At 67.8% G+C, this 55,635-nt stretch carries 51 protein-coding genes (2 of these 51 only partly in view); 30 read left to right on the forward strand and 21 right to left on the reverse strand.

What is annotated here, in order from left to right; all coding sequences use genetic code 11:
* A protein-coding gene (locus QTI20_RS05165) for a circularly permuted type 2 ATP-grasp protein (protein WP_503011384.1) crosses the window boundary here: on the reverse strand, window positions 1-183 show its 5' portion. It extends 2,514 nt beyond the left edge of the window; the window shows 183 of its 2,697 coding nt (coding positions 1-183); the start codon lies at window positions 181-183; its stop codon lies beyond the left edge, outside the window.
* 91 nt (window positions 184-274) lie between these two features.
* On the reverse strand, window positions 275-3,772 hold the full coding sequence (locus QTI20_RS05170; RefSeq protein ID WP_286549611.1) for a transglutaminase family protein: 3,498 nt from the start codon (window positions 3,770-3,772) through the stop codon (window positions 275-277).
* Between the two features lie 177 nt (window positions 3,773-3,949).
* Here QTI20_RS05170 and QTI20_RS05175 point away from each other — a divergent pair, with 177 nt between their 5' ends.
* From QTI20_RS05175 to QTI20_RS05215, 9 genes are all read left to right on the forward strand, one after another.
* Window positions 3,950-6,355, forward strand: a complete 2,406-nt coding sequence (locus QTI20_RS05175) for a DNA internalization-related competence protein ComEC/Rec2 (protein WP_286550988.1) — start codon at window positions 3,950-3,952, stop codon at window positions 6,353-6,355.
* Window positions 6,356-6,486: 131 nt separating this feature from the next.
* Complete coding sequence (locus QTI20_RS05180; RefSeq protein WP_286549609.1) at window positions 6,487-7,338, forward strand: IclR family transcriptional regulator; 852 nt, start codon at window positions 6,487-6,489, stop codon at window positions 7,336-7,338.
* Complete coding sequence (locus QTI20_RS05185; RefSeq protein WP_286549607.1) at window positions 7,338-8,498, forward strand: thiolase family protein; 1,161 nt, start codon at window positions 7,338-7,340, stop codon at window positions 8,496-8,498. Before QTI20_RS05180 ends, QTI20_RS05185 begins: the two co-directional genes overlap by 1 nt.
* Window positions 8,495-8,884, forward strand: a complete 390-nt coding sequence (locus tag QTI20_RS05190; protein ID WP_286549605.1) for a Zn-ribbon domain-containing OB-fold protein — start codon at window positions 8,495-8,497, stop codon at window positions 8,882-8,884. The genes QTI20_RS05185 and QTI20_RS05190 overlap by 4 nt, the downstream gene beginning before the upstream one ends.
* Window positions 8,885-8,936: 52 nt before the next feature.
* Window positions 8,937-9,932, forward strand: a complete 996-nt coding sequence (locus QTI20_RS05195; protein WP_286549604.1) for a tripartite tricarboxylate transporter substrate binding protein — start codon at window positions 8,937-8,939, stop codon at window positions 9,930-9,932.
* The gene (locus QTI20_RS05200) at window positions 9,932-10,807 is read left to right on the forward strand and encodes a MaoC family dehydratase (protein WP_353507263.1); all 876 of its coding nucleotides are present in this window, start codon (window positions 9,932-9,934) and stop codon (window positions 10,805-10,807) included. The genes QTI20_RS05195 and QTI20_RS05200 overlap by 1 nt, the downstream gene beginning before the upstream one ends.
* Before the next feature lie 36 nt (window positions 10,808-10,843).
* Entirely contained in the window at window positions 10,844-11,854 is a 1,011-nt protein-coding gene (locus QTI20_RS05205) for a tripartite tricarboxylate transporter substrate binding protein (protein WP_286549602.1), read from the forward strand.
* Complete coding sequence (locus QTI20_RS05210) at window positions 11,854-12,645, forward strand: oxepin-CoA hydrolase, alternative type (protein WP_286549600.1); 792 nt, start codon at window positions 11,854-11,856, stop codon at window positions 12,643-12,645. The genes QTI20_RS05205 and QTI20_RS05210 overlap by 1 nt, the downstream gene beginning before the upstream one ends.
* Before the next feature lie 37 nt (window positions 12,646-12,682).
* Window positions 12,683-14,767: an acetate--CoA ligase family protein gene (locus QTI20_RS05215; RefSeq protein ID WP_286549598.1), complete on the forward strand. Its 2,085-nt coding sequence runs from the start codon at window positions 12,683-12,685 to the stop codon at window positions 14,765-14,767.
* Between the two features lie 45 nt (window positions 14,768-14,812).
* On the opposite strand, the gene kynU is transcribed toward QTI20_RS05215, so the two are convergent.
* Genes kynU through QTI20_RS05230 form a run of 3 tightly spaced genes read right to left on the reverse strand, consistent with a single transcriptional unit; the run spans window position 14,813 to window position 18,268 of the window.
* On the reverse strand, window positions 14,813-16,108 hold the full coding sequence (gene kynU, locus QTI20_RS05220; protein ID WP_286549596.1) for a kynureninase: 1,296 nt from the start codon (window positions 16,106-16,108) through the stop codon (window positions 14,813-14,815).
* Between the two features lie 41 nt (window positions 16,109-16,149).
* A complete protein-coding gene (locus QTI20_RS05225) occupies window positions 16,150-17,265 on the reverse strand; it encodes a M14 family metallopeptidase (protein WP_286574153.1) in 1,116 nt (371 codons plus the stop codon).
* Between the two features lies 1 nt (window position 17,266).
* Complete coding sequence (locus QTI20_RS05230; RefSeq protein ID WP_286549594.1) at window positions 17,267-18,268, reverse strand: tripartite tricarboxylate transporter substrate binding protein; 1,002 nt, start codon at window positions 18,266-18,268, stop codon at window positions 17,267-17,269.
* A gap of 119 nt (window positions 18,269-18,387) precedes the next feature.
* On the opposite strand from QTI20_RS05230, the gene QTI20_RS05235 reads away from it, so the two are divergent.
* The 4 genes from QTI20_RS05235 to QTI20_RS05250 all read left to right on the forward strand — a co-directional run bounded on the left by QTI20_RS05235 (window position 18,388) and on the right by QTI20_RS05250 (window position 22,579).
* Window positions 18,388-19,299 (forward strand): LysR family transcriptional regulator, encoded by a 912-nt coding sequence (locus tag QTI20_RS05235; protein ID WP_183027702.1) that lies wholly within the window; start codon window positions 18,388-18,390, stop codon window positions 19,297-19,299.
* A 167-nt stretch (window positions 19,300-19,466) separates the two neighbouring features.
* Window positions 19,467-20,993 carry a circularly permuted type 2 ATP-grasp protein gene (locus QTI20_RS05240; RefSeq protein WP_286549592.1) on the forward strand — a complete coding sequence of 509 codons (1,527 nt, stop codon included), beginning with the start codon at window positions 19,467-19,469 and terminating at the stop codon, window positions 20,991-20,993.
* Window positions 20,994-21,013: 20 nt separating this feature from the next.
* On the forward strand, window positions 21,014-21,970 hold the full coding sequence (locus QTI20_RS05245; RefSeq protein WP_286549589.1) for an alpha-E domain-containing protein: 957 nt from the start codon (window positions 21,014-21,016) through the stop codon (window positions 21,968-21,970).
* Entirely contained in the window at window positions 21,971-22,579 is a 609-nt protein-coding gene (locus QTI20_RS05250) for an Lcl C-terminal domain-containing protein (RefSeq protein ID WP_286549587.1), read from the forward strand. It abuts the gene before it with no gap.
* 3 nt (window positions 22,580-22,582) lie between these two features.
* Here QTI20_RS05250 and QTI20_RS05255 read toward each other — a convergent pair whose 3' ends face one another.
* Both QTI20_RS05255 and QTI20_RS05260 read right to left on the reverse strand, forming a co-directional pair.
* Window positions 22,583-23,368, reverse strand: coding sequence for a sulfite exporter TauE/SafE family protein (locus QTI20_RS05255; protein WP_286549586.1), 786 nt, complete (start codon window positions 23,366-23,368; stop codon window positions 22,583-22,585).
* Window positions 23,369-23,453: 85 nt separating this feature from the next.
* Window positions 23,454-23,876: an Lrp/AsnC family transcriptional regulator gene (locus QTI20_RS05260; protein ID WP_219216431.1), complete on the reverse strand. Its 423-nt coding sequence runs from the start codon at window positions 23,874-23,876 to the stop codon at window positions 23,454-23,456.
* Window positions 23,877-24,028: 152 nt separating this feature from the next.
* Between QTI20_RS05260 and ocd the strand changes: the two genes are divergently transcribed.
* A complete protein-coding gene (gene ocd, locus QTI20_RS05265) occupies window positions 24,029-25,081 on the forward strand; it encodes an ornithine cyclodeaminase (protein WP_286549583.1) in 1,053 nt (350 codons plus the stop codon).
* A 25-nt stretch (window positions 25,082-25,106) separates the two neighbouring features.
* On the opposite strand, the gene QTI20_RS05270 is transcribed toward ocd, so the two are convergent.
* From QTI20_RS05270 to QTI20_RS05280, 3 genes are all read right to left on the reverse strand, one after another.
* Window positions 25,107-26,759: a phosphoethanolamine transferase gene (locus QTI20_RS05270; protein WP_286549581.1), complete on the reverse strand. Its 1,653-nt coding sequence runs from the start codon at window positions 26,757-26,759 to the stop codon at window positions 25,107-25,109.
* Window positions 26,760-26,862: 103 nt separating this feature from the next.
* Entirely contained in the window at window positions 26,863-28,359 is a 1,497-nt protein-coding gene (glpK, locus tag QTI20_RS05275) for a glycerol kinase GlpK (RefSeq protein ID WP_503011363.1), read from the reverse strand.
* 150 nt (window positions 28,360-28,509) lie between these two features.
* A complete protein-coding gene (locus tag QTI20_RS05280; RefSeq protein WP_183027695.1) occupies window positions 28,510-29,280 on the reverse strand; it encodes a DeoR/GlpR family DNA-binding transcription regulator in 771 nt (256 codons plus the stop codon).
* Window positions 29,281-29,378: 98 nt separating this feature from the next.
* Between QTI20_RS05280 and glpD the strand changes: the two genes are divergently transcribed.
* Complete coding sequence (gene glpD / locus QTI20_RS05285; protein ID WP_286549576.1) at window positions 29,379-30,932, forward strand: glycerol-3-phosphate dehydrogenase; 1,554 nt, start codon at window positions 29,379-29,381, stop codon at window positions 30,930-30,932.
* On the opposite strand, the gene QTI20_RS05290 is transcribed toward glpD, so the two are convergent.
* Genes QTI20_RS05290 through QTI20_RS05310 form a run of 5 tightly spaced genes read right to left on the reverse strand, consistent with a single transcriptional unit; the run spans window position 30,925 to window position 35,875 of the window.
* Window positions 30,925-31,776 (reverse strand): endonuclease/exonuclease/phosphatase family protein, encoded by an 852-nt coding sequence (locus QTI20_RS05290; RefSeq protein ID WP_286549574.1) that lies wholly within the window; start codon window positions 31,774-31,776, stop codon window positions 30,925-30,927. The genes glpD and QTI20_RS05290 overlap by 8 nt on opposite strands.
* The gene (locus QTI20_RS05295) at window positions 31,773-32,609 is read right to left on the reverse strand and encodes a carbohydrate ABC transporter permease (RefSeq protein WP_286549572.1); all 837 of its coding nucleotides are present in this window, start codon (window positions 32,607-32,609) and stop codon (window positions 31,773-31,775) included. The genes QTI20_RS05290 and QTI20_RS05295 overlap by 4 nt, the downstream gene beginning before the upstream one ends.
* Window positions 32,606-33,508, reverse strand: coding sequence for a carbohydrate ABC transporter permease (locus QTI20_RS05300; protein WP_286549570.1), 903 nt, complete (start codon window positions 33,506-33,508; stop codon window positions 32,606-32,608). Before QTI20_RS05300 ends, QTI20_RS05295 begins: the two co-directional genes overlap by 4 nt.
* Window positions 33,505-34,794, reverse strand: a complete 1,290-nt coding sequence (locus tag QTI20_RS05305) for an ABC transporter substrate-binding protein (protein ID WP_286549568.1) — start codon at window positions 34,792-34,794, stop codon at window positions 33,505-33,507. Before QTI20_RS05305 ends, QTI20_RS05300 begins: the two co-directional genes overlap by 4 nt.
* Window positions 34,795-34,846: 52 nt before the next feature.
* The gene (locus QTI20_RS05310) at window positions 34,847-35,875 is read right to left on the reverse strand and encodes an ABC transporter ATP-binding protein (RefSeq protein WP_286549566.1); all 1,029 of its coding nucleotides are present in this window, start codon (window positions 35,873-35,875) and stop codon (window positions 34,847-34,849) included.
* Between the two features lie 130 nt (window positions 35,876-36,005).
* Between QTI20_RS05310 and phbB the strand changes: the two genes are divergently transcribed.
* Both phbB and QTI20_RS05320 read left to right on the forward strand, forming a co-directional pair.
* Window positions 36,006-36,743: an acetoacetyl-CoA reductase gene (gene phbB / locus QTI20_RS05315; RefSeq protein WP_183027688.1), complete on the forward strand. Its 738-nt coding sequence runs from the start codon at window positions 36,006-36,008 to the stop codon at window positions 36,741-36,743.
* A 152-nt stretch (window positions 36,744-36,895) separates the two neighbouring features.
* Window positions 36,896-38,587 (forward strand): cation:proton antiporter domain-containing protein, encoded by a 1,692-nt coding sequence (locus tag QTI20_RS05320; protein ID WP_286549564.1) that lies wholly within the window; start codon window positions 36,896-36,898, stop codon window positions 38,585-38,587.
* A 23-nt stretch (window positions 38,588-38,610) separates the two neighbouring features.
* Here QTI20_RS05320 and QTI20_RS05325 read toward each other — a convergent pair whose 3' ends face one another.
* Window positions 38,611-39,015 (reverse strand): hypothetical protein, encoded by a 405-nt coding sequence (locus QTI20_RS05325; protein WP_183027686.1) that lies wholly within the window; start codon window positions 39,013-39,015, stop codon window positions 38,611-38,613.
* Window positions 39,016-39,267: 252 nt separating this feature from the next.
* On the opposite strand from QTI20_RS05325, the gene QTI20_RS05330 reads away from it, so the two are divergent.
* The 6 genes from QTI20_RS05330 (at window position 39,268) to terL (ending at window position 44,568) form a co-directional block, all read left to right on the forward strand.
* Window positions 39,268-39,483, forward strand: a complete 216-nt coding sequence (locus tag QTI20_RS05330; RefSeq protein ID WP_286549560.1) for a hypothetical protein — start codon at window positions 39,268-39,270, stop codon at window positions 39,481-39,483.
* Between the two features lie 126 nt (window positions 39,484-39,609).
* Window positions 39,610-41,166, forward strand: coding sequence for a serine hydrolase domain-containing protein (locus QTI20_RS05335; protein WP_286549559.1), 1,557 nt, complete (start codon window positions 39,610-39,612; stop codon window positions 41,164-41,166).
* Complete coding sequence (locus tag QTI20_RS05340) at window positions 41,156-42,481, forward strand: serine hydrolase domain-containing protein (RefSeq protein WP_286549556.1); 1,326 nt, start codon at window positions 41,156-41,158, stop codon at window positions 42,479-42,481. The genes QTI20_RS05335 and QTI20_RS05340 overlap by 11 nt, the downstream gene beginning before the upstream one ends.
* Before the next feature lie 121 nt (window positions 42,482-42,602).
* On the forward strand, window positions 42,603-42,791 hold the full coding sequence (locus tag QTI20_RS05345; RefSeq protein ID WP_286549554.1) for a hypothetical protein: 189 nt from the start codon (window positions 42,603-42,605) through the stop codon (window positions 42,789-42,791).
* Between the two features lie 215 nt (window positions 42,792-43,006).
* Complete coding sequence (locus QTI20_RS05350; RefSeq protein WP_286549551.1) at window positions 43,007-43,672, forward strand: hypothetical protein; 666 nt, start codon at window positions 43,007-43,009, stop codon at window positions 43,670-43,672.
* 185 nt (window positions 43,673-43,857) lie between these two features.
* Window positions 43,858-44,568 carry a phage terminase large subunit gene (gene terL / locus QTI20_RS05355; RefSeq protein WP_286549549.1) on the forward strand — a complete coding sequence of 237 codons (711 nt, stop codon included), beginning with the start codon at window positions 43,858-43,860 and terminating at the stop codon, window positions 44,566-44,568.
* 15 nt (window positions 44,569-44,583) lie between these two features.
* Here the strand turns inward: terL and QTI20_RS05360 are convergent, their stop codons facing one another.
* A complete protein-coding gene (locus QTI20_RS05360; protein WP_286549547.1) occupies window positions 44,584-45,567 on the reverse strand; it encodes a DUF4062 domain-containing protein in 984 nt (327 codons plus the stop codon).
* Window positions 45,568-45,767: 200 nt separating this feature from the next.
* A complete protein-coding gene (locus tag QTI20_RS30700) occupies window positions 45,768-46,331 on the reverse strand; it encodes a CFI-box-CTERM domain-containing protein (RefSeq protein ID WP_353621738.1) in 564 nt (187 codons plus the stop codon).
* On the opposite strand from QTI20_RS30700, the gene QTI20_RS05365 reads away from it, so the two are divergent.
* The 5 genes from QTI20_RS05365 (at window position 46,298) to QTI20_RS05385 (ending at window position 50,546) form a co-directional block, all read left to right on the forward strand.
* Complete coding sequence (locus QTI20_RS05365; protein WP_286549546.1) at window positions 46,298-46,798, forward strand: HNH endonuclease signature motif containing protein; 501 nt, start codon at window positions 46,298-46,300, stop codon at window positions 46,796-46,798. The genes QTI20_RS30700 and QTI20_RS05365 overlap by 34 nt on opposite strands.
* Window positions 46,799-46,809: 11 nt before the next feature.
* Window positions 46,810-48,192 carry an anti-CBASS protein Acb1 family protein gene (locus QTI20_RS05370; RefSeq protein WP_286549544.1) on the forward strand — a complete coding sequence of 461 codons (1,383 nt, stop codon included), beginning with the start codon at window positions 46,810-46,812 and terminating at the stop codon, window positions 48,190-48,192.
* Entirely contained in the window at window positions 48,192-49,112 is a 921-nt protein-coding gene (locus tag QTI20_RS05375) for a phage minor head protein (protein ID WP_286549542.1), read from the forward strand. Before QTI20_RS05370 ends, QTI20_RS05375 begins: the two co-directional genes overlap by 1 nt.
* Window positions 49,113-49,131: 19 nt before the next feature.
* Entirely contained in the window at window positions 49,132-49,551 is a 420-nt protein-coding gene (locus QTI20_RS05380) for a basic helix-loop-helix domain-containing protein (protein ID WP_286549540.1), read from the forward strand.
* A 497-nt stretch (window positions 49,552-50,048) separates the two neighbouring features.
* Entirely contained in the window at window positions 50,049-50,546 is a 498-nt protein-coding gene (locus QTI20_RS05385; RefSeq protein ID WP_286549538.1) for a DUF2213 domain-containing protein, read from the forward strand.
* Between the two features lie 249 nt (window positions 50,547-50,795).
* Here QTI20_RS05385 and QTI20_RS05390 read toward each other — a convergent pair whose 3' ends face one another.
* Window positions 50,796-51,206, reverse strand: coding sequence for a LexA family protein (locus tag QTI20_RS05390; RefSeq protein WP_286549537.1), 411 nt, complete (start codon window positions 51,204-51,206; stop codon window positions 50,796-50,798).
* A gap of 123 nt (window positions 51,207-51,329) precedes the next feature.
* On the opposite strand from QTI20_RS05390, the gene QTI20_RS05395 reads away from it, so the two are divergent.
* Entirely contained in the window at window positions 51,330-53,096 is a 1,767-nt protein-coding gene (locus tag QTI20_RS05395; RefSeq protein ID WP_286549535.1) for an AIPR family protein, read from the forward strand.
* Between the two features lie 59 nt (window positions 53,097-53,155).
* Here QTI20_RS05395 and QTI20_RS05400 read toward each other — a convergent pair whose 3' ends face one another.
* Window positions 53,156-54,145 (reverse strand): tyrosine-type recombinase/integrase, encoded by a 990-nt coding sequence (locus QTI20_RS05400; RefSeq protein ID WP_286549534.1) that lies wholly within the window; start codon window positions 54,143-54,145, stop codon window positions 53,156-53,158.
* A 158-nt stretch (window positions 54,146-54,303) separates the two neighbouring features.
* Here QTI20_RS05400 and dusA point away from each other — a divergent pair, with 158 nt between their 5' ends.
* Entirely contained in the window at window positions 54,304-55,269 is a 966-nt protein-coding gene (dusA, locus tag QTI20_RS05405) for a tRNA dihydrouridine(20/20a) synthase DusA (RefSeq protein WP_286550986.1), read from the forward strand.
* A gap of 15 nt (window positions 55,270-55,284) precedes the next feature.
* On the opposite strand, the gene QTI20_RS05410 is transcribed toward dusA, so the two are convergent.
* Window positions 55,285-55,635, reverse strand: the 3' end of a protein-coding gene (locus QTI20_RS05410; protein WP_286549532.1) for a hydroxymethylglutaryl-CoA lyase. 585 nt of this gene lie beyond the right edge of the window; 351 of the gene's 936 nt are visible here — the last part of the coding sequence; its start codon lies beyond the right edge, outside the window; it ends in the stop codon at window positions 55,285-55,287.

Genomic DNA, 55,635 nt, shown 5'->3' on the forward strand with positions numbered 1-55,635 from the left:
CGGTGGCTGCGCCGCGTCGTGCAGCACCGGCGCGGCGGTCGGCGTGGCCGGCCGCGCAGGCACGACCGGCGTCGCCGCGCCGCGCAGTTCGTCGAAGTGGCCGGCCGAGGCCGCAGGCGCCAGCGCCGAGGCCAGCGCGGCGGGAGATTCGAGCGCTTGGGCTTCGAAGAGGGATTCGTTCAGCGGTTCCACGGTGCGCCGATTGTCACACCGCCGTCATCGACGGCGCCCGGGAAGACGTGACAAATCGCCGCAATGCGCATGGAAGACGCCATCACTTGCGCAGGTCGAGCGTGAACGGGAATTCGCGGCTGCCGGCCAACTCGATCGTTGCCGGCGGCGTCTTCATCAAGCCCGGCGTGTGGCCGGTGCGCGTGAAGCGCGACATGCGACGGCTCTCGGCCTCGTAGGCGTTGACCGGGAAGGTGTCGTAGTTGCGTCCGCCCGGGTGGGCCACGAAGTACTGGCAGCCGCCCAGCGAGCGCTTCATCCAGGTGTCGACGATGTCGAAGGTCAGCGGCGCATGCGCGCCGATGCTGGGGTGCAGCGCCGAGGGCGGGTTCCAGGCCTTGTAGCGCACGCCGGCGACGAATTCGCCCACCGTGCCCGTGGGCTGCAGCGGCAGCACCTTGCCGTTGACGGTGATCACGTGGCGGCTCTCGTTGAGGCCGGTCACGCGCACCTCGATGCGTTCGAGCGACGAATCGACATAGCGCACCGTGCCGCCGGCCGAGCCTTCCTCGCCCATCACGTGCCAGGGTTCGAGCGCGTTGCGCAGCGACAGCTCCACGCCCATGGCCTGCACCTGCCCGACCAGCGGGAAGCGGAACTCGAGGTGCGGCGCGAACCAGTTCGGGTCGAAGGCGAAGCCGGCCTGGCGCATCTCGCTGATCACGTCGTCGAAGTCCATCTTGACGAAGGTCGGCAGCAGGAAGCGGTCGTGCAGCTCGGTGCCCCAGCGGGTGGCGGGCGCCTTGTAGGGTTCGTCCCAGAAGCGCGCGATGAAGGCGCGCAGCAGCAACTGCTGGGCGATGCTCATGCGCGCATGCGGCGGCATCTCGAAGGCGCGCAGCTCCAGCAGGCCCAGGCGGCCGGTGCTGGAGTCGGGCGAGTAGAGCTTGTCGATGCAGAACTCGCTGCGGTGCGTGTTGCCGGTCACGTCGACCAGGATGTTGCGCAGCGTGCGGTCGACCAGCCAGGCCGGCATGTTGGCGCCGTAGATCTCGCGGTTCTTCGCGATCTCCTTGAGTGCGATCTCCAGCTCGTAGACCTGGTCGTTGCGCGCTTCGTCGACGCGCGGCGCCTGGCTGGTCGGGCCGATGAACATGCCCGAGAACAGGTAGCTCAGCGAGGGGTGGTTGTGCCAGTAGAGCAGCAGGCTGGCCAGCAGCTCGGGCCGGCGCAGGAAGGGGCTGTCGTTGGGCGTGGCGCCGCCCATCACGAAGTGGTTGCCGCCGCCGGTGCCGGTGTGGCGGCCGTCGGTCATGAACTTCTCGGCCGACAGCCGGGTCTCGAAGGCCGCGTCGTAGAGGAACTCGGTGTGGGCGACCAGCTCCTTCCAGTTGTTGGCCGGGTGGATGTTGACCTCGATCACGCCCGGGTCGGGCGTGACGGCCAGCATCTTCAGCCGCGGGTCGCGCGGCGGCGGGTAGCCTTCCATCACGATCTGCAGGCCCAGCTGCACCGAGGTGGCCTCGATGGCCGCGACCAGGTCGAGGTAGTCCTCCAGGCGCTTGAGCGGCGGCATGAAGACGTAGAGCACGCCCGAGGCGCTGCCCACCTTCTCCGCGGCCGGTCCGTTGGCGCGGCGCGGGTCGCGCACTTCGACGCACAGCGCGCTGCGCGTGATCCAGTGGGCCGATTCGCCGCGACCGGGCTGGCGCGGCGTCCGGCCGTCGGCCTCGGTCGCGCCGAGGCCCGTGCTGCTCGCGCTTCCCGGCGTCTGCATGCGCAGCGCCGCGCCCGAGGCCGGCGGCGTGCCGAAGGCATAGGGCACGGTGCCCATGTCGGCCTTGGGGCCGACCGGCGGGCCGGCATAGCGCGCGCGGTAGTCGGCCGCGTCGGGCAGGCTGCCCACGGGCGCGGTCGGGTCGCGGTCGATCAGGTAGGGGTAGTCGCCCTTGCGCACCCAGGGCTGCGAGTCGAGCGGCAGCCGGTAGCCCATGGGCGAGTCGCCCGGGATCAGGTACATGCGGTCGTCGCGCAGGAACCAGGGGCCGGTCTTCCAGCCCGGGCCTTCGAGCGCGGGGGCGTCGCGGTCGGCGCTCGCGGGCTCGATCGGCAGCATGTAGCCGATCACCGCGTCGAGCTTCTGCGTGAACACCCGTCGCAGGCGCACCCGCTCCATCTCGTCGTCGAGCTTGGAGTCGAAGGGGTCGACGTTGACCGGCAGCCGGCGCTCGCGCCAGAGGTAGTAGTAGGTGTCTTCGTAGGCCGGCTGGATGTAGCGCTCGGTCAGGCCCAGGCGGTGCGCCAGCACGGTGGTGAAGCGGCGCGCGTCCTCGCTGGTGTAGTGGGTGGGCACGCGCTCGTCGGCGAAAAGTTCGGGGTCGTGCCACACCGGCTGGCCGTCGGCGCGCCAGAAGATCGACAGCGCCCAGCGCGGCAGTTGCTCGCCCGGGTACCACTTGCCCTGGCCGAAATGCAGGAAGCCGCCGTCGCCGTATTCGGCGCGCAGCTTCTGCACGAGTTCGGTGGCGTAGCCGCGCTTGGTCGGGCCCAGTGCGTCGGTGTTCCATTCGGCCGCGTCGCGGTCGCCGGTCGCCACGTAGGTCGGCTCGCCGCCCATCGTGAGGCGCACGTCGCCGGCCGCCAGCCGCTTGTCGACGGCCTCGCCCAAGGCCAGCACCTCGGCCCACTGCTCCTCGGTGTAGGGCTTGGTGACGCGCGGCGATTCATGGATGCGCGTGACCACCATCTCGTGGCCGAACTCGACCTCGGCGTCGTCCACCACGCCTTCGATCGGCGCGGCGCTCGAGGGCGTGGGCGTGCAGGCCAGCGGGATGTGGCCTTCGCCGGCCAAGAGGCCCGAGGTCGCATCGAGGCCGATCCAGCCCGCGCCGGGCAGGTAGACCTCGCACCAGGCGTGCAGGTCGGTGAAGTCGACCGTGGTGCCGCTCGGGCCGTCTAGCGCCTTGACGTCGGGCGTGAGCTGGATCAGGTAGCCCGAGACGAAACGCGCGGCCAGGCCCATGTGGCGCAGCAGCTGCACCAGCAGCCAGCCCGAGTCGCGGCAGGAGCCGCTGCCGTTGGTGAGCGTTTCTTCGGGCGTCTGCACGCCGGGCTCCATGCGGATCAGGTAGTTGACGTCCTGCTGCACCTGCTGGTTGATGCCGACCAGGAAGTCGATGGTGCGCTGTTCCTTGCGCTCGATCTTGTCGAGGTAGGCCTGCACCAGCGGCGTGGCCTCGTCGGCCACCAGGTAGGGCGCGAGTTCCTCGGCCTGCGAGGCCGTGTACTTGAAAGGGAAGTTCTCGGCCTGCGGCTCGAGGAAAAAGTCGAAGGGGTTGTAGACCGCCATCTCGACCACCAGGTCGACCGTGACCTTGAACTCGCGCGTCTTCTCGGGAAAGACCAGCCGCGCCTGGTAGTTGGCGAAGGGGTCCTGCTGCCAGTTGACGAAATGCTGCGCGGGTTCGATGCGCAGCGAATACGAGATGACGTTGCTGCGGCAATGGGGCGCCGGACGCAGGCGCACCACCTGCGGGCCGAGCTGCACCGGACGGTCGTACTTGTAGTGGGTGACGTGGTGAAGAGCGGCGTGAATGGACATCAGTGGTTCTCGGAGCGGAGCGAGTGGCGACGTGCCTCAAGTGAGACGCATACTAGCCCACAGGCATAGCAATTTACGCGCCATCAGAGCGTTGAAAGGGAGGCCCTGCCGTATGGAATCGAGAGTGTTTTCGTGGTAGCGCCACGCGAACTGCGCGGCTGGGCGGCCTTCGCCGCCATGGCCGGCGCGATCGCGGGCGCGGCCCTGCAACTGCAGCAGCGCGCGCTGTGGTCCGGGGCAGTCTATGCCGCGCTTGTGACAGCCGCGTTGGCCTGTGGGCTCGCCTGGCGCGTCCGATGGCGCCTGCGCCCCGTCGGCCGGCGCGGGCTCGCGGCCCTGCTGCTGATCGGCCTGGCCTTCGGCGCCGGCCTCACCGGCTGGCGTGCGGCGGTATTCACCGCGCAGGCGCTGGACCCGGCCCTGGAAGGCCGCGACCTGCAGGTCACTGGCGTGGTCGCGCAGATGCCGCAGCGCGACGAGGGCGGCACGCGTTTCCGCTTCGATGTCGAGTCGGCGCGCTCGCTGGAACCTGCGGGCGGCGCCGTGCAATTGCCGCCGCGCCTGGCGCTGGGCTGGTACGCCGAGGGCACGGGACTCTGGGCCCGCGCGACGCCCGCTGCGGATGCCGCCCCCCTTCGTCGCCCCGAGCCCCTGCACGCCGGCGAGCGCTGGCAGCTCACCGTGCGGCTCAAGGCGCCGCACGGCAACCTCAACCCCAAGGGCTTCGACCAGGAACTGCAGCTGTGGGAGCAGGGCGTGCAGGCGACCGGCTATGTGCGCGCCGGCGCCCAGGATGCAGCGCCCGCACGCCTCGGCGATACGTGGCGCCATCCGGTCGAGCGCGCGCGCGAAGCCGTTCGCGATGCGGCCTTCGCGCGCATCGCCGACCGGCGCACGGCCGGCGTGATCGCCGCGCTGGTGACCGGCGACCAGAGCGCGATCGACCGTGTCGACTGGGACATCTACCGCGCCACCGGCGTCGCGCACCTGGTGTCGATCTCGGGGCTCCACATCACCATGTTCGCCTGGCTCGCGGCGCTGGCCGTGGGGTGGCTGTGGCGCCGCAGCACGCGGCTGATGCTGCGCTGGCCGGCCCAGCAGGCCGCGCTGGTGGGCGGCGTGGCCCTGGCCGGCCTGTATGCCTTGTTCAGTGGCTGGGGCGTGCCCTCGCAGCGCACGGTGCTGATGCTGGCCACGGTGGCGCTGCTGCGCATCGCGGGTCGGCGTTGGCCCTGGCCCTGCGTGTGGCTGCTGGCCTGCGCGGTGGTGGTGATCGCCGACCCCTGGGCGCTGATGCAGGCCGGCTTCTGGCTCAGCTTCGTGGCCGTGGCCGCGCTGTTCGCCACCGATGCGGGCGTGGATGGCGAACAGGCCAAGGGCTGGCGCGCACGCCTGTACCGGCTGGCGCGCGAGCAGGCCGTGGTCACGCTGGCGCTGGCGCCGCTGACCCTGCTGTTGTTCCAGCAGGTGTCGGTGGTGGGCCTGCTGGCCAACGCGCTGGCCATCCCCTGGGTCTCGCTGGTGCTGACGCCGCTGGCCATGCTCGGTGCGGTGGTGCCGTCACTGTGGGACCTGGCGGCCTGGGCGGTGCGCGCGCTGTCGTGGTGGCTCGAGTGGCTGGCGGCCCTGCCGCTGGCCACCGTCTCGCTGCCGGCGCCGCCGCTGTGGGCCGCGGCCGGCGGCGTGCTCGGCGGCGTGCTGCTCGCGATGCGCCTGCCCTGGTCGGCGCGGCTGCTCGGCGTGCCGCTGCTGCTGCCGGTGCTGCTGTGGCAGGTGCCGCGTCCGCCCGCGGGCGAGTTCGACCTGCTGGCCGCCGACGTCGGACAGGGCAATGCGGTGCTGGTGCGCACCGCGACCCACAGCCTGCTCTACGACGCCGGGCCGCGCTACAGCCTCGACAGCGACGCGGGCCAGCGCGTGCTGGTGCCGCTGCTGCGCGCGCTGGGCGAGCGGCTCGACACCGTGGTGCTGAGCCACCGTGACAGCGACCACACCGGCGGCGCGCCGGCCGTGCTCGCGATGCAGCCGCAGGCCGCGCTGCTGAGCTCGATCGAGGCGACCCATCCGCTGCAGGCGCTGCGGCCGGCGCGGCGCTGCCTGGCCGGCCAGCGCTGGCGATGGGACGGCGTTGACTTCGAGCTGCTGCATCCGGTCGAGGCCGACTACGAACGCGTCGCGGCCAAGCCCAACAGCGTGTCCTGCGTGCTGCGCATCGGCAACGGCCGCGCGAGCGTGCTGCTGGCCGGCGACATCGAGCGCGCGCAGGAGGAAGCGCTGGCCGCGCGCGCGGCCGACGGGGCGCTGCGCGTCGACCTGCTGCTGGTCCCGCACCATGGCAGCAAGACCTCGTCGAGCCCGGCCCTGCTCGACGCGGTGCGGCCGCGGCTGGCGCTGGTACAGGCCGGCTACCGCAACCGCTTCGGCCATCCGGCACCGCCGGTGCGCGAGGCCTATGCGGCGCGCGGCACCGCCGTGATCGACAGCCCGCATTGCGGCGCGGCCCGGTGGTCGAGCCGGCAGCCGCAGAGCGTGGGCTGCGAGCGCGCGATGCAGCCGCGCTACTGGCACCACCGGGTGCCCTGAAGCTCCGGGTTTCCCCTGGAAAAGTTTCGCCTGCAGCAACTTCTCGTCATTTGCTTGACGGTTGAAAGCGCCGCCGCGTTCAATGCCTGCACGGAAAGAAGATGTTCCGCTCAACGAAACAAGAGACGACGATGCCCGGACGCACACGTGCCCCTTCCTCCATGCTGGCCCAACGGGCCGTGGAACCCACCTCGTCGGTCGAGCGCGCCTGCCGCATCCTGCGGGCGCTGTCGGACCCCGGCGTCACCCGCCTGACCGACATCGCCATCGCGACCGGCCTCGACAAGACCACCGTGCTGCGCCTGATCGAGGTGCTGATGCACGACGGCTTCGTGGTGCGCGACCCGCAGAGCAAGCACTACAGCCTGGGCGCCGAGCTGCTGGTGCTGGGCGCGGCCGCGCTGGCCCGCTTCGATCCGCGCCCGCTGGTGCGGCCGGCGCTGCTGCGGCTCACCGGGCAGTTCGAGGACAGCGTGATCCTGTCGATCCCCAGCGGCATCGAGTCGCTGTGCGTCGACGTGGAGGAGGGCCGCTACCCGATCCGCGCCAACTACCTGTCGATCGGCAGCCGGCGCCCGCTGGGCGTGGGCGCGGGCAGCCTCGCGCTGCTGGCCTGGATGCCCGAGGCCGAGCGCCAGGCCGCGCTGGCGGTGATCGCGCCGCAGCTGCAGCGCTACCCGCGCATCACGGCCGAATTGCTCGAAGCGCATGCCAAGAAAACGCGCGAGCGCGGCTACGCGGTGCTGCTCGACGTGGTTGTCGAGCGCATGGGCGGCATCGCGGTGCCGATCCTCGGCGTCGACGGCCGGCCGGTCGCGGCCCTCAGCATCGCGGCGCTGAACGAGCGCATCACCTCGCGCGAGGCCGAACTCGCGCAGGCGCTGCGGCGCGAGGCCGCGACCTGCGAGGTGCTGTGGAGCCGCGCCGCCCACACCGGCGCCGCGGCGAGCACGGCCGCCACGCGACGCGCGAGGGTCCACTGATGAGCACCACGCAGGCGAATGCCTGGATCACCGGCGTCGGCGGCACCGCCTTCGGCCGCCACGAAGGGCAGGGCGCGCTCGACCTCATGGCCCAGGCCGCGCAGCAGACGCTGCAGAACGCGGGCCTGCAACGCACCGACATCGACGGCCTGCTCTGCGGCTACGCCACCACGCTGCCGCACCTGATGCTGTCCACGCTGTTCTGCGAGCGCTTCTCGCTCGATCCGGCCTATGCGCACAGCGTGCAGCTGGGCGGCGCCACCGGGGCCGCGATGCTGATGCTGGCGCGCGAACTGGTGCGCAGCGGCCGCTGCCGGCGGGTGCTGGTGGTGGCCGGGGAGAACCGGCTCAGCGGCCAGTCGCGCGACAGTGCGATCCAGACGCTGGCGCAGGTCGGTGACCCCGACTACGAGGTGCCCAACGGCGCCTCGGTGCCGGCCTACTACGGCCTGATGGCCTCGCGCTACCTGCACGAGACCGGCACCACCGAGGCCGACCTCGCCGAGTTCGCGGTGCTGATGCGCGCCAACGCCGCGCGCCATCCCGGCGCCCATCTCACGGCGCCGATCACCGTGGCCGACGTGCTCGCATCCAAGCCCATCGCCGCGCCGCTGAAGCTCATGGACTGCTGCCCGATCTCCGACGGTGCGATGGCGCTGGTGGTCTCGGCCGAGCCCGGCGACGGCCCGCGCGTCGCGATGGCCGGCGCCGGCCAGGCGCACCGCCACCAGCACCTGAGCGCGATGGCCGACGTGATGCAGTGCGGCGCGGCCGTGGCGGCGCAGCGCGCCTTCGCCGAGGCCGGGCTGGGCGTGGCCGACATCGACCACCTGGGCATCTACGACTCCTTCACCATCACGCTGACCATGCTGCTCGAGGAGATCGGCTTCGCGCCGCGCGGCGGGGCGGCACGGCGCCTGCGCCACGGCGATTTCGGCGCGGACGGCCCGCTGCCGCTCAACACGCACGGCGGGCTGCTGTCCTTCGGCCACTGCGGCGTGGCGGGCGGCATGGCGCATGCGGTCGAGGTGTTCCGGCAGATGACCGGCCAGGCCGGCGCGCGCCAGGTCGCGCGGCCGCGCCACGCCTTCGTGCACGCCGACGGCGGCGTGATGTCCTCCCATGTGAGCCTGATCCTGTCGCAGGAGCCTTCGCCATGAACGCCGCCGTCGCATCCTCCAGCGCCCTGGCCGCGCCCTTCGTCGAAGGCCTGGCGCGGCAGGAACTGCGCTTCCAGCGCTGCACCGCCTGCGGCACCGCGCAGACGCTGGCGCGCCACGCCTGCGCGCATTGCGGTGCCGACACCCTGCAGTGGGAAACGGCCCGCGGCACGGCCACGCTGCACGCGCTGACCGTGGTGTCGCGCGCGCCCTCGGACGCCTTCCGCGCGCTCGCGCCCTACACGCTGGTGATCGCCCAGCTCGACGAGGGACCCCGGCTGATGGCCCATGCCGAGCCGGGCCTGCACATCGGCGAGCGCGTGCGGGCCGGCTTCTTCGCGCACGAGGGCCGCACGCTGGTCCGCTTCGCCCGCGAGCCGGGCTAGCGGCCTGCGCATCGGGGCATCGGTGATTCATAAAACCACAGGAGACAACGACATGCATTCGATCCGCTTTCCCTCTTCCGCGCGCCGCCGCCTGCTGCTGGCAGCGGGTGCCGCGCTGTGCCTGGCCGCGCCGGCCTTCGCGCAGGCCCAGGCCTATCCCACCAAGCCGGTGCGGCTGGTGGTGCCGTACCCTCCGGGCGGGCCGACCGACATCGTCGCGCGCCTGGTGGCGCAGAAGCTGTCGGAGCAGCTGGGCCAGCAGTTCATCATCGACAACCGGCCGGGCGCGGGCGCCAACACCGGCGCCGAGCTGGTGGCGCGCAGCCCGGCCGACGGCTACACGCTGGTGGTCGCGACCACGGCCCATGCGATCAACCCCTCGCTGTTCAAGAACCTGGGCTATTCCCTGGCCAAGGACTTCGCGCCGGTCTCGCTGCTGACCAGCGGGCCGCTGGTGATCGTGGCCAACCCCGCGCTGCCCGCGAAGAACGTGGCGGAGCTGATCGCGCTGGCCAAGGCCAGGCCCGGCGAACTCAACTTCGCCTCCTCGGGCAACGGGCAGTCGACGCACCTGTCGGCCGAACTCTTCGCCTCGATGGCCGGCGTGAAGATGAACCACATCCCCTACAAGGGCAGCGCGCCCGCGCTCACCGACACCATGGGCGGCCAGACGCAGCTGATGTTCGACACCATGCTGTCGGCCATGCCGCACGTGAAGGGCGGCAAGCTCAAGGCGCTGGCCGTGACCAGCGCCGCGCGCTCGCCCGTCGCGCCCGACGTGCCGACGGTGGCCGAGTCGGGCCTGCCCGGCTACGAGGCCATCGCCTGGAACGGCCTGCTCGCACCCGCCCACACGCCGCCCGAGGTGCTGGCCCGCCTCAGCGGCGCGCTGAAGAAGGTGCTGGCCGCGCCCGACGTGAAGGACAAGTTCGAGGCCCAGGGCTTCGCCGCGACCTGGACCTCGCCCGAGGACTTCGGCCGCTTCATGACGGCCGAGATCGACAAGTGGGCCAAGGTCGTGAAGGTCTCCGGCGCGACGGTGGACTGATGATCGACTTCCAGCGTCTCAAGGCCTGGCACTTCGACGAGGTGGTGCAGCGCTACACCGTCGACGACACCATGCGCTATGCGCTCGCGCTGGGCCTGGGCCGCGACCCGACCGACGCGAAGCAGCTGCGCTTCGTCGACGACGTGCCCGCCGCGCCGCTGGCTCTGCCCACGATGGCGGTGGTGCTGGGCTTTCCGGGTTCGTGGATGCAGGACCCGGCGACCGGCATCGACTTCGCGCAGATCGTGCACGGCGAGGAGCAGGTCGTGTGGCACCGGCCACTGCCGCCGGCGGGCACGGTGCGGGCGCGCCACCGCGTCACGCACATCGTCGACAAGGGGCCGGGCCGCGGCGCCACGATCCGCTATGACAAGACCCTGCACGACGCCGACAGCGATGTGTTGCTCGCGACCGTGACCCACACCACCTTCGCGCGCGGCAACGGAGGCTTCGCGACGGCGGCGGTGCCTGGCGATGCGGCGGCGGCGCCACCCGTGCCGGTGCCCGCCGGTGCGCCCGATCTCACGCTCGACATCCCGACGCTGCCGCAGCAGGCCTTGCTCTACCGCCAGTGCGGCGATCGCAACCCGCTGCATGCCGATCCGGCGACCGCGCGCGCGGCGGGCTTCGAGCGGCCCATCCTGCATGGCCTGTGCACCTGGGGCATCGCCGCCCATGCGCTGCTGGCGCAGTGCGCCGACAGCGAACCGGCGCGGCTGCGCAGCCTCTATGCGCGCTTCTCGGCGCCGGTGTTCCCGGGCGAGACGCTGCGGCTGGAGCTGTTCGGCGACGGCGTCGAGCGGCGTTTCCGTGTGCGTGCCGTGCAGCGCGACCGGGTCGTGCTCGACCACGGCCATGCCCTGTTTTCCGCCTGAGCTTCGAGCCTTCGATTCCCATCACGAGGAGACAACATGACGACGCAAACCTTCGAGACGCAGGCCGCCCGGACCCTCGGCCGCCGGACCCTGCTGGGCAGCGCGGCCGCCGCGTTCGGCACGCTGGCCTTGCCCGGCTTCGCGCAGAGCGCGTACCCGAGCCGGCCGGTGAAGTTCATCGTGCCGTTCCCGGCCGGCGGGCCGGTCGACACCACCGGCCGGGCCGTGGCGCAGAAGCTGTCGGAGCTGTGGGGCCAGCAGGCCATCGTGGACAACCGTGCGGGCGCGGGCGGCATCGTCGGCGCCGAGATCGCGGCCCGCGCGCCGGCGGACGGCTACAACCTGTTCGTCTGCAGCATCCACCATTCGGTGCTGCCCAGCCTCAAGCCCCGGCTGGGCTACGACATCGAGAAGGACTTCGTGCCGCTGAGCTTCGGTGCCATGTTCCCGGTCGTGCTGGTGGCGCACCCGGGCGTGCCGGTGAAGACGGTGGCCGACATCATCGCGCTCGACAAGCGCACGCCGGGCCAGCTGAGCTTCGGCTCGGCCGGCAACGGCGGGGGCACGCACCTGGCCGGCGAACTGTTCAACATGCAGGCCGGCACCAGGTTGCTGCACGTGCCCTACAAGGGCAGTGCACCGGCCATGACCGACCTGCTCGGCGGGCAGGTGCAGTTCATGTTCAGCGATGCACCCACCGCCTTGCCCCAGATCAAGGCGGGCAAGGTCAAGGCGATCGCGGTGGCCAGCGCCGGTCGCTCGGCCCTGCTGCCCGACGTGCCCACGGTGGCCGAGTCGGGCCTGCCGGGCTACGAGGCCTACTCGTGGGCCGCCTTCATGGCGCCCGCCGGCACGCCCAGGGACATCGTGCAGCGCCTGAGCGCCGACATCGGCAGGGCCCTGGCCGACCCGCAGGTCAAGCAACGCCTCTACGACGCCGGCGCCGAAGCGATGCCGACCACGCCCGAGGCCTTCGGCAAGATGCTGCACACGGAGATCGTCAAGTGGACGAAGGTGGTGCGCACGGCGGACATCAAGGTCGACTGATGGCCGCGTCCCCCTCCGACAGCGTGGCGCGCCTGATGGTGCGCCAGGACGGCCCGGTGCTGGTGTTGACGATCAGCCACCCGGCAGCGCGCAACGCGATGCATCCGTCGCTTTACCGCGACGCGGTCCGGACCCTGCGCCGGGTGGCGGACGACCGCTCGGTGCGCGCCATCGTGCTCACGGGCGATGGCGATCACTTCTGCGGCGGCGGCGACCTGAAGCGCCTCGCCGCCCAGCGCGACCTGCCGCGCGAAGAGCAGGCGGGCCACCTCGACGCGCTGCACGACTGGGTGATGGCGATGCACGACGCGCCGCAGCCGGTGATCGCGGCCGTCGAGGGCGCGGCGGCGGGCGGCGGCTTCTCGGTCTGCCTGGGCTGCGACCTGATCGTCGCCGCGCAGGACGCGAAGTTCGTGATGTCCTACGTCAAGCTCGCGCTCACGCCCGACGGCGGCGGCTCCGACTCGCTGGCGCGCGCGCTGCCGCCGCAGATGGCGCTGGAGCTGCTGCTCGACGGCGGCGTGTGTTCGGCCGAGCGGCTGCACACGCTTGGCCTGGTCAACCGTGTGGTGCCGCACGGCGAGGCACTGGCCACGGCGATGGCCTGGGCAGAGCGGCTGGCCGCCGGCCCCTTCGACGCGCAGGCGCGCATCAAGCAGCTGGTGCACGCCGCACGCGGCCGCTCGCGCCGCGCCCAGCTCGATGCCGAGCGCGACGCCTTCGTCGACAGCCTCTACAGCGACGCCTGCGGCGCAGGCATCGCCTCCTTCCTGGACGCGCGCCGCGCCTGAGGCCGCGCACCTTTCTTCTTTTTCCGCAAGGCTCTTCATGTCCGACCTGCTCGAATCCGCCCTCAACCCCCGATCCGTCGCCGTCATCGGCGCCTCCGAGAACATCCACAAGATCGGCGGCCGGCCGATCCACTACATGCGCCAGCATGGCTTCGGCGGGCGCATCTACCCGATCAACCCCGCACGCGAAGAGGTGCAGGGCCTGAAGAGCTACGCCTCGCTGGCGGCGCTGCCCGAGGCGCCCGACCTGGCGATGGTGGTGGTGGGCGGCGAGAAAGCGGTCGAGGCCGTGGCGCAGTGCGCGGCGCGCGGCGTGAAGTCGGCGGTGGTCGTGGCCTCGGGCTTCGGCGAGACCGGCGAGGAAGGGCGCGCGGTGCAGCGCGCCATGGTCGACACCGCGCGCGCCGCCGGCATGCGCCTCTACGGCCCCAACACCCAGGGCCTGGCGAACTTCGGCACCGGCGCCATCGCGGGCTTCTCGACCATGTTCGTCGAGGTGCCGCCGGCCGACGGCCCGGTCGGCATCGTGAGCCAGAGCGGCGGCATGAGCGCCATGGCCTACGGCCTGCTGCGCGGCCGCGGGCTGGGCGTGCGCCATGTGCACGCGACCGGCAACGAGGCCGACATCACGGTCTCCGACCTGGCCTGGGCGGTGGCGCACGACCCCGACGTGAAGCTGCTGCTGCTCTACCTCGAGAACATCGCCAATCCCGAACTGCTGGCGCGCACCGCCGCCTATGCGCGCGAGCGCGACCTGCCGATCATCGCGGTCAAGGCCGGGCGTTCGGAGAGCGGGCAGAAGGCCGCGTCCTCGCACACCGGTTCGCTGGCCAACGAGGACCGCACGGTCGACGCCTTCTTCCGCCACCACGGCATCTGGCGGGTGCGCGACCCGCATGCGCAGGCGCTGGCGGCCGAGGCCTACCTCAAGGGCTGGCGGCCCGAGGGCCGGCGGCTGGTGATCATCAGCAACTCGGGCGCGAGCTGCGTGATGGGCGCCGACGCCTCGGAGGAATTCGCGCTGCCGCTGGCCGAGCTGGCGCCGGCCACGCGCGCCGAGGTGGCGAGCCGGCTGCCGGGCTTCGCGACGGCCGACAACCCGATCGACATCACGGCCGCGCTGCTGTCCAACAGCGGCCTGTTCGGCGACGTGCTGCCGGCCGTGGCGCAGGACCCGGCCGCCGACCTGTTCCTCATCAACATCCCGGTGGCCGGTGCCGGCTACGACGTCGATGCCTTCGCGCGCGACACCGCCGCCTTCGAGCGCAGCACCGGCAAGCCGGTGGTGGTCGCGGCCTGGCAGGACTCGGTGGCCGCGCCCTTCCGGGCCCAGGGCATCCCGACCTATGCCAACGAGAACGACGCGCTGGGCACGCTTGCGCAGCTGGCCTCGCACACCGCGCTGATGCGCAAGCCGGTCGTGGCGTGGCCCGCGGGCACGGCGCCCGCGCTGCCGGCCGGCGAGGGGCGCTTCCTCAACGAGGCGCAGAGCCTGGCCGTGCTGGCCGCGGCCGGCGTGCCGGTGGTGGCGCACCGGCTGTGCCGCAGCGCGCGGCAGGCGGCCGAGGCGTTGGCGGCCGTGGGCGCGCCAGCGGTGGTCAAGGCCTGCTCGGGCGACGTGCCGCACAAGTCGGAGCACGGGCTGGTGGCGTTGAACGTCGCGACGGCCGCCGACGCCGCCGCGCTGTTCGAGCGCCAGTGGGCCAAGCTGGCCGAACTGGGCGCGGCGCAGGAGGGCGTGATCGTCGCCGCCATGCGCCGCGGCCAGCGCGAGTTCATGGTCGGCGCGCGCATCGACCCGGTGTTCGGCCCGGTGGTGGTGGTGGGCGACGGCGGCAAGTACGTCGAGGCGCTGCAGGACGTGGCGGTGCTGCTGCCGCCCTTCGCCGCGGCCGACGTGACGGCGGCACTGCGCACGCTGCGCATCGCGCCGCTGCTCGAGGGCGTGCGCGGCGACCCGCCGCTGGACGTCGACGCGCTGGCCGCGGTGGCGGTGGCCGTGGGGCTGCTCATCGTGGCGGCCGGTGGCGCCATTGCCTCCATCGACGTCAACCCGGTGCTGGTCGCGGCGCGCGGGGAGGGGGCCGTGGTGGTGGATGCGCTGATCGAGCGGGGCGGGTAGTCTCGGACGCGGAGGGCGCGAGCGCGGCCATGCCGCGAGGCACGCTCAGGTCACCGCGTTCTTCCGGTTGAACTCGGGGCGTTTCCATTCCTCGGACTCGAGCACCTGCACCAGATGCTCGACCGACTGCCACACGTCCTCGAAGCGCAGGTACAGCGGCGTGAAACCGAAGCGCAGGATGTCGGGCACCTGGGCGTCGCCGGCGCGGAAGTCGCCGATCACGCCGCGCGCGATCAGGGCCTGCACGATCGCATAGGCGCTGGCGCTGCTGGCGTCCTGCAGCGCCAGGCAGACCTGGGAGCCGCGCTGTGCATGCGCGCGCGGCGTGACCAGCGTGAAGCGGCCGGGGCAGCGCGCCTCGACCAGCGCGATGAAGGCATCGGTCAACGCCAGCGACTTGGCGCGCAGCGCCGACATCGCGCCCGCCTCGCCGTCGAAGGCTTCGGCGGCCAGCACGGTGTCGAGCCCGCATTCGAGCGCCGACAGGCTCACGATGGGCTGCGTGCCGCACAGGTAGCGGCCCACGCCCGGCGCCGGCCGGTAGTGCGGCGTGAATTCGAAGGGCGCGGCATGGCCCCACCATCCCGACAGGGGCTGCTCGAAGCGGCCCGCATGCCGCGTGTGGACCCACACGAAGGCCGGCGCGCCCGGGCCGCCGTTCAAGTACTTGTAGCCGCAGCCGATCGCGTAGTCGGCATCGCTGTCGTTGAGCGCGACCGGCACGGCACCCGCGCTGTGGGCCAGGTCCCAGACGGTCAGCGCGCCCACCGCATGCGCGGCGGCCGTGACGGCCTTCATGTCGTGCATCGCGCCGGTGCGGTAGTTGACGTGCGTGAGCATCAGCACCGCGACCTCGGATGTGAGCGCGGCGGGCAGCGCGTCGACGCTGTCGATCAGGCGCAGCGTGAAGCCGCGCTCGCGGCACAGCGATTCGGCGATGTAGAGGTCGGTGGGGAAGTTGCTGCGTTCGCTGACCACGGTGCGGCGCGCGTCGTCGCCGTATTCGAGCACCTGGCTCATGGCGGCGAACAGCACCTTGTAGAGGTTGATGGAGGTGCTGTCGGTGCACACCACCTCGCCGGGTGCGGCGCCGATCAGCCGGGCCAGCTTGTCGCCCAGGCGCTGCGGCAGGTCGAACCAGCTGGCGCTGTTCCAGGAGCGGATCAGGCCCTGGCCCCATTCCTCGGCCACCACCGCGGCGATGCGCGCGGGGGCGGCCGCGGGCAGCACGCCCAGCGAGTTGCCGTCGAGGTAGATCACGTCGGTGGGCAGCGTGAATTGGGCGCGCAGTTCGCGCAGCGGGTCGGCGCGGTCGAGGGCGCGGCAGTCGTCGAGGGTCATGGTGATCCGGATGGAAGGGGGGGAGAGAGATCGTGCGGAGCTCAGGCGGGCGCCGAGGCCAGGCCGAGCAGCGCCTGCAGGATGGCGAGCCGGCTCTGGCCCAGGACCATGCCCTGCCATGCGGCGGTGTCGCCATGGAAGGCATCGCGCAAGGTGCCTCGGATGCGCTGCGCCAGATCCTGCGGCGCCTCCGGGTGCAGGCGCAGCCACGCCTCGCCCCGCAGGGCATCCACCATCTCCTCGAACGGCACCGTGCCGAACTCCAGCGCCATCAGCGTGCGCCGGGCGTCGGGGCAGGCACGGTAGATCGTCGAGGCCAGGTGGCCGGTGATATCGGCCGAGGTGGAGGTGCCCGCGAACGGCACCGCGATGTCGCTGCCCCACCACTGCTTCGCGCGCGCGATCTCGTCGGCATCGCGCCGTCCGGCGAAGATCTTTTCGCCATGCCCGCAGGGCCCGAGCCCTGTGTGGATGTCGATCCAGCCGATGTCGGCGAAATCGGCGGCCTGCGTGCGCAGCACATGCGCCAGCGTGCGCAGCGATGCGCTGTGCGCGCTGCCGCCGAAGAACAGGCCGTCGGGGTGGGTGTATTGCCCCTTGGAGACCGCGTCGCGGTAGTGCGTGCCGCCGTGGCGTGCGATGTGGTCGGCGATGGCGCGGCGGTTGGCATCGTCCGGCGGCCACACCGCCGGCACGAGCAGCGGATGCAAGGCCGCATAGTCGGGGTTGGCCGGCAGTGCGGCCGCGAAGTCCTGGGCGTTGCGGTTCAGGTCGACGTTGTCCTCGTTGGTCCGGCTGGTCCACGAGAAGCCATAGGGGTTCACCGCATGGACCAGCAGCAGGGCGACGCCCGACCGCGCGGCCTGTGCGAGCAGCCCCGCGTCGGCCAGCAGCGCCAACTGGCAGGCCGATCCGCAGAAGCCTTCGATGCCGTGCGTCGCCGAGCTGACGATCAGCACCGAGCGCGCGTCCGCGGGCCGGATCAGCGCCACGTCGGTGGCCAGCGCTTCCCCTTGCGCGCCCGGGACCTCGAGCCCGAAGGACTGCAGCTCGGCCCCGGCGGCCTGCGCCGCGGCCAGGAAGCGCTCGCGCGCCTGGGCGTAGCTCGCGGAGAAGCAATGCGCCAGCAGTGCCGGGATGGCAAGCGATGCGGCCATGCTATTTCGCCTCGAGCTTGATCGCGCTGGCGATCGCCCGCAGCCGCGTGGTCTCGGCGCCATAGCCGTGCGAGGCTTCGGCCAGTGTGGTGAGCGGGGCCACCATCAGGCCCTGCGCCTCCAACTGGCTGCGCACCGCCGGGTCGGCGAGCACGGTATGCAGCGCCGCGTGCAGGCGCTGCACCACGTCCTCCGGCGTGTCCTTGCGCACGAAGTAGCCGTGCCACAGGTCGAAGCTGAAGTCGTTGAGGCCCTTGCTCTCGTTCACGCTGGGAAAGTTCCTGAGCATCGCCACCTGGGTCTTGCCCGCCGGCGACAGGGTGCCGATGATCTTCAGCCGGCCCGACTCGGTCATGCCGATGAGCTGCTGCTGGATCGGCGCCAGCATGAAGTCGATGGTGCCGGCGCCCAGGTCCTGCATCAGCGGGGCGCCCCCCTTGTACGGCACATGGGTCATCGTGACGCCCAGGCGTTCGGCCAGATGTTCGCCCAGCATGTGATAGAGCGACCCGTAGCCCACGCTGCCGAAGGTCAGGGGCTTGCGCTGGGCCGAGGCGCTTCGCGCCAGCGCGATCAGCTCGTCCATGGTGTTGGCGGGCAGGTCCTTGCGTGCCATCAGCACCATCGGCGCCACGCCGATCATCTGGATCAGCCGGAAGTCGTCGCTCTTGTACCTGATGGCCGCATTCGCCAGCGGCACCAGGATGGTCTCGTTGGAGGAACCCTGGAACAGGTAGTAGCCGTCGGCCGGCGCGTTGAGCACTTTCTGCGCGCCGATCGCGCCCCCGGCACCCCCGAGGTTCTCGACCAGGACCGGCTGCCCCAGGAGCCTGGACAGCGGCGTGTGGATCACCCGCGCGATCACGTCGGAGGACCCGCCCGCGGGGTAGGGGACCATCAGGTTCACGGGCTTGGTGGGGTAGGGGTCGGCGGCGGCAGGCACGGCACCGGCGGCGAGCAGCAGGGCAGCCAGCCAGACCGGGAGCATCTGTGTGAGTTTCACGGGCGTTCTTTCGGGAGTTCAGGGGTGGGGCCGGCCGATGCTATAAAGCTCCGCCGATTCGGAAAAGACAAAATCTTTGCGCCAAAGATCAGCTTTCGTTATCACCCGAATGGACCTCCATGAAGCCCCAACACCTGCGCACTTTCCTGGCCGTGGCGGAACACCGCAGCATCCATGCCGCCGCGCGGGCCCTGTTCGTGTCCCAGCCCGCGGTCACGCGGACCATGCGCGAACTCGAGCGCGATCTGGACGTGCCGCTCCTGCGGCGCAGCATCGCCGGGGTGGAGCTCACCGAGGCGGGCCAGGCCTTCCAGGTGCGGGCCAGCCTGCTGATGGAGGACATGCGCCGCACCCGCGAAGAGCTGATGTTCATGAAGGAAGGCGCGAACGGCCACGTGGCGGTCGCGCTGACCTCCTCCGTGGGGCTGACCGTGCTGCCGGGCGCGCTCGAGAGCTTCCAGCAGCAGATGCCCAGAGCGCGCATCAGCATCAACGAAGACCCGGTGCCGGTGGCGTTGCGCAAGCTCCAGAACGGCACGCTCGATTTCATGGTGGCCAACACGCTGTCGCGCAAGCTGGGCACGGCGTTTCGCCAACAGCCCCTGTTCGAGATGTCGCTCACGGTGGCAGCGCGGAAGCAGCATCCCTGCGCCTCGGCGCGCTCCATCCGCGAACTCAACGAACAGCTCTGGGTGGCGCCCGGCTACGCCCCGGACCAGGATTTCGTGGCCCAGCTGTTCGCCTCGCACGGGCAGCCGGCGCCCGTCCGCATGCTGGAGTGCGAGTCCTTCGCCATCGCCTTGCACCTGCTGACGCGCATGGATGCACTGGCCCTGTTGTCCGGGGCCTTGATCGCGCAGGAGTTCTCGCCGCGCGGCGTCGTGGCGCTCAAGCTGCGCGAGGCCATTCCGTCGGTGCAGATCAGCATCGTGACCCTGCGCGACGCCCGCCTCACGCCCACCGCCCAATGCCTGATCGCCTGCCTGCAGGCCCAGCCGCTGCCGTCGGGCATGCGCCGCGCGCGGGACTGAGGTCGAGCGCCGCGCGCTGGCGCGTCCGGTACGGCGTGCAGGGGGCCGCGACATCGCCACGGCGTGCCGGCAACGGCGTTCAAAGCCCATGAGTCGCACTTGTGCAAAGATCGCCCAAAGCTTGGCCTTGAACTTGCTAAGCTATGTCGAAGGAGATTGGTCGTTCCATGCACAAATTCGATGAGATGTACGAGCAGCTGCCCTATGCGGGCGCTGCGATCCGGGGTCATTACAAGCGCTACGACCAATGGCTGGCCAAACAGCCCGGCGAACTGATGCGATCCCGGCGCGAGGAGGCCGAGATGATCTTCCGCCGAGTCGGCATCACCTTCGCGGTGTATGGCGCCAAGGATGAGGACGGTGCCGGCACCGAGCGCCTGATTCCCTTCGACCTGCTGCCGCGGATCATTCCCGCGCACGAGTGGGAGAGCATGGAGCGCGGCCTGGTCCAGCGCGTGACCGCGCTCAACCGCTTCATCTACGACGTCTACCACGAGCAGGAGATCATCAAGGCCGGCATCGTGCCGATCGAGCAGATCCGCGACAACGCGCAGTTCCGGCCCGAGATGATGGGCGTGACCGTGCCCAACAACGTCTACTCGAACATCTCCGGCATCGACATCGTGCGCGCGCCCGACGCCGACGGCAACGGCGAGTACTACGTGCTCGAGGACAACCTGCGGGTGCCCAGCGGCGTGAGCTACATGCTGGAAAACCGCAAGATGATGATGCGGCTGTTCCCCGACCTGTTCGCGCAGAACCGCATCGCGCCTGTGGCGCACTACCCCGACCTGCTGCTCGAGACGCTGCGCGCCAGTGCGCCGCCGGCCACGGCCGAGCCCACGGTGGTGGTGCTCACGCCCGGCATGTACAACAGCGCCTACTTCGAGCACGCCTTCCTCGCGCAGCAGATGGGCGTCGAGCTGGTCGAAGGGCAGGACCTGTTCGTCAAGGACGACTTCGTCTACATGCGCACCACGCGCGGCCCCAAGCGGGTCGACGTGATCTACCGCCGCGTCGACGACGACTTCCTCGACCCGGAAGTGTTCCGCCCGACCTCGACCCTGGGCTGCGCCGGCCTGATGCGCGCCTACCGCGCGGGCAACGTCGCGATCTCGAACGCGGTGGGCACGGGCGTGGCCGACGACAAGTCGATCTACCCCTACGTGCCCAAGATGATCGAGTTCTACCTGGGCGAGAAGCCGATCCTCAAGAACGTGCCGACCTACATGTGCCGCAACAAGGACGAGCTGCAGTACACGCTCGACAACATGAAGGACCTGGTCGTCAAGGAAGTCCACGGCGCGGGCGGCTACGGCATGCTGATCGGCCCGGCCGCGACGCAGGCCGAGATCGAGGATTTCAAGAAGGCCGTGATCGCCAAGCCCGACGGCTACATCGCGCAGCCCACGCTGAGCCTGTCGACCTCGCCCACCTTCGTCGACGCCGGCATCGCGCCGCGCCACATCGACCTGCGGCCCTTCGTGCTGTCGGCCAAGGAAGTGCAGATGGTGCCGGGCGGCCTGACCCGCGTCGCGCTCAAGGAGGGTTCGCTGGTGGTCAATTCCTCGCAGGGCGGCGGCACCAAGGACACCTGGATCCTCGAAGCCGACCGGCGCCCGCGCGCGCCCGCCGCAGCCCCTGCGCCGACCCAGAGCCAAACGCAAACGCAAACCCAAACCCCGATCGTCTGACGCCAGAGGAAAAGCCGAACATGCTGTCACGCACCGCCGACCACCTCTACTGGATGTCGCGCTACACCGAGCGGGCCGAGAACACGGCCCGCATGCTCGACGTCAACTACCAGACCTCGCTGCTGCCGCAGTCGGCCGAAGTCGCCAAGTTCGGCTGGCAGGGCCTGCTGTCGATCAGCGAACTGCTGCCGGCCTACGACAAGAAGTACGAGCAGATCGTGCCGAACGACGTGATGGAGTTCATGGTCAAGGACGAGGAGAACCCGTCGTCGATCGTCTCCTGCCTCAAGGCGGCGCGCGAGAACGCGCGCGCCGTGCGGGGCGCGCTCACCACCGAGGCCTGGGAAACGCAGAACACCACTTGGCTCGAGGTCAACCGCATGCTGCGCGCCGGCGACTTCGAGCGCGACCCGGGCCAGTTCTTCGAGTGGGTCAAGTTCCGCTCGCACCTCTCGCGCGGCGTCACGCTGGGCACCATGCTGCAGGACGAGGCCTTCTACTTCTCGCGCCTGGGCACCTTCCTCGAACGCGCCGACAACACGGCGCGGCTGGTCGACGTCAAGTTCCACGCGCTCAACAGCGAGTTCTTCGGCACCGCCACCGAGGAAGACCAGGAATACGACTTCTATCACTGGAGCGCGATCCTGCGCAGCGTTTCGGCCTTCGAGGTCTACCGCAAGGTCTACCGCGACGTGATCAAGCCCGAGCGCGTGGCCGAGCTGCTGATCCTGCGCGCCGACATGCCGCGCTCGCTGCATGCGAGCCTGGCCGAGGTGGTGGCCAACCTGGCCAAGGTGCAGAACGATCAGAGCGCCGAGACCCAGCGCCGCGCCGGCAAGCTGCTGGCCGACCTGCAGTACGCGCGCGTCGACGAGATCCTGGCCACCGGGCTGCATGCCTACCTCACGCAGTTCCTCGACCGCGTGAACGAGCTCGGGTGGCGCATCAGCCAGGACTTCCTGGTGCCGGCGCACTGAGTGCGGCGCGCATGCAGGCCTGAGGGCCACCCTGGCCGGTGGCTGGCCGTCGCCTTGGCGGCCCTGTCGCTTCTCGCTGCCTGTGACCGGGCCGCTTCACCGGCGCCAGAGAAGACAGCGGCGTCCGCTGTCGTTACCGACCCCGCGACCGGCCTGCGCTGGCTGCGCTGTGCCCTGGGCCAGACCTGGCAAGACGGGCGTTGCGCCGGCGAGGCCGAGGCCCTGGGCCTGATGGACGCCCAGGCGCGCGTCGAGGCACTCAACGCCAAGAGCCACGAAGGCATCGCGCAGTGGCGGCTGCCGAGCATCGTGGAACTGGCAGCCCTGCGGCGCTGCGACCATGGCCTGGTCGACGAGCAGTTCACGCTCGAACTGAGCCCCGAACAGGCGCCCGTCACCGTGCCGCGCTGGTGTGCGGGCGAGACCACCACGCCCACCATCGACACCGCGCGCTTCCCCGGCACGCCGCCGCGCAAGTTCTGGTCGGGCTCGGGCAGCGAGGCCGCGCAGCACTTCTATGCCGTGGACTTCGGCAATGCCTGGATCGGCCTCAACGAGGCGGCCGAAGCCACCCATGCGGTGCGGCCGGTGGCCGACGGCGCGCGCTGACGGCTAGAGCAGGATGCGAACGCCCGCGATCGCCAGGAACAGCGAGAAGGCGCGCTTGAGCGTGTCCACGGGCAGCCGGTGCGAGACCATGGCGCCGATCGGCGTCGCCAGCAGGCTGCAGGCCGAGATCGCCAGCCAGGCCGGCCCGTAGACATAGCCGAGGCTGTAGGCGGGCAGGTCCGCGCGGCCCCAGCCGGCGACCAGGAAGCCGACCGTGCCGGCCAGCGCCAGTGGCACGCCGCAGGCCGAGGCCGTGCCCACGGCCGTCTTGACGTTGACGTTGCACCAGACCAGGAAGGGCACGACCATGCTGCCGCCGCCCACCCCCACGATGGCCGAGGTCCAGCCGATGGCGCCGGCCGTGGCGTCGAGGCCGGGCGCGCCCGGCAGGCTGCGCTGCGGGGCGGGCCTGAGCGACAGCGCCATCTGCAGCGCCAGCAGCAGCAGGAACATGCCGAAGGCGATGCGCAGCACCTGCGCGGAGAACAGGCCGGACATCAGGCCACCGACGACGGCGCCGACCACGATGCCCGGCAGCAGCCGGCGGACGATGCGCAGGTCCAGCGAACCCCGCCGGTGGTGGGCGCGGGCCGAGGACAGCGAGGTCACGACGATGGTCGCGAGCGAGGTGCCCAGCGCCAGGTGCATCGCGCTCTCGGGCGCGAAGCCCTTCCGGTGGAACAGGTACAGCAGCCCCGGCACCACCACCTGGCCGCCGCCCACGCCCAGCATCCCCGACAGCAGTCCCGCGCCGATGCCGAGCGCTGCATAAAGTGCCAGAACCTCCATCCCCGCCTCCCTTTGGAATTGGCGCGGATCATGGTGCCGGACCCCCGGCCCTTCCTGTCGCGGGCGAGACCGGTCGCGAGCGCCGCTACAGCTTCTGTGTCGACAGCAGGATGCTGGTCTCGGTGCTGGAGATGCCCTCGATCAGCCGGATCGCATTGAGCACCTGGTCGAAGGCTTCCAGCGAATCGGCGCGCAGTTCGGCCATCAGGTCCCAGCGGCCGTTGGTCGAGTGCAGGGCCACGACGTTGGAATGGCCGCGCAGCAGCCGGCTGACCTGCTCGGCGCGCTGGCCCTCGATGCGGATGCTCATGATCGCGCGGATGCGGTGCGCCTCGGCTTCGGGCTTGAGCCGCACGGTGTAGCCGACGATGGTGCCGTCCTGCTCCAGCTTCGCGATGCGGTTCTGCACGGTGGCGCGCGCCACGCGCAACTTCTTCGCCAGCGCCACGACCGGCGTGCGGGCGTTGTCGCGCAGCAGGGCGAGCAGTTGGCGGTCGGTGTCGTCCATGGCGGAAAGTGTCAAAGTGCTGGATGGATCGAGCTGAATGTAAGGTTCGTCAATTGAATTGACAAGTTGCGGGCTTCAATCTGGCAGGTGTCGGCGGAACAATGAGCAGACGGCTGCACGCCGCGGCCGGACTCATTCAGGAGGAGCACACCATGACCCGCTTCATCGACGTGCCCGCGATGTCCCGCCTCGTGCAGGAGATCGGCGTGGCCCCCTTCATCGGCGCGCTGGCCGAGGCCCTCCGCGAGGATTTCGTTCGCTGGCCGGATTTCGACAAGTCGGCCCGGGTTTCAAGTCATTCGGACATCGGCGTGATCGAGCTGATGCCGGTCTCCAACGCCTCGCGCTATGCCTTCAAGTACGTCAACGGCCACCCGGCCAACACCGGCCGCGGGCTCTACACGGTGATGGCCTTCGGCGTGCTGGCCGATGTGGACACCGGCTACCCGGTGCTGCTGTCGGAGCTCACGCTGGCCACCGCGCTGCGCACCGCCGCGACCTCGCTGCTGGCGGCGCGCGCGCTGGCCCGGCCCGATGCGCGGCGCATGGCGCTGATCGGCAACGGCGCGCAGAGCGAGTTCCAGGCGCTGGCCTTCCACTGTCACCTGGGCATCTCGCAGATCGCCGTTTATGACACCGACCCCCGCGCGACCGACAAGCTGCTGCGCAACCTCGCGGCCTTTCCCGCGCTCGAGCTCATCCGCGCCGGCTCGGTGGCGCAGGCGGTGCAGGGCGCCGACATCGTGACCACGGTCACCGCGGACAAGGCGCATGCGACCATCCTCAGGCCCGAGATGATCGGACCGGGCATGCACCTCAACGCGGTCGGCGGCGACTGCCCGGGCAAGACCGAACTGCATGCCGACGTGCTGCGCCGGGCGCGCGTGTTCGTCGAGTTCGAACCGCAGACGCGCATCGAGGGCGAGATCCAGCAGCTGCCGCCGAGTTTCCCGGTGGTCGACCTCTGGCGCGTGCTGGCCGGCACGGCCGCGGGGCGCGAGAGCGCGGGCCAGGTCACGGTCTTCGACTCGGTCGGCTTCGCGCTCGAGGACTACACCACCCTGCGCTACGTGCACGCCCAGGCCGAGGCGCGCGGGATCGGCGTGGAGGTCGAACTCGTGCCGCGGGCCGACGACCCCAAGGACCTGTTCCGCCACACGCGTGGCGACGGCGGCGCGCGCGCCTTGCTGCGAAGGGTGGCCTGAGGGCGGGCGAGGTGCGTCCGCCCCGTCAGCGCAGGAAGGCGTCGGCCGCGACCGGAATCGCCGGCGCCTGCCAGCGGTAGCCGTCCGACAGCACATTGCGCTCGGGCATCTGGCCGTTCCACTGGATGTGGAGCAGGTCCATCAGCGCCCAGCCCGTCCAGTCCGCGCGAAAGGCTTGCTGCGCGGTGGGGGAGCTGAAGGGCTGCTGGTTGCGCCACAGCACGGTCGGGATGCGGTAGCCCGACGCGGTCGAGGGGCTGTGGCCCGCGCGGTCGCTGCCGTGGCCGACCTCCTGGCCGTGGTCCGACAGGTACATCCAGGCCCGGTAGTCTTCGGGCTTGCCGGCGCCGCGCACCTGCTGCAGCAGCTCCGACACCACGAAGTCGTGATAGAGCAGCGCGGCGTCGTACTGCTGGCGAAAGTGCCGCACCCAGGCCGAGCGGCCGCTCTTCACCAGGCCGGTCTCGACCGCGTCGACGTCGTCGTCGAAGGGGTTCGCGTTCTCGGGAAAGCGCAGGCTGTAGTGCGGGTGCGCGCCCATGAGATGCACCACGATCAGCTTGCGCTCGCTGCCCGTGTCGGCCAGCGCTTCCTGCACGCAGTCGAGGATCTCGCCGTCGAGCGAGGCGCTGGCGCGGCCGGGCGTGCGGTTGACCATGTCCACCACGTCGGCGTGGCGCGCATGCTGCTGCTCGATCGCGATGTCGTCGTGGTTGCTGATCCACCAGACCTTGTAGCCCGCGGCACGTGCCAGGGCCAGCACATGCGGCGGCTCCTGGCTGTCGGGCAGCCCGAAATGGAACATGTTGCGCAGCGCGGGCACGGTGCTGGCGTCCACCGACCAGGCGTTCTTCAGCACGGCCATCTGCGCGCCGGCCTGCGCCTGGTGCGCCAGCAGGCGCGGCGTGGTCGGGCGGCCGTAGCCGTAGAGCGCCATGTTGTCGCGGTTGATGCTGTCGGTCACGACCAGCACCACCGTCGACGGGCCAGCGCGCGTCACGACCGGCCCGATGGCCCGGGCCTGGGCCGCGAGGCGCTCGTGCGCCTTCTGCTGGTCGGCCCAGCTGGCGCGCTGCTGCTGCACCGATTGCGACCAGTGCGTCCAGAAGAGCGCGGGATGCAGCCGGCGCCAGGGCTTGCTGGCATAGGCCAGGCAGGCGCCGAGCAGCAGCAGGCCCACCAGCGCGACGGCCCCGCGCGGCGGCCGGCGGCCTGGCGCGTCGGATGCGACCGCGCCGCGGCGCGCGAAGAGGGCGGCGATCACGCCGGCCGTGACCAGCGCGGCCGACCAGACGAAGGCCGAGCGCCAGTGCATCCAGAGGTACTCGGCGCTTTCGCGCGCATGGGTGTTGGCCGCGGCACCCAGCACCAGGGCGCTGTCGGGGGCCGCCTGGTAGGTGTCGAGCAGGTAGGCGCGCACCACGGCATCGAGCCCGAAGCCCAGGGTCCAGAGCGTGACCAGCAGGGTGCGCAGCCGGCGCATGCGCGTGCTGCGCAGCGGCCAGGCGAGCCACAGCACCAGGGGTGATGCGAGCAGGGCCAGCTGGGCGATGCGGCGGCCGTCGTGGCCCAGCGTGATCAGCACCGCCAGCGTGGCGCCGACCACGGCACACGCGAGCAGGGCGGAGGAACGGGAAGAGGGCGGCGTGCGCGGTGCTTCGGCGGAGGGCGTGTTCAAGAGGGGCGGCGGCAGTCGAGGGCCGGCGGATTCTGCGCCGGGTCCCTCCGCCTGCCGCGCGCAGTGCCCCCAGCGGCGCGAGGTGTTTGGCTGGCGCGCCGGCTCAGGTCGCCGTGGCCTGGCGCACCGCGCGTTCCCAGCGCGCCATCGATTCCTCGGCCTGCGCGCGGCCCAGGGTCGGCAGGAAGCGGCGCTCCACCTTCCACAGCTGCGAGAGCTGGCGCGCGTCGCTGTAGACGCCGGTCGAGAGGCCCGCCAGATACGCGGCGCCGAGCGCGGTGGTCTCGATCACCTGGGGCCGCACCACCGGGATGCCCAGCAGGTCGGCCTGGAACTGCATCAGCAGGTCGTTGACGCTCGCGCCGCCGTCCACGCGCAGTTCAGAGACCGGCGCGCCGCCGGCCGCCACCGCATCGCGGCTCATGGCCTGCAGCAGCGCCGCGCTCTGGTAGGCGATGCTTTCCAGCGCGGCGCGCGCGATGTGCGCGACCGTGGTGCCGCGCGTCAGGCCGGTGATGGTGCCTCGGGCCTCGGCGTTCCAGTAGGGCGCGCCCAGGCCGGTGAAGGCCGGCACCATCATCACGCCGCCCGCGTCGGGCACGCTCTCGGCCAGGCCCTGCACCTCGGCGCTGCCCTTGATGGCCTGCAGGCCGTCGCGCAGCCACTGCACCACCGCGCCGCCGACGAACACGCTGCCCTCCATCGCGTAGCGCGGCGTGGCGTCGACCTGCGCGGCGCTGGTCACGAGCAGGCCGTTGTGCGAGGGCTGGAAGGCGGCGCCGGTATGCATCAGCAGGAAGCAGCCGGTGCCATAGGTGTTCTTGGCCATGCCGGCCTCGAAGCAGGCCTGGCCGAACAGCGCGCTCTGCTGGTCGCCGGCCACGCCGCCGATGGGCAGGGCGCGGCCCAGCAGTGCGGCCTCGGTGTCGGCGAAGTGCGAGCTGGATGGTTGCACCGTGGGCATCAGCGCCGCGGGGATGTCGAGCAGCGCGAGCAGCTCCGCATCCCACGCGTTGCGGTGCACGTTGAAGAGCATGGTGCGCGAGGCGTTGCTGACATCGGTGACGTGGGTCTTGCCGCCGGTGAGCTGCCAGATCAGCCAGCTGTCGATGGTGCCGAAGGCCAGTTCGCCGCGCTCGGCCTGTTCGCGCGCGCCGGGCACGTTGTCGAGCAGCCAGCGCAGCTTGGTGCCGGAGAAGTAGGCGTCGATCACCAGGCCGGTCTTGTCGCGGATGGTGTCGGCCATGCCGTCGGCGCGCAGCTTCGCGCACAGCGGCTCGGCGCGCCGGTCCTGCCAGACGATGGCATGGTGCACCGGCTGGCCGGTCTTGCGGTTCCACAGCACCGTGGTCTCGCGCTGGTTGGTGATGCCGATGGCGTGGATGTCGGAGGCCTGCAACTTGGCTTTGGCCAGCACCTCCTGCGCGGTGGCGAGCTGGCTGCGCCAGATCTCCATCGGGTCGTGCTCGACCCAGCCCGGCTGCGGATAGATCTGCGTGAGCTCCTTCTGCGCGATGGCGACGATGTGGCCCTCGCGGTCGAACACGATGCTGCGCGAGCTGGAGGTGCCTTGGTCGAGGGCGAGCAGGTAGGTGGTCATCGGTGTCATCTCCTTGGTATTCGGTCTGGCTCCTTCCCCCTTTGGGGGAAGGCTGGGATGGGGGCACGCTGCCTTCGATCAGGCGCCGCGCCTCTTCGGCGGCTGCGTGCCCCCACCCCAACCCTCCCCCGGCGGGGGAGGGGGAAAACGTCATGGCTTGTCGGCGATCTCCAGGCGCACCTGCGCCCGCTCGAGCAGCGCCGGGAACGGGGCCGGCGGCGCCGCGTCGGTGAACAGCCGGTCGATCTGCGCCAGCGCCGCGAGCTGCACCATCGCCGGCCGGTTGAACTTGCTGGCGTCGGCCGCGAGCCAGACCTCGCGCGCCTGGGCCACGATGGTCTGCGCGACCTTGACCTCGCGCAGGTCGAAGTCGCGCACCGTGCCGTCGGCCTCGATGCCCGAGCAGCCGATCAGCGCGATGTCGACCTTGAACTGGCGGATGAAATCCATCGTCGCCTCGCCCACGATCGCGCGGTCGCGCGCGCGCACCGCGCCGCCGGCCACGATCACCTCGCAGTCGGGGTTGTCGGCCAGGATGTTGGCCACGTGCAGGTTGTTGGTGATCACGCGCAGGCCGGTGTGGCGCAGCAGCGCCTTGGCGATGGCCTCGGTGGTGGTGCCGATGTTGAGGATCAGCGAGCAGTCGTTGGGCACCTGGGCCGCCACGGCGCGCGCGATGCGCGCCTTGCCGTCGGCGTTGAGCGATTCGCGCAGCCGGTGGCCGAGGTTCTCGGTGGTCGAGCTCGGCACCCGCACACCGCCGTGGAAGCGCGCCAGCAGGCCGTCGTCGGCCAGGCGCTGCACGTCGCGCCGCACGGTCTGCAGCGTCACGCCCAGCATTTCGGCCAGCTGCTCGACGGTGGCCGAGCCACGGCCGCGCACGGTGTCGAGCAGGCGGATCTGGCGGGGGTTGGAGTTCACGTTGGGGGTCGTTGGAGCGAGGAAAGCAGTTTAAATCGAAAAAAAACGAATTGATCTTAGGGGAAACTACAGCGAAAATCGCACCATAAGGAAACGAAATGGACAAATACGAAGCGCCTGAGGGTGATCTGAGCTGCGACGTGCTGGTGGTCGGCGGCGGCATCAACGGCTGCGGCATCGCGCGCGACCTGGCGGGGCGCGGCCACCGGGTGGTGCTGTGCGAGAAGGACGACCTGGCTTCGCACACCTCCTCGTCCTCGACCAAGCTGATCCACGGCGGCCTGCGCTACCTGGAGTACTACGAGTTCTCGCTGGTGCGCAAGGCGCTGCAGGAGCGCGAGGTGCTGCTCAAGAGCGCGCCTCACATCATGTGGCCGCTGCGCTTCGTGATGCCGCACGACCCGTCGATGCGGCCGGCCTGGATGATCCGCATCGGCCTGTTCATGTACGACCACCTGGCCAAGCGCGAGGTGCTGCCCGGTTCGCGCTCGGTCGACCTGCGCCGGCACGCGGCCGGCCAGCCGCTCAAGGCCGAATACAAGCGCGGCTTCGTCTATTCCGACGGCTGGGTCGACGATGCGCGGCTGGTGGTGCTCAACGCCATCGACGCGCGCGCGCGCGGCGCGCAGATCCTCACGCGCACCTGCTGCACCAGCGTGCAGCGCGATGCCACCGGCTGGACCGCCACGCTGGAGGGCCCCGAGGGCGTGCGCAGCGTGCGTGCCCGCGCGGTGGTGAACGCGGCCGGCCCCTGGGCCGAGTCCTTCCTGCGCGGCACGGCCAAGGCCGCCCAGGGCGAGGCGCTCGCGACCAAGAGCCTGCGGCTGGTCAAGGGCAGCCACATCATCGTGCCGCGGGTGTTCGCGCACGACCACGCCTACATCTTCCAGAACCCCGACAAGCGGATCATCTTCGCCATTCCCTACCAGGACGACTTCACGCTGATCGGCACCACCGACGTCGAGGTCGGCGCCGACGATGCGGGCGCCTCGCGCATCTCGACCGAGGAGATCGACTACCTGTGCGAACAGGCCAGCCGCTACTTCGAGAAGCCCATCGTGCCGGCCGACGTGGTCTGGACCTATTCGGGCGTGCGGCCGCTGCTCGACGACGCCTCGGGCGACCCGTCGGCGGTCACGCGCGACTACCTGCTCGAAGCCAACACCACGGCCGCGCCGCTGCTGTCGGTGTGGGGCGGCAAGATCACCACCTTCCGCAAGCTGGCCGAGGACGCGGCCGACGAGGTGGGGCGCATGCTGGGCGACCCGCGGCCGGCCTGGACCGGCGGTGCCTACCTGGCCGGCGGCGACCTGTCGGGCTGGATCGGCGCGCCCCAGCGCCCCGACACGGACTTCGAGCGCTTCGTCGCCGCCGTGCAGGCGCGCCATGGCTGGCTGCCGGCCCCGCTGGCGCGCCGCCTGGCCCATGCCTACGGATCGCGCATCGAAAACCTGCTGGGCGATGCGGCCTCGATGGCCGACCTGGGCGAGGAAGTGGCGCCCGGTCTGCATGCGCGCGAGCTGCGCTACCTGCAGGCCGAGGAATGGGTGACCACGGCCGACGACGCGCTGTGGCGCCGCTCCAAGCTGGGCCTGCGCTACACGCCCGAGCAGCGCGCGCAGGTCGCGCAGTGGCTGCAGCGCGTCAGCTGAACTCGACCACCACCGGCTGGTGGTCCGAGGCCTGCGTGGCGGCGTCGACCTCGATGCGGCGCACGCGCGGCGCCAGGCTTTCGCTCACGAAGACGAAATCGCAGGCCACGGGCTCGGGTCCGTAGGTGCGGTCGAACAGGCGGAAGGTGGGCGCATGGGGCGTCGCGCCATGGCGGATGCGCCAGGCATCCTGCAGTTGCTGCGCGCCATCGGCGCCGAAGCCCTGCTGGATCGCCGCGTACTCGGGCTCGGTCGGCGCGAGGTTGAAGTCGCCGCAGAGGATCGCATGGCCGGTGTGCACCTTGGTCTGGAAGGGCGAGCGGCTGTCGTCGTCCAGCGGCGGCGCGGCCGCATGGGCGCAGGCCGCGATGTGCAACGCGCGCAAGGCGAGTGCCTGCGCCATGCGCTGCGGCTTCGAGTAGTACTCGAGGTGCGTTGTCATCACGCGCACCGGCCCGAGCACCGGACTCTGCAGCGTCACGACCGTGCACATGCGCGGCATGCTGCGCACGCCCGCATCGGCCGGCCAGGGCAGCGCGTGGTGCTGCACCTGCGCGACCGGCAGCCGCGTGGCGATCAGGTTGCCGAAGCGCATGCGCCGGCCCTTGGCATCGAACTCGTCGACCGCGGCGCCGAAGAAGAGCTGGAAGCCCGGCAGCAGCGCCTGCAGCTCGGCCGGCTGGTCGCCGGGTGCGCCCGGCATGTCGGCATAGCCCTGCGCGATCTCCTGCAGGCACAGGACGTCGAAGTCGGCCATGGCGCGCGCGCCCTCGACGATGCGTTGCGGGCTCACGGCGCCGTCGAGGCCGCGGCACCATTGGGTGTTCCAGGTCACGAGCTTCATTTGATCCCCGCGCGCATGAAGCTCTGGACGAACTGGCGCTGAAAGAGAAGGAAGGCGATCAGCAGCGGCGCCGAGGTCATCAGCGTCGCGGCCGTGATGATCGACCAGTCGATGCCCTGGTCGACCGAGGAGAAGACCTGCAGCCCGACCGTGAGCGGCCGCGCCTTGACGCTGTTGGTCACGATCAGCGGCCAGAGGAAGTTGTTCCAGTGGTAGCTCACCGACACCAGCCCGAAGGCCACGTAGATCGGCTTGGCCAGCGGCACGTAGACGCGCCAGAGGATCTGCAGCGCGCTCGCGCCTTCCATGCGCGCGGCCTCGTCGAGCTCCTTCGGGATGCCCATGAAGGTCTGGCGCAGCAGGAAGATCGCCAGCGCCGAGGCGAAGTAGGGCAGGCCGATGGCGAACAGGCTGTCGATCAGGCCCAGGCTGGCCATGGTGCGGTAGTTCTCGACCAGCAGCAGGTCGGGCATGACGGTGAGCTGCACCAGCACCAGCGAGAACACGATGTCGCGGCCGCGGAACTCGTAGCGCGCGAAGGCATAGGCCGCCATGGTGCTGAGCACCAGCTGCGCGGCGAGGATCATCAGCACCAGCAGCGTGGTGTTGAGGAAGTAGCGCGCGAAGGGCGCGGCCTCCCAGGCGCGCGCGAAGTTGTCCAGCGTGAGCGGCGCGTTCCAGACGAAGCGCGCCGCGTATTCGGGCGCATGGAAGGCGGTCCACACGGTGTAGATCAGCGGCAGCACCCAGGCCAGCGCGAGCAGCCAGGCGGCCAGCGTGTCGAGCCGGGTCGGCGCGTTGTAGGCCAGCCGTTGCGAGGGCGCGGCCTTCATCGGTAGTGCACCTTGCGGTCGAGCACGAAGAACTGCAGCAGCGTCACGCCGACCAGCGCCACGATGATCACCATGGTGAGCGCCGAGGCGTAACCGGTGTCCCAGAAGCTGAAGCCGACCTCGTAGAGGTGGTAGAGCAGCAGCGTCGAGGCGTTGTCGGGGCCGCCGCGCGTGAGCACGAACAGGTGGTCGACCATGCGGAAGGCGTTGATCACGCAGTTGATCAGCACGAACAGCGTGGTGGGCATCAGCAAGGGCCACTGCACGCGCCGGAAGAAGTACCAGCGCGATGCGCCCTCGATCGCCGCCGCCTCCCGCAGGCTCGGGTTGAGCGACTGCAGCGCGGCCAGGTAGAAGATCATGAAGAAGCCGGCTTCCTTCCACACCGCCACCAGCGTGACGGCGCCGAGTGCGGTGCTCGGGCTGCCCAGCCAGTTGTGCGAGCCGAAGCCCAGCGCGCCGCTGAGCTGTTCGAGCAGGCCGTACTGCGGCGTGTAGAAGAACAGCCAGATGTTGGCCACCGCGATCATCGGCAGCACGGTGGGCGTGAAGTAGGCCATGCGCAGGAAGGTGCGGCCCGCGATGCGCTCGTTGACCCACAGCGCCATCGCCAGCGCCAGGCCGATCGACAGCGGAATGGTCGCGCCCGCGAACCACAGGTTGTTGACCAGCGCCTTCCAGAACACCGGGTCGTCGAGCATGACCTGGTAGTTCTCCAGGCCCACCCACACCGGCGGCCGGCCGCCCTTGGGCGTCGACTGGAAGCTGTGCCACAGCGTGCCGATCACCGGCCAGTGGGTGAAGGCCAGCAGGATCAGCGAGGCGGGGAGCAGCAGCAGCCAGGCCTGCACGGCCGTGTGGCTGCCGCGGTGGGCGGTCGGGCTGCCGCGCGTGCTCACTTGTAGTTGCGCAGGATGCGGTCGGCTTCCTTCTGCGCGTCCTGCATCGCCTGGGCCGGCGTCTTGGTGCCGGTCAGCGCGGCCTGCAGGCCGTCGTTCAGGGCCTTGGTCACGCGCTGGTTGTCATGGGTGGAGAACTCGGCCACCGACACCGGCAGCTGATCGCGCGCCACCAGCGCGGCCGGGAAGTCCTGGCCGTACTTCTTGAGCGTGGGCGTGTCGTAGGCGGCCTGCGAGACGGCGACGTAGCCGGTCTCCATGCTCCACTGCGCGGCGCGCTCGGGCTGGGTCACCCACTTGGCGAACTTGAAGGCGGCTTCCTGCTGCGCCGGCGTCGACTTCTTGAAGATGTAGAAGTTGCCGCCGCCCGTGGGCGAGCCCTTGCGCTTGTTGCCCGGGATCATGCCGACGCCGAAATCGAACTTGGCGTTGGCCTTGATGTTGGTCAGGTTGCCGGTGGTCGTGTAGATGATCGCGGCCTTCTTCTCGAAGAAGTCCTTGGGCGTGGTGCCCCATTCGACGACGCCCGGCGGGTGGATGCCGGCCTTGCCCAGGTCGACCCAGAACTGCAGCGCCTCGATCACCTTCGGATCGTCGAACTTGACCTGCGTGCCGGCCTCGTTGGCGAGGATCGTGTCGTTGGGCGTGGTGAGCGTCTGGAACAGCCAGTAGGGGAAGCCGCTCGACGGGATCTGCACGCCGTACTGCGTGGTCTTGCCGCCGGCGTCCTTCTTGGTGAGCTTGGTCGCGGCGTCCTTGAGTTCGGCCCAGGTCGTCGGTGCCTTGTTGGGGTCGAGGCCAGCTTCCTTGAACAGTTCCTTGTTCCAGTACATCACCACGGTCGAGCGCTGGAAGGGAATGCCCCAGGTCTTGCCGCCGGTCTGGCTGTTGGCCATGAAGGCCTTGTAGAAGCTGCCCATCCAGGCCTTGTCTTCGGCGGTCTTGGCGAAGTCGTCGAAGGGCACGATGGCGTCTTCGTCGATCAGCGTGAACATGTCGGTCGACAGCAGCACCGAGGTGACCGGCGGCGTGCCCGACTTGTGGGCCGTGAGCGCCTTGACGATGGTCTCCTGGTAGGTGCCGGCATAGATCGGCGTGACCTTGATGTTCGGGTTCTCCTTCATGAAGCCGGCCGCGAAGCCGTCGATGGTCTTGGCGATCGGGCCGCCGACCGCGACCGGGTAGTAGAACTGCAGATCGACCGGGGCCTGGGCCTGCGCGAGGCCGGCAAGGCTGGTGAACAGGGCCGTGGCGGCCATTGCCTTGACGAAGGTATTGCGTTGCATGGGGGGACTTCTCCTCGAAATGAAATCGTTGATGGCGATGGGGTGGTGCGCCTCAGTGCGCCGTTTCGGTGCGCCGGCCCGAGGCATCGAAGCCGTGGGCTTCCTCGGCGGCCCAGCGCAGGCCGACCCTGTCGCCCGGGGCCGCCAGGTGCTGGCCCGCGGCGCGCACCAGCAGCGTCTCGCGGCCGACCGCGCAGCGCAGCACCAGGTCGGCGCCCAGGTACTCGACGCTGCGCACCACGGCGGGGATGCCCTGCGCATCGAGCGTGATCGCCTCGGGCCGCACGCCCAGCATCGCGGCCCGCACGCCCGAGTCGGCCTCGCTGCCCGCGATGCAGCCGTCGGCCTCGAGCGCGACCAGGTTCATGGGTGGCGTGCCGATGAAGCGCGCCGCGAAGGTGGTGGCCGGGCGCGCGTAGAGCGCGCGGGGCGTGCCGGCCTGCTCGACCCGGCCCTGGTGCAGCAGCACGACCTGGTCGGCCATGCTCATGGCCTCGGTCTGGTCGTGCGTGACGTAGACCACGGTCAGGCCCAGCTTCTGCTGCAGCTCGCGCAATTCGCGGCGCATGTCCTGACGCAGCTGGGCATCGAGGTTGGACAGCGGCTCGTCCATCAGGCAGACCTTGGCCTGCGCGACCAGCGCGCGGCCCAGCGCCACGCGCTGCTGCTGGCCGCCCGAGAGCTGGCCGGGCTTGCGGTCGAGCAGGGCGCTCAGGCCCAGCAGCTCGGCCGCCTCGCGCAGCCGGCGCGCGCTCTCGGCGGCCGGCACCTTGCGCACCGACAGGCCGAAGCCGATGTTGTCGGCCACGCTGAGGTGGGGGAAGAGGGCGTAGTTCTGGAACACCATCGCGATGCCGCGCTGGGCCGGCGGGAGATCGGTGACGTCACGGCCATCGATCAGCACCTGGCCGGCGCTGGCGGTCTCGAGGCCCGCCACGATGCGCAGGGTGGTGGACTTGCCGCAGCCCGAGGGGCCGAGGAGGACGCAGAAGGAGCCGGATTGGATCTGCAGGTCGACGGCATGCAGGGCCGTGCTGTCGCCCCAGGACTTGGCGACGCCGTTCAGGGCGATGGAAGACATGCCGCAGTGTAGGAACGAAGTGTGACAAGTGTGTTGTCTCTGGGGTCAGTGTTTTCCTAGGAGGGAGGGCATGCGAAACTTCGCTACAGTGATCTCGCCTGTCCGGGCTTCGTATATCTAAGGAAAATTCATGAGCAAGAAAGTCGCTTACGTCACCGGTGGCATGGGAGGCATCGGAACCGCCATCTGCCAACGCCTGCACAAGGACGGTTTCACGGTCATCGCGGGCTGCGGCCCCACACGCGACTTCGGCAAATGGCTTGCCGAGCAGAAGGCGCTGGGCTACGAGTTCCACGCGTCGGTCGGCAATGTCGGCGACTGGAACTCCACGGTCGAGGCCTTCGGCAAGTCCAAGGCCGAACACGGCAGCATCGACGTGCTGGTGAACAACGCGGGCATCACCCGCGACCGCATGTTCCTCAAGATGACGCCCGAGGACTGGAGCGCGGTGATCGAGACCAACCTCAACAGCATGTTCAACGTCACCAAGCAGGTGGTGGGCGACATGGTCGAGAAGGGCTGGGGCCGCATCGTCAACATCAGCTCGGTCAACGGCGCCAAGGGCCAGGCCGGCCAGACCAACTACTCGGCCGCCAAGGCCGGCATGCACGGCTTCACGATGGCGCTGGCGCAGGAGCTCGCGTCCAAGGGCGTGACGGTCAACACCGTGAGCCCGGGCTACATCGGCACCGACATGGTCAAGGCCATCCGCCAGGAAGTGCTCGACAAGATCGTCGCGACCATTCCGGTCAAGCGCCTGGGCGAGCCCAGCGAGATCGCCTCGATCATCTCGTGGCTGGCCACCGACGAGGGCGGCTATTCCACCGGCGCCGACTTCTCGGTCAACGGCGGCCTGCACATGCACTGAGCGCTGCCGGCGCCTGCAGAAGAAAGAACCCGCTGCGGCGGGTTTTTTCTTGCGCGTCACGCTGCTGCGGGAATGTGGACGCTACAGTCGCAGCAGCCTCTTGCGCCCTCGGCGCGCAAGCCTTCACGACTTTCAGCAGCGACACCCACCGGATGCCCCACAGCGTTTCCTTGATCAACACCATCGCCGCAGGGCTGGGCCTGGCGCTCATCCTCGGCTTCCTGGCGGCGCGCGTGCGCCTGCCGGCGCTGGTCGGCTACCTGCTGGCCGGCGTGATCATCGGACCGTTCACCCCCGGCTTCGTGGCCGATGCCGAGATCGCCGCCCAGCTGGCCGAGATCGGCGTGATGCTGCTGATGTTCGGCGTGGGCCTGCACTTCTCGCTCGACGACCTGCTGGCGGTACGCAAGATCGCGGTGCCCGGCGCGCTGGTCCAGATCGGTGTGGCCACGCTGATGGGCGGCGCGCTCGCCACCTGGTGGGGCTGGGACCTGGGCGGCGCGCTGGTCTTCGGCCTGGCGCTGTCGGTGGCCAGCACGGTGGTGCTGCTGCGCGCGCTCGAGAGCCTGGGCCTGCTCGATTCGTACACCGGCCGCATCGCGGTCGGCTGGCTGGTGGTGGAAGACCTGGCGATGGTGCTGGTGCTGGTGCTGCTGCCGCCGCTGGCCGGCACCTTGGGCGGGGCCGCCGATGGCGCCGACGCCAGCGCCATCTGGACCACGCTGGGCATCACGCTGCTGCAGGTCGGCGGCTTCGTGGCGCTGATGCTGGTGGTCGGCCGGCGCGTGTTCCCCTGGATCCTCTGGCAGGTCACGCGCACCAATTCGCGCGAGCTCTTCACCCTGTGCGTGGTGGCGGCGGCGGTGAGCATCGCCTTCGCCTCGGCCGCGTTGTTCGGCGTGTCCTTCGCGCTGGGCGCCTTCTTCGCCGGCATGGTCATGCGCGAGTCGGAGTTCAGCCAGCGCGCGGCCGAGGAATCGCTGCCGCTGCGCGACGCCTTCGCGGTGCTGTTCTTCGTGTCGGTGGGCATGCTGTTCGACCCCTCGGTGCTGATCGAGCGGCCGCTGCAGGTGCTGGCGGTGGTGGGCGTGATCGTGGTGGGCAAGTCGATCGCGGCCTGCGTGCTGGTGCTGGCCTTCCGCTATCCGCTCAACACCGCGCTCACGGTGAGCGCGAGCCTGGCGCAGATCGGCGAGTTCTCCTTCATCCTGGTCGGCCTGGGCGTGGCGCTCAAGCTGCTGCCGCCCGAGGGCCAGAGCCTGATCCTGGCCGGCGCGCTGATCTCCATCGCCACCAACCCGCTGTGGTTCAGCCTGATCGCGCCGATCCAGAAATGGTTGCGCGCGCATTCGTCCTTCGCACGGTCGCTCGATGCCCGCGACGACCCGCTGGCCGAACTGCCCACCAGCACCGAGGCGCGCTATCTGTCGCGCCAGGTGGTGCTGGTCGGCTACGGCCGCGTCGGCCGGCGCATCGCCGCGGCGCTGAGCGCGCATCACATTCCCTTCGTGGTGGCGGAGCAGAACCGCGAGCTGGTCGAGAAGCTGCGCGCCGAGGGCGTGGCCGCGGTCTGGGGCGATGCGGCCGAGCCCGCGGTGCTGATCCAGGCGCACATCGCGCGTGCCCGGGTGCTGGTGGTGGCCACGCCCGACGCGATGAACGTGCGCCAGATGATCGAGACCGCGCGCACGCTCAACCCGGGCATCGAGACCGTGATCCGCAGCCACAACGAGGACGAGGCCCGCCTGCTCACGCAGGAGGCCGCGGTGACGGTGTTCCTGGGCGAGGAGGAACTGGCCCAGGCGATGGCGCGCGACGTGGTGCGCCGCGCCGTGCCGGCCTGAACGTCGGGCCGCCGCTCGACCGATCAGAGGTCCTCGATCACCAGCATCCGGTAGCGCTGCGCGATGGCATAGGGCACGGTGCGCACCACCTTCATCAGGCGCTCCGCCGCTTCCTCGTCCTTGGTCTCGACCAGCAGCGCGGTATGACCCTCGCGCGCGAGCTTGGTGTAGGCCCGCACGGTCGCGCCCTCGGTGCCGGCCGAGGGCAGGGGGTTGTCGGCGTCGGAGGTGGTCGGCGTGATCTGCGACAGCACCACCTCGGGCGGGATCAGGTAGATGGCGCCGGCATCGAAGCCGTGCTCGCGCAACTGCTGGCCCACGTGCCTGGCGTCGTCCGCGCTCGGGAACATCACCATGGAATGGCCGGTGGGATAGAAGGCGCCGCCGAGGGTGGCGGTCATGTGGGAGGTGATCGCGAAGTTCTTCATGTGAGGCCTCTTCAGTCACGGCACGGGGGCCGAAAACGCCAGCCTAGGAGGCCTGCCGGGCCGCAGGTGTAGGAGAAGCGTGGCAGCGCGTGAAGCCTTCGAGCCTGCCTTGGCGCGCGCCCACCCTGTGCGCCAACGCAAGCGCTATTACAAACTCAGACGTCTGTGATGAATCGTGACTTTGTGCCCTGCCAAAGTGACGGCCCTTGCATAGCATCGGGGCGAGCCACCGATCACTTCCTCTTTCCGTTCATGTCCTCCCCCCTGCGCAACATCGCCCTGACCGTCCACGAACTGGAGGAGGGGGAATTCCATTGGGTGCTGGTGGAAGCCCCCGGCATGGAGGAGACGCTGCCCTACCAGCCGCTGGAAGCCTCCGACGATGCCTACGAGAACTACAACACCGCGCTGTTGGCGGGCCTGGCGGCCATGCGCCGGCTGTTCGGCAAGGAAGGACCGCGAAGCTGAAGCGCCTCTGAACCGGCGCCAGGCCTGGGCCCGCCGGCTCGGAGCGGGTAAACGCGCATGCCGCGCCGCCGTGAACGTTGTCACGGTCTGTGACAATCTGTGTTCCGCCCCCTGCGAGGAATCCAGATGTCGAGCCTGCGTCCTGTCCTGTTCAAGCTCACGGCCGCGACGCTCGCGGCCCTTGCGCTGACCTCCTGCGGGGGTGGCGGCGGTGGAGGAGGAGGGGGCGGCGGTGACGGCGCGCCCCCGGCGGCGGGCCCCGCACTGCCGGCGCCCGCGGCCATGATCGCCCGCGCCAAGGCGCTCGAACTCGACACCCCCTACGTCGCGCCACCCGGCGACGTGCTGGAACTCCACACCTCGGGCTATGCGAAGACCATGTGCTCCGCGGCCTTCATCACCGGGCTGAATCCGGACGTGGCCGTCGAGAGCGTGGGCTTCTTCACCGGCCCCTATGCCTGGCGCCAGGCCGTGGGCCGGCCGGTGTTCGACTATGCGAAGAAGGAAGTCCGCATCACCATGCCCAACAGCCGGGTGATCACGGCCCGCTACTTCGGCTCCCAGGGATGCGTGACGCTGCCCTCCGGGCGCGACGATGTGCTCTTCACGCCGGTGCGCGTGACCAGCGCGCTGCCCAGCGCCGACAGCCTGCCCTGGCCCATGGGCGACGTGCTGCCCACCGGCCCGGTGGCCGGCCTCGACACGGTCAAGCTCGCGCAGGCGGTGGACGCAGCCTTCGCGGCACCGGACGCCTACACGGCCGCCTTCGTGGTCACGCACAAGGGCCGCATCGTGGGCGAGCGCTACATGCCGGGCATCACGCCGAGCACGCCGCTCGAATCGTGGTCGATGGGCAAGAGCGTGGTGGGCACGCTGATGGGCGTGCTGATCAAGCAGGGCGCCTACACGCTCGACCAGCCGGCGCCGATCCCCGAATGGCAGGCGGCCGGCGACCCGAGGCAGAAGATCCGGATCTCCGACATCCTGCACATGTCGAGCGGGCTGCGCATCAAGGCGCCCGAGGACCCGGACTTCGACCCCCAGGGCACCTACCCCGACCACACCTACTTCTACACCGGCCGCATCAACATCTTCAACTACGCGGCGACCCGCCCGCAGCAGTGGCCGCCCAACACCGTGGGCCGCTACCGCAACACCGACCCCGTGCTCGCGAGCTACCTGGTGCGGCTGGCGGTGGAAAAGCGCGGCGAGGAGTACCTGTCGTTCCCGCAGCGCGCGCTGTTCGACAAGATCGGCATCCGTTCGATGGTCATGGAGACCGATCCCTACGGCAACTTCATGACCCAGGGCTACGAGTTCATGGCCGCGCGCGACTGGTCGCGCCTGGGCAACCTGTACCTGCAGGACGGCGTCTGGAACGGCGAGCGCATCCTGCCCGAGGGCTACGTGAAATTCGTCAGCACGCTGGCGCCGGCCTGGGCCGCCGACAAGCGACCCATCTACGGCGGCTTCTTCTGGCTCAACGGCTCGGGCCAGTACGCCGTGCCGACCTCCGCCTATTACATGCTGGGCGCGGGCGGCCAGATCACGCTGATCGTCCCCTCGCACGACCTGGTGGTCGTGCGCATGGGCTTCGACCGCGGCGCGACGCCGTCGGTGGCCGCGCTGCAGAAAGCCCTCGGCTTGCTCATGGAAGCCGTGCCCCGTTCCAATGGCCAATGAACGTCACTTCCCCTCCCGGAGGCCGCAGGCGCTGCGCGCGGCTTCTTCCGCGTTGATGGTGTCCATCGCGCTGCTGCTCGCGTCGTGTGGTGGCGGAGGAGGTGGGGGTGGCGGCAGCGGCGCCGAGACGCCAGCACCGAATCCGCCCGCGAACCCCGGCACCGGCAACGGCTACCCGCATGCCTCGGAGCCGATCGGCACGGTGCGCCAGATGTACGACGGCGTGCTCACGCCCGAACTGGCCGTGAGCACCTACCGCAACATCGACCGGCTGTTCCCGACCCGCACGATCGACGCCGGCGGCACGCCCTACGCGCTGCCTGCGGCCGCCACCCAATTGACGCAACTGCGCTTCGTGGCCGGCACCCGCGACTACGGCTTGGACGAGTTCTTTGCCGCCAACCGCGTGGCCGGCCTGCTGATCCTCAAGGACGGCAAGGTCGCCCACGAGCGCTACCAGTACGGCAACACACAGAAGACGCGCTGGATGTCGATGTCGGTCGCCAAGTCGGTCACCTCGACTTTGATCGGCGCGGCCGTGCAGGACGGCCTGATCGCGAGCATCGACGATCCGGTCGTCAAGTACGTGCCGCGGCTCAAGGGCAGCGCCTACGACGGCGCGACGGTACGCGACGTGATGATGATGGCCTCGGGCGCGCGCTGGAACGAGACCTACACCGACCCGAGCTCCGACCGCCGCCAGATGCTCGAGGCCCAGATCGGCCAGACGCCCGGCGCGCTCATGACCCTGATGAGCAGGCTGCCGCGCGCGGCCACGCCCGGCATGGTCAACAACTACAGCACCGGCGAGACGCAGGTGGCGGGCGAGATCGTCTACAACGCGGTCAAGCGGCCGCTGGCGCAGTACCTGTCGGAGAAGATCTGGTCGCGCATGGGCATGGAGGCGCCCGCCAACTGGTGGCTGGATTCGCCCAACGGCGTGGAGATCGGCGGCAGCGGCATCAGCGCGACCCTGCGCGACTACGGCCGCTTCGGCCTGTTCATGATGAACGACGGCGTGATCGACGGCCAGCGCGTGCTCCCGCCCGGCTGGGTGGCCGAGGCGGGGTCCCCCAAGCGGCTGAGCGGCGGCACACCGCTGGCCTACGGCTATCTCTGGTGGATCCCCGGCGGGCGTTCGGGCGACGACGGAGCCTTCTACGGCACCGGCATCATGGGCCAGTACCTCTACATCAACCGCAAGGAGAAGGTCGTGATCGTGGTGTGGGGCGCGCAGCCGCAGCCGACGGGGGCGGGGCTGCCGATGGTGCCGTTTTTCGATGCGGTGGTGGGGGCGCTGCAGGGGGCGAAGTAGGGCGGAGGCTCCGCGTTTCCCCTGAGGAGCCGAACTCGGTGCCCGTCTAGAGTGGGGCGCCATGGAGGATGTCCGGGCGAGGCCTCCGACCCCGCCGCTCATCCTCTCCTCGAGCGTGGTGATGATCAGCTACTTCGCACTCTCTGCGTGGGGTCGGCGGTTGAGCGGCACACCGCTCGACTGCCTCGTGGCCGTGCTGATCCTGACGGTGGTCGCCTGCTTCGCCATCCACGAGAGTTGCGCGACGGAGGGCGGGCATTCGCTGCGGTGCTTGCTGTATGTCTTCGGAATCCAGGAACTGCCGCGTTGAATGTTCTGACGACTCTACCGATCAGCAAACAGTTCAGGAGCGAACTGGCCGCGCGCACCAAGAATCGCTCAAGCTCAATGTGGTTCCCAGCGGATACCGGTACTTGTGTGTAAGGCAGCTTTCGAATGCGCCGTGTTGGCGGTCACAGAGCGTACTTTGCATGAAGAGAGGAGGGAGGTGCTCCTTCATACTCCGAATCCTACGAGGAGGACGTAATGCAGAAGGAGCTTGGAGGACCTGCGGCGATGATTGGAATGGTGATGTTGGGTTGCATATTTGGCTCGCTCGCGCTGGCCATCTACCCGGGATGGACTGTCATGGGGGCTTGGCTTTCTCGCGCGGACACCCCCGCTTGGGTACAAGCTGTGGGATCTGTCGCGGCAATAGCAGTGGCCATTGCAGTCCCAGCACGGCATCAGCTGCGGCAAAAGAAGGATGAGAGTCGACGGTATGTGGAAGCTCGACTTGCTATCGCACGTTCTTGCTACCTTACCTGCGATGAGGCGGCGCAGACCATGGGCTACATCTCCCGGAATCTTCGTCACAACGTTGGAACTGCATTTCGCTTACGGACAGAGCGTGTCACCGACCTGCTCGTTACTCTTCAAACACTGGTGGGCAAAGACATTCCTCCGGAGTTGCTCAAAGATTTGTTGTCGATTCAGCGGGAGCTTTCGTATACGCAAATGGCTCTCAAGCAACTTTGGGCCGTCAACCTCGTCTCCGCGAAGCGAGCGGGTGCAGCGGAGGCTCGGGAGCGGCGCGTGATCGAAGCGCTCGACTCTCTTAAGAAAAGGCATCAGCTCTACGACTGGATTCACAGCGAGGGGGGCTATCGCGTCTCCGTTGGGGCACTCGATTTCAGTGAGATGGTTGAGTAGACGCTTGGTGTCTGCGAGGAGTTTTTATTCATCGCACCGCTTCGCAGAGATCGGCCGATTGATCGAATATTCCAAGAACGCTATTGAAAGCCGGGTCAACAGCCCGAACACATCGATCACCGTGATCCAGCAGCGACTGCACGAGAACGATTTCGCGGGCTGGCTAATAGGCTGGCGCGCCGGCAGTGGAGAGCGGCAACGGCAAGGTCTGGAACCACGTTTGCCTGTCCGCATGCAACGACGACGGCACGCCGCTCTGGCCCCAGAAGCACAACGCCGAAGAGCTGCGGCGCGTGGAGCAGGAGAGGCCCTATATCTTTGCCGGCCAGTATCGGCAGCGCTCGTCGTCACCCGATGGCGGTGTGATCAAGCCTGACCTGCTGACGACCGTGGACGTGTGCCCGCCGGGCGTGGTGGAGTGGTGCCGCGGCTGGGACCTGGGCGCGTCGGCGTCCGGCGACTTCACCGCCGGCGTGAAGGTGGGGCGGCTGGCTGACGGCCGCTACGTCATCGCCAACGCGGTGCGTGAGCAGTTCGAGACGCACCAACGCGACATGCTGGTCAAGAACACGGCCCTGAGCGACGGCCGTGCGCTGAAGCAGAGCTTGCCTCAGGATCCTGGCCAGGCCGGCAAGAGCCAGGTGCTGGCGTTCGCTGCTCTGCTTGCGGGGCATTCGGTGCACTTCAGCCCCGAGTCGGGCGACAAGGTGACCCGGGCCACGCCCCTGGCCAGCCAGATCAACGCCGGCGCGGTGGTGATGGTGAAGGGAGCCTGGAACGAGCCGTTCAAGGACGAGTGCCGCCTGTTCCCCAATGGCAAGTACGACGATCAGGTCGACGGCGCGGCGCGGGCGTTCAATGCGTTGCTGCACCCTCAGGCTGGAATATTCACCTAGGGGCATTCACCAAAATCAGGCGGCACTGCGCACAGTTCGTAGTTCAAGCATCAACTGTCTGCCGTCTGGCTTGAGGGACCAGTAAAGATGCATCGATTGATCCACCGCACGAAGGTGTTCAATTTTTACGAGTCCAAGCACCTGTAACTGTATGCCAATTGTTTGAAATATTTGATCATCCAAGGCCACGCTCGTGCCACCGATCCCGTTCTCCTTGACAATGGAATCCAAAAATTGCTTTTTAATCGTTACCTCTGCTGGCACCTTTTCTAAATATGGAGAGATATGCCAAAAAATCTTCCTCCATGTCAAATTGGCATTCCATTTTCTTCGATAACCATCGATCCACGACGTTCCTGTGATAGAAAAATTCTCGTCCAAGCCCGCGATGTTGGATGGCGGAGAAAAAGTGGGCGTTGCAGCGGCTAACTTCGTTCGTAAGGCTTCGTTCTCGACCCGGAGGGCCTCGACGCGCTGAAGTGCATCTTCGTTGGCAACGAGATTGCCTCGAATCCACCCAACGGCAGGATAGGTCTTAATTGTTTTCGACAGACTTAGTGAAACCATGCCAGGTAAATCCTCGGCGCGTCCCCAGAATCGGACAAGGCGACCGTTTGCGACCTTGTCGCGAAATGCGGCTAATCGTCCTCGTAGCACAGGATCTTGTTCTGACTTTCCCATTGGAATTTCTTCTGGGTTTTGATGCAACAAGGCAATTACCTTAATCCCTTTTTGGATGGCGTAGTCATACTCTTTTTCGGTATAGCTGACGCCCTCGGGGGTAGTGGAGCCGTAACGTCCTCCAATTAATAGAAGGTAGTAGTCGCAATCGTCGATTATTTTTTCGATAAAGGCTAATTGCTCTTCGTCTGCTGCCGGGAATAGCTCCATGCCGGCAGGAATGCAATCCATCTCCATCAGGGTCTGCATTATTTTCTGTCGCTCGTCTTTGAGGTCTGCGAACGTAGAACTGACGAATACTTGATAACGTTTGTCCATCGAATTTCCGAAGCCGCGAGTTAGATTTTCATTATCCGTTACATGTCAGCTTCCTAGCGTTGGAGGCATGACCGATTCCGACACCATCCGCTTGCGCCAGCCGCGTCGCGGTGAGTGCTGAGGCCCCTGGAGCGCTCGATGTCACACAGACCTAGCTGCGCGCGCCTTTGAGACGCTGCGGCACCTTCGGGCAGGCCCCGTCACCCATTCACGACTGCATGCTTGTCCGCAAGGTGCCTCACCATTTGGGAATACGTCCCGCATGCCTCGGCGCGTTGACCTTCACTGATTTGCCGGATGCACAGGCCGATCACTTGCCACACGTAGTCCAAGTCGGATTGGGTTGCCTTGGCTGCGATGGCTGGGGCGACCTCGTAGTAATGAGCAATGAGAGCGCGGCCATCGGAGAATTGCGCCAGGTAAGTGTCTCGAAAGTTCCGCAGCGTGTTGAGCTCGTGACAGTCATCAGGCAATCCTCGGTGCATGCAAGCCGCTGAGGTTAGGAAGCATCCGGACTTCTTCGGGGTCTCTGCGTCGCTTCGCTTTTTCCTCCAAGCGCCATCCTGGTTCCTCGACCGGTTCTGACCAGCAGTTGGGCCGGTCTTGACGACGGGCCCACCGGTCTGGTTCGGCGACTTCTTCGGATCCTTCTTGTCCGTCATTCCGAAGCTTTCTAGATAGTTAAAAGACGGAAAGGATAGTGCTTTTGCGCTCCCTAGCATGGGGAGGGATGAGCAAACAGACGCACATCCCTGGACAGCCATTCACCGCCGAGCAGCTGCGCGCTGTGGTCTCCTACTGTCCGGAGACTGGCGTATTCACCAGCCACCTGACCGGGCGGCCCATCGGCTTCTTAGTGAAGGCCAAGGGCTATGTCTGCCTGGGCGTGCTCGGTAAGAAGTGCAATGCGCACCACCTCGCATGGCTGCTCGCCTACGGTGAGTGGCCCAAGGGCGAGATCGATCACCGCGATGGCGTCAAGACCAACAACCGCCTCGCCAACCTGCGCGACGTGTCGCGTGACGTGAATTCCCAGAACCAGCTCCGCGCGCACAGCCGCAGCACGAGCGGGCTCCTCGGCGTGTCGGCCGACCCCAAGCGCGGCAAGTGGAAGGCGTCGATCTTCCGCGAGAGCCGCAAGCACTTCTTGGGCCGCTTCGACACGCCCGAACTCGCGCATGCCTGCTATGTGCAGGAGAAGCGTCGCCTCCATCCTGGCTGCACCATCTGAGACCCGACGCAATGAGCAATGACATCATCCGGTCCCGTGAGAACCTTCTGAGCTTCTTCACTGGCCTCGATGCCAAGCGACCGAATGCCTGGGCGTCCTATGGCTACAAGCAGGACCTAACCTTCGAGGACTTCCAGCTTGCCTACGACCGCGGCGGCGCGGGCTTTGGCGCCGTGCACCGTCTCCTGGATGGCTGCTGGCAGAAGCTGCCCCGCATCAAGCAGCCAGAGGTCGACAAGCCGACGCCATGGGAGACGAAGACCCTGAAGGTGCTCAAGGCGATCAACGGCTGGCAGAAGCTGCGCGACCTTGACCGTCGGAACATGATCGGGCGGTATGCGGCGCTGATCTACCGCATGGCGGACAACCAACTGCTGAGCCAGCCCCTGACCACCGCGACCAAGCTGGTGGACCTGGTGCCCGTCTTCGAGAACCAGATCAAGGTCACGAAGTGGGACGAGGACAAGACCTCGGCGCGCTACGGGCAGCCGCTGACCTTCCAGTACCGCGCGCGCAAGGTCGGCGGCACCGACACCCAGGGCCAGCCCGACGAGTGGCAGGACGTGCACCACAGCCGCGTGCAGATCCTGGCCGAGGGCAGCGTGGGCGATATGTTCGAGGGCGTGCCGCTGCTCAAGGCGGGTTTCAACAGCCTGGTCGACCTCGAGAAGATCAGCGGCGGCAGCGCGGAGTCCTTCCTGAAGAACAGCGCGCGCACGGTGGTATTCGAGTACGACCCTCAGGCCACGCCGCAGGCGATCCCTGGCGAGAACGGCGCGCCGGCCCAGACGGTCAGGGAGGCGCACGAGAGCCAGACCCGCCGGCTGAACCGCAACCAAGATGCGTCGATCGTCATGCAGGGCGGCAAGGCCTCCACGCTGCAGACCACCATCTCCGACCCGGCTGGGCCCGGCACGTTCGCGGCCAACCTGTTCGCCGCATCGGTGCGCATCCCGTTCACGATCCTGTTCGGCCAGCAGACCGGCCGCCTGGCCAGCGACGAGGACAAGGCCGACTTCGGCGCGCGCTGCGCCTCGCGGCAGGCCAATGACCTCACGCCCATGCTGGAGGAGTTCGTCCGGCGCATGCAGGCCGCCGGCGTGATCGACCAGGGCGAGTTCGAGATTGAATGGCCGCCGGTGAACGCGCCGAGCGACGCCGACAAGCTGGCCAACCTGAACAAGGCCACCACTGCTGCGCAGCAGGCCTTCCAGGCTGGCTTGACCGAGCCGCTGTTCGATGCGAACGAGCTGCGGGCCATGGTGGGCTTCGAGCCACGGTCCGACGATGGCATGCCGGAGGAGGGCGATCTCGAGGAGGACCCGAACGCGGGCGCGCCCGGCACGGTGCCGGCCGATCCGAAGGCGAATAAGGCGCCAGCGAAGGCCGCCTGATGCCGGCTCCGCGCACGCCCAATCCCCTGATCCCGGGCAGCAAGAGCGAGCGCACCGGCTCCGCAGGCATCATGCGGCGCGCCGTCAGCGAGATCCGGGGGCGGTATCGCGGCCTTGCCGTCGAGGTGCTGGCCATCTTCGCGCGCATCCCCGTGTACGCCGGCAACGACCGCGGCAGCGAGACCGCCGAGGCCCTGGTGCATTACGGCGCCACGCCGCAGGTGCTGGACCAGACGATGCGCGACCTGCAGGCGGCGCTGGACCGCTGGATCAACGACGGGCGCGACTCGGACCACGTCGCGTGGTGGTCGGTCTATCAGGAGGAGGCCGCCCAGCTCGGCGCCGCGCAGTCGGCGGCCAACCTCACCAACCTGTCGGCCGCCTACGCCGCGGCGCGCAGCCTGGAGACGATCGTCATGAGCGAGCCGTACCGCACTCGCGCTGCGCTGGCGCGCGTGCGCAGCAATGAGTACTGGACGGGCCTGACCTCGCAGGCGCGGGCCGACTTGGCCGGCGTGATCGGCCGAGCCGTGGTCGACGGCAAGAACCCGAAGGCGGTGCGCACCGAGATCATGGAGCGCCTGGACGTGAGCCGCTCGCGCGCGGCGCTGTACGCTCAGACCGAGATCCCCGGCACGCTGCGCGAGGCGCGCATCGCGGAAGGGGAGGACGCAGAGGCCCAGCTCGGGATTCGCACCGCGCTGTTGTGGACGTCGGCATTCAAGCCCACCACGCGCAGCTGGCATGCCTCGCGTTCGGGCCACACCTACTCGCGCGAGGAGGTGAAGGGTTTCTACGCGACCAACGGCAACCGCTTCCGGTGCTACTGCGCGCAGACCGAGGCGCTGCTCGACGCCGACGGCAAGCCGGTTCTGACGAAGTACCTGCAGAGCGCGATGGGGAATGAGCGACAGGCCTAGAGTTCGGCTCACAAGGCCATTGGCAACTGACCGTACTGGTCCAGAAAGAAAAAGCCGGCAAGGTGAAGCCAGCAAACGGCGGAGAGTCGACCGAACACGAGGTGACCTGGGCATTTTGAAGCCGCTTTTGGGCGAAAGCGCCCAGCAATTCGTCCACCAATCCGTTGAAAATCAGGAGGTAGTCCAGAAGTTCGTCGATCATGCCTTGCGCACGCTCGACGTCAAGACCAGCTTTGTCGAAAAAGATGCGCTGGGCGACGTCTTCTGCCGATTTGTGGAACGTGTTACCATTTTTTCCACTGCCAAAAATGTCGATCTTCTCGCCCATGGATGGTTCGAGAAGTGGCTTGCAGATTTTGAAGCTGGGATAATGAAATGCCACTTCATTTCTTACTTTGTTTATCCATTTCACCTTCACCTTTGCTGCCTTCAGCTCTAGCCATCTACGACGGCCGTTTTCGAGAGCAGGAAGAAAAGTTTTTTGAATTTCCCCTGACATCACTTCATTGTCGATGACCTGCTGAGCCTCCCAAAGCTTCCCAGCAGCGATTCGCAAGATAAACATTGCCTGAGCAAACTTGGCCTCACGAACCATCGGTTCGGAGTCTGAATCAGTAGGGAAGCTGAACGCAAGCAGCCGCCGCAGGGTCGTCATTTCGTTAAACATATGCCCCAGCATCACGAAGGTATACCGCTCTTCAAGGGTTAGAGAGTTGATTGAGTCCGCGTCGTAAGAGAGTTTGTAGAGCTTGAACTGCATGTTGAGGAGGTTACAAGGAAAATGCGCGAAACCTATGGCGTTTGGGCTAACAGTACGGCGTTTTGCCCTTAGCTGCGATTGGGCACTTGCAGGCCCCGTCCACCTCGCTCTTGGATCTCGTCGTTCCGACGCGTGCTTCCCTAGCATCGGACAGCATCTCCACAGCGAGGCATGCAATGTCTAAGAAGCGCATCAACATCCTGACCACGGTCAACTCAGAGAACGTCCGCCGAGACGGCGACGTCATCACTATCCGCGACGTGCTGCATGCCGTCGACGGCGTTGTGCTCAACAAGCGGCTCTACACAAGCAAGGAGTTGGCGAAGGGCGTGGCGTCGCTCAAGTCGCGCCCGGCGCCGGCCGGCCATCCCAAGGACAGCAAGGGCCGACAGATCAGCGCGTCGAACGGAGAAGCCCTGGGCTCGTCGGGGCTCGGCGCCTGGTGCGTCAACAGTCGATACGAGGGCGGCCGTGCGCTCTACGACATCAAGGTGAACGCGGCCCAGGCCAGCGCGCTCCCCGCGGGCAAGGAGGTCGTCGCGCGCCTGTACGCCGCCATCGCCGGCACCAACACCGACACGATAGGCGTGAGCTTGGGCCTGCTGCTCGAAGAGGTCCAAGGGCGAGAGCCTGGCGAAGGCCTACACCTCCGTCGCCACGAACATGCAGTTTGACCACTTGGCTATCCTGCTGGCCGATCGGCACGCCGGCGGGGCATCTGTGCGGTGGCGGAGTGGATCCGATGGACCATCGCACTGAAAATTCCAGCTTCGAGGCCGTATCGCCGCCTGAGCGGGGGCCTTTGGGGTGCTACGAGCCGTCAATTTGGCGCGACACGTACTGGCGCCGAAGAAGCCGGCCCCGAACGAGATCGCATGACCGCCAACGACCCCCACTCACTGGGCTGCGCCCCAATACCCCGCTCATCGCCCGTGCTGTCGATTCCATGCGCCTGTCCATCGCCCCATGATGGTCGGGAAGGTGGGGTTGGCGGGCATGAGCTTCACACGGTCGGCGCGCTTGTAGAGGTACTTGACGGTGAACTCGCTGTCGACCTGGGCCACCACGATGTCCTTGTGCGCCGGCGTCAGCGCCCTATTCACCACGATCACATCGCCATTAAAGATGCCTGCCTCGATCATCAACTGGCCGCTCACGCGCCACATAAAGGTGGCAGCAGGGTGCGTGACCAGCAGTTCGTTTAGGTCGTGGCGCTTGACGGCGCACTTATCGGCCGATGATGGGAACCCGGTTGGTACGCAACCCTCTGCAACGATCAGCGTCAGCTGCGGTAGCAGGTCGCTTGCATCGAAAGGATGCGGATGGCTGTGCATGCGAACAGTATGTCGCGTGACGGTGGTGGAGGTATGCGTGGGGTGCTCCACGCATACCCTGTTCACATTTTGTTGCAAATCTGGCATCCTATCTGACAACTACTTATTTCAGAAAATCGCGTTATGCACCTAATTTTAAAGAACCATGTTCATGAACTAGCGCGTAATTTTGAGCATGAAGGCCTCAAGGCGTCAAAGTTGTTTGAATATTTTTGCAACTATTGTGTTGTTTCAAAGCATTATCTTGGGCGTTTTGATCCTGCTGGGGTAACGACCGAAGAGGACGACGCCTCGCTCGACGGTGTGGCAATTGTCATTGATGGCGATCTGATTACCACGACGGATGACGCCAAAGAGGCGTTTAAGACACACAAAACCAATCTGCCAGTAGATATTATTTTTACACAGGTAAAATCTGGAGAACGGTTTCGCAAGGAGGAAATTGCCAATTTCCATATGGGGCTTTTGGATTACCTGTCGTTAGATCCTAAACTTCCCAATGGGAAATTAAACGAAGACTCCATCGCGATATTCAAGATTGTATTAGATAACGTGAGAAAGGTCCGGAATCGTCGGCCAAGCGCTCATATTTACTACTGCACCGGTGGCGTATATTCTGGTGAGAGGGAAATTAAAGCTGGCTTTGACATTGTCGAAAAGGGCGCGCGAGAGACCGATATGTTTCATGCCGTTACGGTTCGGCCTTTAGGCCGCGGCGAACTTTTGCGTTTCTATGCGGACCTCACGGAAAAAAATGAAGCCAGGCTGAGGCTCATTGAGTACTTCGGTATGCCCGCGATGCCGGGAATTCCGCAGTCTTACGTCGCTATTGTGAATGCTCTGCAGTTGGTCGAAAAACTGCTAGTTGATGCTGATGGCAATCTGCGACAAACTGTATTTGAGGAAAACGTCCGATCTTATTTGGGCGATCGTAACGACGTCAATCAAGCGATCCAAGCTACCCTAAATGACAGTAGTAAGAAGAGTTTGTTTTCGGTTTTGAACAACGGCATTACCGTGGTTGCTCCGGAGTTGACTCTGACAGCCAATACTAAAGAAGTGCATCTCACTAACTACCAGATCATTAACGGATGCCAGACGAGCAGCACGCTTTACGAAAACCTATCGCTGCTTAGCGATGATGTAAATGTTGTTGTTAAGTTTATTGAATCACCTGACAACGAGGGCTCCAGCGACATCATCGCAGCTACTAATGGACAGTCGAATATTCCTCAGGAAGCTTTCTTCGGGTTGCGAAGCAAGGCGAAACTTGTTCAAAAGTTCTTTGCGGCTCAAAACCAGAGTGCGCAGCCGGAGAATTTTATCTATTTTGAGCGCAGGCAGGCTGAGTTCAAACATGCCGAGTATCAGTCCACTCGAATTTTTGATGTTCGTGAGGTGGCAAGATGCTATTCGGCGATGTTTCTAGATCTTCCGCATAATTCTGCTCGGTATGTGACTAAGATTTTTACGGTTGGTCGCGATCATTTGTTTAGAGAAGAAGATAATGAGTATTACTACTATGCTGCTTGCCTGGCGCTATACAAATACAATGCATTAATTAATGGTAAAAAGATTGGTGCTCCAAGATACACTAAAGTCCGATGGCATATAATTCAGATGTTTAAGTGGGTTTGCCATGGAAAGTTAGAGGCACCACTGCCGAACTCAGGTAAGGCAGAGGCATATGCGCTAAAAATAATAGATTTTTTAACTGCGGAGGATAAGGCGTACCTTAAGGTTTTCGAGGACTGCCAGAAAATAATTGACATAGTTGGATTTCCAACGGATGACGCACTTAAGCGAGGTAAATTTACCCAGGACTTGATGACGGCAACCGGGAAATTTTTGGCGCGCCCCGTGCGAAGGGCACGGGCTCGACCTGCCTAATATAATTCAACCGAAGAAGCGAGGTTTCGGTATTTGTCCCAAGACCAGTCTTCAGCTTGTCACCACGTTGACGAATGTGGGTGTATCGACGCAGATTTCCAAGTTCGATGGCCTGAAACTCCAGCGACGTGAGGAATGTTCCACCCAAGTTCGAATAGGCGACTGATGCCGTCATACCGCAGGTCGTGAAAATGTAGATCCTCGATTCCGAGAATCGTGCGTGCGTCTGAAAAAAGCCGGCTGATCGTGTTGCTGTTGTAAGGGAAGATTCGGCCTGTTGGCTCAGGTGACTTCCGTCGATTCAAGACGATGGCCAGAGCCTCGGGCGTGAGGGAGCAACGGACGTCGTTCCCCTCCTTCTCGCCCGGATGCTTCATGTCTCGAACCAACAGGTCAGGTTGCGCTTCGTCAAGATCCTCGAAGGTCTGTGTGGTGATCTCTTCTTGCCGGCGCGTACTGAAGATTGCGTAGCAAATGATCTCCTGCGTCGGTGTGGTGTGTTTGCGCTTGACGCGACCGAAGTGGGTCATCAGCTTGTGGAGTTCCTCCAGGGTCTGGCGCCTGTTGCGGCTTCTGGACCTCGACGTAAGGCCGAGAGATTTGCTGACCTTGCGTGCATGGCAAACCTGAGGGTCTAACGGGTAGTTCCAAGCAGGCCGGGCGAGGCTATAGATCGAGGAGATGTGAGAGAAGTAGTTGCCTACCGTCTGAGGTTGGACGCCCAGGTCCTTGCCGAACTGCACCCAGTTGGCGCTGGTGATAGTCGATCCGCGCCGCTTGGCCAGGCTGCTCCCCGCCACCTTTTTGAGCACCTGCGCCTTTGTCGTTCCGAGTTCCCTGCGTGACTCGTCGATGTACTTCTGAATGGTCTCCGCAAGGGTCGGGTCCGGCGCCCGGACCTTTTCGAGCGCGCCCGGCTTGCCCGGCTCGGCCTCGCGGTCGAACGTCTCTGTTTCCCTATGGACGACCAGGCTCCCTTCCTTGATTCGGATGCGGCCGATGTGCGCTACGCTTCCGTCTGCGCGCTTGCGTTTCGTGATGGTGCCCAAGGGTGCCTCTCCGGTGGTACATGAGTTTTATGTGGCACGAAATGTGCAGCCGAGGGCAGAAAAATAGCGCTAAACGATATCGAATGACACTAAACGAGAACTGCATAAACACCGGGCTGGAGCCCGATTCCCCTCTCGGCGCCCGTGCGGCCGACCCGATGCGCCTGTCCATTGCGCCGATGATGGACTGGACCGACCGCCACTGCCGCTACTTCCACCGCCTGCTCACCCGCCACGCGCTGCTCTACACCGAGATGGTCACCACCGGCGCGTTGATCCATGGCGACGTGCCGCGGCACCTGCGCTTCAACGCCGAGGAGCATCCGGTGGCGCTGCAGCTGGGCGGCAGCGAGCCGGCCGACCTGGCGCATTGCGCGAAGCTAGGAGAGGACTGGGGCTACGACGAGATCAACATCAACTGCGGCTGCCCCAGCGAGCGCGTGCAGCGCGGCGCCTTCGGGGCCTGCCTGATGAACGAGCCGCAGCTGGTGGCCGACTGCGTGAAGGCCATGGTCGACGCGGTCGACGTGCCGGTCACGGTGAAGCACCGCATCGGCATCGACAAGATCGAGAAGTACGAGTTCGTGCGCGACTTCGTCGGCACGGTCAGCGAGGCGGGCTGCCAGACCTTCATCGTGCATGCGCGCAACGCCTGGCTCAAGGGCCTGTCGCCCAAGCAGAACCGCGAGATCCCGCCGCTGCGCTACGAGCTCGTGCACCGGCTCAAGCACGACTTCCCGGCACTGCGCTTCTCGATCAACGGCGGCATCTCGCAGACCACGCAGGTGCACGAGCAGCTGCGCCTGCTCGACGGCGTGATGGTGGGCCGGGAGGCCTACCACAACCCCTGGTGGCTGGCCGAATGGGACGCCGCCTTCTTCGGCGCCGCGCCGCGCGAGATCGACCGCGAAGAGATCGAGCGGCAGATGTGCGACTACATGGTGCGCGAAGCGGCCGAGCACGGCACGCCGTGGTCGAACATCGCGCGCCACATGCTGGGCCTGCGCAACGGCCTGCCCGGTGCGCGGCGCTGGCGCCAGGTGTGGAGCGACCACAAGCTCAAGGGGCGCGATCCGCACGAGGTGATGGCGCTGGCGCACGAGCCGGTCGAGCAGCCGGTCTGAGGCCGGCCCGGAAACTCAGGCGGCTTGCAGTGCCGCCTGGGGCCTGAAGGTCTGGGGGATGCCCGCGGCGGCCACGCCGCTTCGCATCGGCTCGTCGGGCAAGGACTCGCGCAGCAGCGCGCGCGCGGCCAGCAGCGCCGGCAGGTCGATGCCGGTGCGGTGGCCCATGGACTCGAGCATGAACACCAGGTCCTCCGTCACGATGTTGCCCGAGGCGCCCGGCGCGAAGGGGCAGCCGCCCAGGCCGGCCAGGCAGCTGTCGAAGTCGTGGATGCCCTGTTCCAGCCCCGCCAGCGCATTCGCCAGGCCCAGCCCCAGCGTGTCGTGCAGGTGCAGCTTGGTCAGGCGCGCGCCGATGGCGTCCTG

The organism is Variovorax sp. J2P1-31 (assembly GCF_030317215.1).
In the GTDB taxonomy this organism is placed as follows: Bacteria; Pseudomonadota; Gammaproteobacteria; order Burkholderiales; family Burkholderiaceae_C; genus Variovorax.

What these genes read in the sequence shown, in the direction of transcription:
- QTI20_RS05185 (WP_286549607.1), top strand. Translation starts at nt 7,338, where the DNA reads ATGAGCACCACGCAGGCGAATGCCTGGATCACCGGCGTCGGCGGCACC.
- QTI20_RS05350 (WP_286549551.1), top strand. Translation starts at nt 43,007, where the DNA reads ATGCAGAAGGAGCTTGGAGGACCTGCGGCGATGATTGGAATGGTGATG.
- QTI20_RS05345 (WP_286549554.1), top strand. Translation starts at nt 42,603, where the DNA reads ATGATCAGCTACTTCGCACTCTCTGCGTGGGGTCGGCGGTTGAGCGGC.
- QTI20_RS05375 (WP_286549542.1), top strand. Translation starts at nt 48,192, where the DNA reads ATGCCGGCTCCGCGCACGCCCAATCCCCTGATCCCGGGCAGCAAGAGC.
- QTI20_RS05370 (WP_286549544.1), top strand. Translation starts at nt 46,810, where the DNA reads ATGAGCAATGACATCATCCGGTCCCGTGAGAACCTTCTGAGCTTCTTC.
- QTI20_RS05255 (WP_286549586.1), bottom strand. Translation starts at nt 23,368, where the DNA reads ATGGAGGTTCTGGCACTTTATGCAGCGCTCGGCATCGGCGCGGGACTG.
- QTI20_RS05190 (WP_286549605.1), top strand. Translation starts at nt 8,495, where the DNA reads ATGAACGCCGCCGTCGCATCCTCCAGCGCCCTGGCCGCGCCCTTCGTC.
- glpK (WP_503011363.1), bottom strand. Translation starts at nt 28,359, where the DNA reads ATGACCACCTACCTGCTCGCCCTCGACCAAGGCACCTCCAGCTCGCGC.
- QTI20_RS05310 (WP_286549566.1), bottom strand. Translation starts at nt 35,875, where the DNA reads ATGTCTTCCATCGCCCTGAACGGCGTCGCCAAGTCCTGGGGCGACAGC.
- QTI20_RS05320 (WP_286549564.1), top strand. Translation starts at nt 36,896, where the DNA reads ATGCCCCACAGCGTTTCCTTGATCAACACCATCGCCGCAGGGCTGGGC.
- QTI20_RS05260 (WP_219216431.1), bottom strand. Translation starts at nt 23,876, where the DNA reads ATGGACGACACCGACCGCCAACTGCTCGCCCTGCTGCGCGACAACGCC.
- QTI20_RS05360 (WP_286549547.1), bottom strand. Translation starts at nt 45,567, where the DNA reads ATGGACAAACGTTATCAAGTATTCGTCAGTTCTACGTTCGCAGACCTC.
- QTI20_RS05340 (WP_286549556.1), top strand. Translation starts at nt 41,156, where the DNA reads ATGGCCAATGAACGTCACTTCCCCTCCCGGAGGCCGCAGGCGCTGCGC.
- QTI20_RS05305 (WP_286549568.1), bottom strand. Translation starts at nt 34,794, where the DNA reads ATGCAACGCAATACCTTCGTCAAGGCAATGGCCGCCACGGCCCTGTTC.
- QTI20_RS05235 (WP_183027702.1), top strand. Translation starts at nt 18,388, where the DNA reads ATGAAGCCCCAACACCTGCGCACTTTCCTGGCCGTGGCGGAACACCGC.
- QTI20_RS05390 (WP_286549537.1), bottom strand. Translation starts at nt 51,206, where the DNA reads ATGCACAGCCATCCGCATCCTTTCGATGCAAGCGACCTGCTACCGCAG.
- QTI20_RS05200 (WP_353507263.1), top strand. Translation starts at nt 9,932, where the DNA reads ATGATCGACTTCCAGCGTCTCAAGGCCTGGCACTTCGACGAGGTGGTG.
- glpD (WP_286549576.1), top strand. Translation starts at nt 29,379, where the DNA reads ATGGACAAATACGAAGCGCCTGAGGGTGATCTGAGCTGCGACGTGCTG.
- ocd (WP_286549583.1), top strand. Translation starts at nt 24,029, where the DNA reads ATGACCCGCTTCATCGACGTGCCCGCGATGTCCCGCCTCGTGCAGGAG.
- QTI20_RS05180 (WP_286549609.1), top strand. Translation starts at nt 6,487, where the DNA reads ATGCCCGGACGCACACGTGCCCCTTCCTCCATGCTGGCCCAACGGGCC.
- kynU (WP_286549596.1), bottom strand. Translation starts at nt 16,108, where the DNA reads ATGACCCTCGACGACTGCCGCGCCCTCGACCGCGCCGACCCGCTGCGC.
- QTI20_RS05335 (WP_286549559.1), top strand. Translation starts at nt 39,610, where the DNA reads ATGTCGAGCCTGCGTCCTGTCCTGTTCAAGCTCACGGCCGCGACGCTC.
- QTI20_RS05170 (WP_286549611.1), bottom strand. Translation starts at nt 3,772, where the DNA reads ATGTCCATTCACGCCGCTCTTCACCACGTCACCCACTACAAGTACGAC.
- QTI20_RS05290 (WP_286549574.1), bottom strand. Translation starts at nt 31,776, where the DNA reads ATGAAGCTCGTGACCTGGAACACCCAATGGTGCCGCGGCCTCGACGGC.
- dusA (WP_286550986.1), top strand. Translation starts at nt 54,304, where the DNA reads ATGCGCCTGTCCATTGCGCCGATGATGGACTGGACCGACCGCCACTGC.
- QTI20_RS05295 (WP_286549572.1), bottom strand. Translation starts at nt 32,609, where the DNA reads ATGAAGGCCGCGCCCTCGCAACGGCTGGCCTACAACGCGCCGACCCGG.
- QTI20_RS30700 (WP_353621738.1), bottom strand. Translation starts at nt 46,331, where the DNA reads ATGGCTGTCCAGGGATGTGCGTCTGTTTGCTCATCCCTCCCCATGCTA.
- QTI20_RS05175 (WP_286550988.1), top strand. Translation starts at nt 3,950, where the DNA reads ATGGCCGGCGCGATCGCGGGCGCGGCCCTGCAACTGCAGCAGCGCGCG.
- QTI20_RS05325 (WP_183027686.1), bottom strand. Translation starts at nt 39,015, where the DNA reads ATGAAGAACTTCGCGATCACCTCCCACATGACCGCCACCCTCGGCGGC.
- QTI20_RS05245 (WP_286549589.1), top strand. Translation starts at nt 21,014, where the DNA reads ATGCTGTCACGCACCGCCGACCACCTCTACTGGATGTCGCGCTACACC.
- QTI20_RS05330 (WP_286549560.1), top strand. Translation starts at nt 39,268, where the DNA reads ATGTCCTCCCCCCTGCGCAACATCGCCCTGACCGTCCACGAACTGGAG.
- QTI20_RS05240 (WP_286549592.1), top strand. Translation starts at nt 19,467, where the DNA reads ATGCACAAATTCGATGAGATGTACGAGCAGCTGCCCTATGCGGGCGCT.
- QTI20_RS05205 (WP_286549602.1), top strand. Translation starts at nt 10,844, where the DNA reads ATGACGACGCAAACCTTCGAGACGCAGGCCGCCCGGACCCTCGGCCGC.
- QTI20_RS05195 (WP_286549604.1), top strand. Translation starts at nt 8,937, where the DNA reads ATGCATTCGATCCGCTTTCCCTCTTCCGCGCGCCGCCGCCTGCTGCTG.
- QTI20_RS05395 (WP_286549535.1), top strand. Translation starts at nt 51,330, where the DNA reads ATGCACCTAATTTTAAAGAACCATGTTCATGAACTAGCGCGTAATTTT.
- QTI20_RS05215 (WP_286549598.1), top strand. Translation starts at nt 12,683, where the DNA reads ATGTCCGACCTGCTCGAATCCGCCCTCAACCCCCGATCCGTCGCCGTC.
- QTI20_RS05365 (WP_286549546.1), top strand. Translation starts at nt 46,298, where the DNA reads ATGAGCAAACAGACGCACATCCCTGGACAGCCATTCACCGCCGAGCAG.
- QTI20_RS05385 (WP_286549538.1), top strand. Translation starts at nt 50,049, where the DNA reads ATGTCTAAGAAGCGCATCAACATCCTGACCACGGTCAACTCAGAGAAC.
- QTI20_RS05225 (WP_286574153.1), bottom strand. Translation starts at nt 17,265, where the DNA reads ATGGCCGCATCGCTTGCCATCCCGGCACTGCTGGCGCATTGCTTCTCC.
- QTI20_RS05210 (WP_286549600.1), top strand. Translation starts at nt 11,854, where the DNA reads ATGGCCGCGTCCCCCTCCGACAGCGTGGCGCGCCTGATGGTGCGCCAG.
- phbB (WP_183027688.1), top strand. Translation starts at nt 36,006, where the DNA reads ATGAGCAAGAAAGTCGCTTACGTCACCGGTGGCATGGGAGGCATCGGA.